This window comes from Colwellia sp. RE-S-Sl-9, from assembly GCF_048296855.1.
Classification (GTDB): domain Bacteria; phylum Pseudomonadota; class Gammaproteobacteria; order Enterobacterales; family Alteromonadaceae; genus Pseudocolwellia.
Map to the genome: position 1 here is coordinate 3517173 of NZ_CP182631.1, position 57671 is coordinate 3574843.

45 protein-coding genes (2 of these 45 cut by a window edge) are annotated in these 57671 nt (G+C 34.6%); 23 read left to right on the plus strand and 22 right to left on the minus strand.

The window, feature by feature from the left end; translation table 11 throughout:
- The 6 genes from ACM9HF_RS15175 to ACM9HF_RS15200 form a co-directional block, all read left to right on the plus strand.
- Positions 1–1865: the 3' portion of a glycoside hydrolase family 2 protein gene (locus ACM9HF_RS15175; RefSeq protein ID WP_473610642.1), read on the plus strand. It extends 988 nt beyond the left edge of the window; 1865 of the gene's 2853 nt are visible here — the last part of the coding sequence; its start codon lies off the left edge, out of view; its stop codon occupies positions 1863–1865.
- 80 nt (positions 1866–1945) lie between these two features.
- Complete coding sequence (locus tag ACM9HF_RS15180) at positions 1946–3481, plus strand: alpha-L-fucosidase (RefSeq protein WP_473610645.1); 1536 nt, start codon at positions 1946–1948, stop codon at positions 3479–3481.
- 49 nt (positions 3482–3530) lie between these two features.
- Complete coding sequence (gene kduI, locus ACM9HF_RS15185) at positions 3531–4373, plus strand: 5-dehydro-4-deoxy-D-glucuronate isomerase (protein WP_473610648.1); 843 nt, start codon at positions 3531–3533, stop codon at positions 4371–4373.
- A gap of 62 nt (positions 4374–4435) precedes the next feature.
- The gene (locus ACM9HF_RS15190; protein WP_473610652.1) at positions 4436–5425 is read left to right on the plus strand and encodes a TRAP transporter substrate-binding protein; all 990 of its coding nucleotides are present in this window, start codon (positions 4436–4438) and stop codon (positions 5423–5425) included.
- Between the two features lie 3 nt (positions 5426–5428).
- Complete coding sequence (locus ACM9HF_RS15195) at positions 5429–5935, plus strand: TRAP transporter small permease (RefSeq protein WP_473610655.1); 507 nt, start codon at positions 5429–5431, stop codon at positions 5933–5935.
- Positions 5925–7223: a TRAP transporter large permease gene (locus ACM9HF_RS15200; protein ID WP_473610658.1), complete on the plus strand. Its 1299-nt coding sequence runs from the start codon at positions 5925–5927 to the stop codon at positions 7221–7223. Before ACM9HF_RS15195 ends, ACM9HF_RS15200 begins: the two co-directional genes overlap by 11 nt.
- A 389-nt stretch (positions 7224–7612) precedes the next feature.
- Here the strand turns inward: ACM9HF_RS15200 and ACM9HF_RS15205 are convergent, their stop codons facing one another.
- The 4 genes from ACM9HF_RS15205 to ACM9HF_RS15220 all read right to left on the minus strand — a co-directional run bounded on the left by ACM9HF_RS15205 (position 7613) and on the right by ACM9HF_RS15220 (position 14097).
- Positions 7613–9913 carry a TonB-dependent receptor gene (locus ACM9HF_RS15205; RefSeq protein WP_473610662.1) on the minus strand — a complete coding sequence of 767 codons (2301 nt, stop codon included), beginning with the start codon at positions 9911–9913 and terminating at the stop codon, positions 7613–7615.
- A gap of 270 nt (positions 9914–10183) precedes the next feature.
- The gene (locus ACM9HF_RS15210; protein WP_473610665.1) at positions 10184–12697 is read right to left on the minus strand and encodes a DUF748 domain-containing protein; all 2514 of its coding nucleotides are present in this window, start codon (positions 12695–12697) and stop codon (positions 10184–10186) included.
- Between the two features lie 103 nt (positions 12698–12800).
- Complete coding sequence (locus ACM9HF_RS15215; RefSeq protein ID WP_473610668.1) at positions 12801–13784, minus strand: 1-aminocyclopropane-1-carboxylate deaminase/D-cysteine desulfhydrase; 984 nt, start codon at positions 13782–13784, stop codon at positions 12801–12803.
- Between the two features lies 1 nt (position 13785).
- A complete protein-coding gene (locus tag ACM9HF_RS15220; RefSeq protein ID WP_473610670.1) occupies positions 13786–14097 on the minus strand; it encodes a BolA family protein in 312 nt (103 codons plus the stop codon).
- A 140-nt stretch (positions 14098–14237) separates the two neighbouring features.
- Between ACM9HF_RS15220 and ACM9HF_RS15225 the strand changes: the two genes are divergently transcribed.
- On the plus strand, positions 14238–15347 hold the full coding sequence (locus tag ACM9HF_RS15225; RefSeq protein ID WP_473610674.1) for an MltA domain-containing protein: 1110 nt from the start codon (positions 14238–14240) through the stop codon (positions 15345–15347).
- Positions 15348–15364: 17 nt separating this feature from the next.
- Here the strand turns inward: ACM9HF_RS15225 and ACM9HF_RS15230 are convergent, their stop codons facing one another.
- The 4 genes from ACM9HF_RS15230 to ACM9HF_RS15245 all read right to left on the minus strand — a co-directional run bounded on the left by ACM9HF_RS15230 (position 15365) and on the right by ACM9HF_RS15245 (position 19858).
- Entirely contained in the window at positions 15365–17311 is a 1947-nt protein-coding gene (locus ACM9HF_RS15230; RefSeq protein ID WP_473610677.1) for a polysaccharide biosynthesis protein, read from the minus strand.
- A 118-nt stretch (positions 17312–17429) separates the two neighbouring features.
- Positions 17430–18608: a DegT/DnrJ/EryC1/StrS family aminotransferase gene (locus ACM9HF_RS15235; RefSeq protein WP_473610681.1), complete on the minus strand. Its 1179-nt coding sequence runs from the start codon at positions 18606–18608 to the stop codon at positions 17430–17432.
- Positions 18609–18616: 8 nt separating this feature from the next.
- Positions 18617–19261 (minus strand): acetyltransferase, encoded by a 645-nt coding sequence (locus tag ACM9HF_RS15240; RefSeq protein WP_473610685.1) that lies wholly within the window; start codon positions 19259–19261, stop codon positions 18617–18619.
- 9 nt (positions 19262–19270) lie between these two features.
- Entirely contained in the window at positions 19271–19858 is a 588-nt protein-coding gene (locus tag ACM9HF_RS15245) for a sugar transferase (RefSeq protein ID WP_473610688.1), read from the minus strand.
- 233 nt (positions 19859–20091) lie between these two features.
- Here ACM9HF_RS15245 and ACM9HF_RS15250 point away from each other — a divergent pair, with 233 nt between their 5' ends.
- A complete protein-coding gene (locus tag ACM9HF_RS15250) occupies positions 20092–21192 on the plus strand; it encodes an NAD(P)/FAD-dependent oxidoreductase (protein WP_473610691.1) in 1101 nt (366 codons plus the stop codon).
- A gap of 10 nt (positions 21193–21202) precedes the next feature.
- On the plus strand, positions 21203–21814 hold the full coding sequence (locus ACM9HF_RS15255; RefSeq protein ID WP_473610696.1) for a fumarylacetoacetate hydrolase family protein: 612 nt from the start codon (positions 21203–21205) through the stop codon (positions 21812–21814).
- Positions 21815–21824: 10 nt separating this feature from the next.
- Here ACM9HF_RS15255 and ACM9HF_RS15260 read toward each other — a convergent pair whose 3' ends face one another.
- Positions 21825–22277 carry a TlpA family protein disulfide reductase gene (locus ACM9HF_RS15260; RefSeq protein WP_473610699.1) on the minus strand — a complete coding sequence of 151 codons (453 nt, stop codon included), beginning with the start codon at positions 22275–22277 and terminating at the stop codon, positions 21825–21827.
- A 151-nt stretch (positions 22278–22428) separates the two neighbouring features.
- Between ACM9HF_RS15260 and ACM9HF_RS15265 the strand changes: the two genes are divergently transcribed.
- Positions 22429–22920, plus strand: a complete 492-nt coding sequence (locus ACM9HF_RS15265) for a hypothetical protein (protein ID WP_473610703.1) — start codon at positions 22429–22431, stop codon at positions 22918–22920.
- A gap of 24 nt (positions 22921–22944) precedes the next feature.
- On the opposite strand, the gene ACM9HF_RS15270 is transcribed toward ACM9HF_RS15265, so the two are convergent.
- From ACM9HF_RS15270 to ACM9HF_RS15295, 6 genes are all read right to left on the minus strand, one after another.
- Complete coding sequence (locus ACM9HF_RS15270; protein ID WP_473610706.1) at positions 22945–23304, minus strand: hypothetical protein; 360 nt, start codon at positions 23302–23304, stop codon at positions 22945–22947.
- A 115-nt stretch (positions 23305–23419) separates the two neighbouring features.
- Positions 23420–24457 carry an XrtA/PEP-CTERM system-associated ATPase gene (locus tag ACM9HF_RS15275; RefSeq protein WP_473610710.1) on the minus strand — a complete coding sequence of 346 codons (1038 nt, stop codon included), beginning with the start codon at positions 24455–24457 and terminating at the stop codon, positions 23420–23422.
- Between the two features lie 4 nt (positions 24458–24461).
- Entirely contained in the window at positions 24462–26066 is a 1605-nt protein-coding gene (locus tag ACM9HF_RS15280) for a TIGR03016 family PEP-CTERM system-associated outer membrane protein (protein ID WP_473610714.1), read from the minus strand.
- Positions 26029–26883, minus strand: coding sequence for an XrtA-associated tyrosine autokinase (locus ACM9HF_RS15285; RefSeq protein WP_473610717.1), 855 nt, complete (start codon positions 26881–26883; stop codon positions 26029–26031). Before ACM9HF_RS15285 ends, ACM9HF_RS15280 begins: the two co-directional genes overlap by 38 nt.
- Positions 26884–26886: 3 nt before the next feature.
- Positions 26887–28476 (minus strand): XrtA system polysaccharide chain length determinant, encoded by a 1590-nt coding sequence (locus ACM9HF_RS15290; RefSeq protein ID WP_473610721.1) that lies wholly within the window; start codon positions 28474–28476, stop codon positions 26887–26889.
- A 57-nt stretch (positions 28477–28533) separates the two neighbouring features.
- Positions 28534–29169, minus strand: coding sequence for an XrtA/PEP-CTERM system exopolysaccharide export protein (locus tag ACM9HF_RS15295; RefSeq protein ID WP_473610733.1), 636 nt, complete (start codon positions 29167–29169; stop codon positions 28534–28536).
- 215 nt (positions 29170–29384) lie between these two features.
- On the opposite strand from ACM9HF_RS15295, the gene ACM9HF_RS15300 reads away from it, so the two are divergent.
- The 9 genes from ACM9HF_RS15300 (at position 29385) to ACM9HF_RS15340 (ending at position 39580) form a co-directional block, all read left to right on the plus strand.
- The gene (locus tag ACM9HF_RS15300; RefSeq protein ID WP_473610736.1) at positions 29385–30788 is read left to right on the plus strand and encodes a TIGR03013 family XrtA/PEP-CTERM system glycosyltransferase; all 1404 of its coding nucleotides are present in this window, start codon (positions 29385–29387) and stop codon (positions 30786–30788) included.
- A gap of 33 nt (positions 30789–30821) precedes the next feature.
- The gene (locus ACM9HF_RS15305) at positions 30822–32024 is read left to right on the plus strand and encodes a TIGR04063 family PEP-CTERM/XrtA system glycosyltransferase (protein ID WP_473610740.1); all 1203 of its coding nucleotides are present in this window, start codon (positions 30822–30824) and stop codon (positions 32022–32024) included.
- The gene (locus ACM9HF_RS15310; RefSeq protein ID WP_473610741.1) at positions 32024–33133 is read left to right on the plus strand and encodes a glycosyltransferase; all 1110 of its coding nucleotides are present in this window, start codon (positions 32024–32026) and stop codon (positions 33131–33133) included. The genes ACM9HF_RS15305 and ACM9HF_RS15310 overlap by 1 nt, the downstream gene beginning before the upstream one ends.
- Positions 33133–33654, plus strand: a complete 522-nt coding sequence (locus ACM9HF_RS15315) for a serine O-acetyltransferase (protein WP_473610745.1) — start codon at positions 33133–33135, stop codon at positions 33652–33654. Before ACM9HF_RS15310 ends, ACM9HF_RS15315 begins: the two co-directional genes overlap by 1 nt.
- Positions 33655–33725: 71 nt before the next feature.
- A complete protein-coding gene (locus tag ACM9HF_RS15320) occupies positions 33726–34790 on the plus strand; it encodes a glycosyltransferase family 2 protein (RefSeq protein WP_473610748.1) in 1065 nt (354 codons plus the stop codon).
- A complete protein-coding gene (locus ACM9HF_RS15325; RefSeq protein ID WP_473610752.1) occupies positions 34790–35950 on the plus strand; it encodes a hypothetical protein in 1161 nt (386 codons plus the stop codon). Before ACM9HF_RS15320 ends, ACM9HF_RS15325 begins: the two co-directional genes overlap by 1 nt.
- A gap of 12 nt (positions 35951–35962) precedes the next feature.
- Positions 35963–36961 (plus strand): polysaccharide deacetylase family protein, encoded by a 999-nt coding sequence (locus ACM9HF_RS15330; RefSeq protein ID WP_473610756.1) that lies wholly within the window; start codon positions 35963–35965, stop codon positions 36959–36961.
- 68 nt (positions 36962–37029) lie between these two features.
- Positions 37030–38064, plus strand: a complete 1035-nt coding sequence (locus tag ACM9HF_RS15335; protein WP_473610760.1) for a glycosyltransferase family 4 protein — start codon at positions 37030–37032, stop codon at positions 38062–38064.
- 10 nt (positions 38065–38074) lie between these two features.
- On the plus strand, positions 38075–39580 hold the full coding sequence (locus ACM9HF_RS15340) for an oligosaccharide flippase family protein (RefSeq protein ID WP_473610764.1): 1506 nt from the start codon (positions 38075–38077) through the stop codon (positions 39578–39580).
- A 384-nt stretch (positions 39581–39964) separates the two neighbouring features.
- Here the strand turns inward: ACM9HF_RS15340 and ACM9HF_RS15345 are convergent, their stop codons facing one another.
- Positions 39965–40474 (minus strand): GNAT family N-acetyltransferase, encoded by a 510-nt coding sequence (locus ACM9HF_RS15345; RefSeq protein ID WP_473610768.1) that lies wholly within the window; start codon positions 40472–40474, stop codon positions 39965–39967.
- On the minus strand, positions 40474–41208 hold the full coding sequence (locus tag ACM9HF_RS15350) for a GNAT family N-acetyltransferase (protein WP_473610772.1): 735 nt from the start codon (positions 41206–41208) through the stop codon (positions 40474–40476). The genes ACM9HF_RS15345 and ACM9HF_RS15350 overlap by 1 nt, the downstream gene beginning before the upstream one ends.
- 706 nt (positions 41209–41914) lie before the next feature.
- On the opposite strand from ACM9HF_RS15350, the gene ACM9HF_RS15355 reads away from it, so the two are divergent.
- Both ACM9HF_RS15355 and ACM9HF_RS15360 read left to right on the plus strand, forming a co-directional pair.
- A complete protein-coding gene (locus ACM9HF_RS15355) occupies positions 41915–42967 on the plus strand; it encodes an acyltransferase family protein (RefSeq protein WP_473610776.1) in 1053 nt (350 codons plus the stop codon).
- Positions 42964–44265 carry an O-antigen ligase family protein gene (locus tag ACM9HF_RS15360; protein ID WP_473610779.1) on the plus strand — a complete coding sequence of 434 codons (1302 nt, stop codon included), beginning with the start codon at positions 42964–42966 and terminating at the stop codon, positions 44263–44265. The genes ACM9HF_RS15355 and ACM9HF_RS15360 overlap by 4 nt, the downstream gene beginning before the upstream one ends.
- Positions 44266–44735: 470 nt before the next feature.
- On the opposite strand, the gene ACM9HF_RS15365 is transcribed toward ACM9HF_RS15360, so the two are convergent.
- The 5 genes from ACM9HF_RS15365 to xrt all read right to left on the minus strand — a co-directional run bounded on the left by ACM9HF_RS15365 (position 44736) and on the right by xrt (position 53524).
- Positions 44736–46949 carry a hypothetical protein gene (locus tag ACM9HF_RS15365; protein ID WP_473610782.1) on the minus strand — a complete coding sequence of 738 codons (2214 nt, stop codon included), beginning with the start codon at positions 46947–46949 and terminating at the stop codon, positions 44736–44738.
- Positions 46950–47020: 71 nt separating this feature from the next.
- Positions 47021–48508, minus strand: a complete 1488-nt coding sequence (locus tag ACM9HF_RS15370; RefSeq protein ID WP_473610785.1) for a right-handed parallel beta-helix repeat-containing protein — start codon at positions 48506–48508, stop codon at positions 47021–47023.
- 102 nt (positions 48509–48610) lie between these two features.
- The gene (wecB, locus tag ACM9HF_RS15375) at positions 48611–50875 is read right to left on the minus strand and encodes a non-hydrolyzing UDP-N-acetylglucosamine 2-epimerase (RefSeq protein WP_473610790.1); all 2265 of its coding nucleotides are present in this window, start codon (positions 50873–50875) and stop codon (positions 48611–48613) included.
- A 138-nt stretch (positions 50876–51013) separates the two neighbouring features.
- Complete coding sequence (locus ACM9HF_RS15380) at positions 51014–52090, minus strand: GNAT family N-acetyltransferase (RefSeq protein WP_473610794.1); 1077 nt, start codon at positions 52088–52090, stop codon at positions 51014–51016.
- Between the two features lie 54 nt (positions 52091–52144).
- Positions 52145–53524, minus strand: coding sequence for an exosortase (xrt, locus tag ACM9HF_RS15385; RefSeq protein WP_473610797.1), 1380 nt, complete (start codon positions 53522–53524; stop codon positions 52145–52147).
- A 318-nt stretch (positions 53525–53842) separates the two neighbouring features.
- Between xrt and prsT (ACM9HF_RS15390) the strand changes: the two genes are divergently transcribed.
- Together prsT (ACM9HF_RS15390) and prsT (ACM9HF_RS15395) are read left to right on the plus strand one after the other, a co-directional pair.
- Positions 53843–56584, plus strand: a complete 2742-nt coding sequence (gene prsT, locus ACM9HF_RS15390; protein WP_473610801.1) for an XrtA/PEP-CTERM system TPR-repeat protein PrsT — start codon at positions 53843–53845, stop codon at positions 56582–56584.
- Between the two features lie 36 nt (positions 56585–56620).
- On the plus strand, positions 56621–57671 hold the start of the coding sequence (prsT, locus tag ACM9HF_RS15395) for an XrtA/PEP-CTERM system TPR-repeat protein PrsT (RefSeq protein ID WP_473610805.1). The gene runs 1715 nt beyond the window's last position; the window shows 1051 of its 2766 coding nt (coding positions 1–1051); the start codon lies at positions 56621–56623; its stop codon lies off the right edge, out of view.

A 57671-nucleotide genomic window follows, 5' to 3' on the forward strand; every position in this document is an offset into this window, starting at 1 on the left:
ACGGTTTTGACCCAATTAATGGTCGCGCGCTTGATAAAGAAAAAGTATGGAATGATGCCCGTGCGATTAAAGCGGCAAATATGAATTTAGTACGCTCGCATTTACCGCCTACTACTGAATTTATGCAAGCGTGTGACGAATTAGGTTTGTTGGTGATCACAGAATTAACGAACTGGCACGACCCATGGATCGATACACCAATTGCTCGTAACATCGCTTATGAAATTGTAACTAAGTACCAAAATCACCCATCGGTTATTTTATGGGCGAATGGTAACGAAAGTGGCTTTAACCTGGAAATTGACGACTTTTATCATTTAGTTGATTTGCAAGACCGTCCGGTTATTCATCCGTGGACTAATTTTGAAGATATTGAAACTTTTCATTATCCAAAATATAAAGAGTTATTAGAAAAGCTCGCCGCACCAACAGTATTTTTACCAACCGAATTTTTACATGGTTTATATGACGGTGGTCATGGCGCTGGTTTAGAAGATTACTGGGGCGCTATTCGTCAATCACCAACCGGTGCCGGTGGTGTTTTATGGTGTTGGGGTGACGCGGCGTTATCGCGCACCGATAAAAATGGTGAATTTGATACTGCTGGTAATATGTCGTCAGACGGCATTGTCGGCCCTAATGGTGAAAAAGAAGCGAGCTTTTATACGATCCGCGATATTTGGTCACCTATTCAACTTGGTCAACGTAAATTAAGCAAAAACTTCTCAGGTAAATTGCCAATAGAGAACCGCTATGCAGAAACTAACTTAAGCGCTTGTCATTTTACATGGCGTTTAGTGAATTATTCACAGGCCAAAGATCCTGAAGTTAATACCACTATTTTTGCACAAGGTGAGTTGCACGGCCCTGCTGTTTTAGCGGGTAAATCGGGGGTATTAAACTTAACTTTGCCAAATAACTGGCAACAAGCTGACGCTTTAGAATTAACTGCTTATCACCCACGTGGTGGTGAAGTTATGCAATGGTCGCTGCCGATAGAAAAAGAACAGCGTGCTATTACTAATAACAAAGTGATTGTTGAGCAAATCAATGGCAATCCATTTGAATTTAAAATTGGCCAACAAGTATGGAAATTTTCAGAAAAAACAGGTTTGTTAATTAGCAGCAGTGTTAATGGCCAAGCCTCTGGTTTAGCTAATGGCCCGGTATTATACGGCGCAACAGTTGAAGAAAAATTAAATTTTTCAACTGATTGGCAAGCAAGTGCTGAGCAAAAAAATGGTCAATATTTGATTAAATCATCGAATGGACAGGGTGACTTTTTTACCTGGATCATTGCCGACAATGGCTCTGTAACCCTTGATTATCAATTTGCTGAAATTGATAAAGCATTAAAGTATTTAGCCGTTGGTTTTGATTTACCAGAAAACAATGTTGTGGCAAAAACTTGGTTAGGCAACGGGCCTTATCGTGTTTGGGCAAATCGCTTAAAAGGTGCTAACTACGGTATTTGGCAAAATAACTATAACGATAAACTTACCGGCTTAAATTTATGGGGTACGCCTGAATTTAAAGGTATTTTTGCTGACGTTGACTGGATGAAATTAACCTTAAAGTCAGATACTTCATTAATTATTGATACGCAAGCTGAAAGCTATGTAGGTGTATTACAACCGAGCAATACCATTGCTACCACGCCGGTACATCCGAAAAAACTACCAAGAGAAGGTGATGCACCACTGCATGCAGTATGGAATTACCCCGATGCTGGTGGCTTACATTTTTTCCATAAATTACCTGGTGTCGGTACTAAATTTACCTATGCAGAAGATCTTGGCCCACAAGGTCAAGCGACAAAAGTGCATGGCGGTATTGCTGGTAAAGTGATTTTTCAACTTCACTAATTAGCAGAAATAACAGGTAAAAGCGCTGAACTTATATAACAAACAGTTTTGGCGCTTATTTCCTTTACAAGGTGAACATTATGAACAATAAAAACATCGTCAGCTTGCTTAAATCAGTACGTAAGGTATTAATTACTAGCTTAATGTTAATACCCGTTGTTGGTGGTGCTAATGTTCGTGCAGCAGAAACTTATCAAGCTAACTGGCAGTCGTTAGCCAAACATGAAGCGGCGCCAGAATGGTTTCAAGACGCTAAACTGGGTATTTATTTTCACTGGGGCCCTTATAGTGTGCCAGCATTTGGCAGTGCTTGGTATCCCGGTAATATGTACCGAAAAGGTCATCCGGTGAACAAACACCATATAAAAAAATACGGCCTAGTTGAAGAGTTTGGTTATGAAGATTTTATTCCAATGTTTAAAGCGGAAAAATTTGACCCCGCAGAATGGGCGCAATTATTTAAAGCCTCAGGGGCAAAATTTGCCGGCCCAGTAGCGCAACATCATGACGGTTTTGCCATGTGGAACAGCAAGGTAAACCCGTGGAACGCTGCTGACATGGGGCCAAAACGTGACATTTTAGGTGACTTATTCAGTGAGCTGAAAAAACAAGATATCAAAACCATTGCGACTTTTCACCATGCCCGCAATGGCCAGCGCAATAAAGCCCCTTTAGCGCCGGGGATGACTGACTTTAATAGCCATTATCCTTATTATCCAAGTTCACCAACCGCAACCACAGATCCTAAATTACGTAAATTATTTGGTAATTTTGAACATATCGAAGAATTTAACCAGTACTGGTTAGCACAAGTTAATGAAGTGGTGGATAACTATTCACCGGATATTATTTGGTTTGATTCTTGGTTAAATATGCTACCAGAGAGTTATCGTCAAAAAATGGCGGCGCATTATTTTAATCACGCCCACAAAACGAAACAAGAAGTGGTTACTGTGCACAAACATAACGATATGCCGATGTCGTTAAGTGTTTTAGATTTTGAACAAGGTGGTCGTCGCGACCTGCACCCGCAACCTTGGATGACCGATATCACCCTTGGTGAAAGCCGTTGGTCATATATTGAAGATGAAAAATACAAACCTGCCGAGCTGGTTATTCGTAACATGATTGATGTTTGGAGCAAAAACGGCACTGTGTTATTAAACATATCACCACGCGCCGATGGCGTAATTAATCAAACACAACGTGACTCATTAAAAACCATTGGTGACTGGTTAAAAGTGCACGGTGAAGCGGTTTACGATACTCGCCCGTTCGACACTTATGGTTATGGTAATGCTGGCAGTGACAATAGCTCACATGACGGCCAGTCAGCAACTATTCAATATTCAGCAGAAGATCTGCGTTTTACGGTCGCCAAAGACAATAAAGCGATGTATATCTTTTTCTTGGGTAAACCAGCTGCGGGTAAAAAGATAAAAATAAAAGCGCTCGGCCGCCATCGTTATACACCACGCTCAGCAGTGAAAAACGTTACTTTATTAGGTAATGGTGCCAACGTTGAATGGCTTGATGATGCCTACAGCTTTAATTTAATTATGCCTAAAACTGGCATGAACGACATTGCCACGGTATTTAAATTAGAGCTTGAATAGCTCACGCTGATTAAACACTTAAAAAATAAAATAACAGAGGTGCTTTTTTATGACCATTGAATATGAAACGCGTTATGCAATTAGCCCAACCGAAGCTAAGCAGTTTGACACTGAGCAGCTAAGAGAAGCTTTTATTGCTGATAATTTATTTACAAAAGACACGATAAATTTAATTTATACACATTACGACCGCTTTATTGTTGGTGGGATTTTACCGGTTGGCGTAACTTTAAAATTAGAGTCGTTTGAGCCACTTAAAAGTGAACATTTTTTAGCTCGCCGTGAACTTGGCATTGTGAATGTTGGTAGAAGTGGTGTGGTTAAAGTTGACGGTACAGAATACACAATCAAGCATAAAGAAGCGCTTTATATTGGTGCTGGCGCCGAAGAGGTGTTTTTTAGTAGTGTTGATCCGACCGCACCTGCACGTTTTTACATTAATTCAGCGCCTGCGCATCATCACTATCCAACGAAAAAAATAACGATGACGGAGGCGAATGTACTGAATATGGGGTCAGCAGCTACCTCAAATGAAAGAACCATTGCACAACTTATTGTGCAAGGCGTGGTTGATACTTGCCAATTACAAATGGGCGTGACTTCTTTAAAAAGCGGCAGTGTTTGGAATACTATGCCAGCGCATCAGCATGATCGCCGTATGGAAGCCTATTTATATTTTGATTTAGCCCTCGACCAAGCTGTTGCTCATTTTATGGGGGAACCAGAGCAAACGCGAGTGTTATGGCTAACTAATGAGCAAGTTGCAATATCGCCACCTTGGTCAATTCATTGTGGTTCAGGTTCAGCAAGTTATTCATTTGTATGGGGTATGGTGGGTGAAAACTTAGATTACAACGACATGGATAAATATCAAGCATCGCAATTACGTTAGTTTTGAAATATGCGAAAAAGCATAACTAAATCAATAATAAGCTTTTCAACACAGAGAAAACTATGTTTGTAAAAATGTTAAGTAAATGCGCGGGGCTGTTCTTTTTATTGCTCTTAACAAGTTGTAATAATATTAAAGAAGCTAGCGTATTACGTGTTGCTCATACCTTAGATATTCAACATTCTGTGCATAAAGCATTAACCTATATGAGCGAAAGGCTGGAACATTATTCGCAAGGTAAAATGCGTTTAAAAATTTATCCTAATGGTCAGTTGGGCTCTGAGCGTGAACTGGTTGAATTACTACAAATTGGCAGTTTAGCGATGACCAAAGTTTCTGCGGCAACCCTTGAAGGTTTTGTTGACGATATGCGTTTATTTGGTCTGCCTTATGTATTTACTAGTAGTGCGCAGCGCTGGCAAATATTAGAAAGTGATATCGGCCAAGACATTCTTAATTCACTTGAGTCTGCACGCTTATTGGGGCTTGGATATTTTGACGCGGGTAGTCGTAGTTTTTATACTTGTCATAAAATGGTGAATTCACCTGCTGATATTCAAGGGCTTAAAATTCGCGTATTGAACAGCCAAAATGCGGTAAATATGGTCAATGCTTTGGGTGGTTCAGCCACGCCAATCAGCTGGGGCGAATTATATGCCGCATTACAACAAGGCGTTGTCGAAGGCGCTGAAAATAACCCGCCTAGTTTTTATTCTTCCCGTCATTATGAAATATGTAAAAACTATTCACTCGATGAGCATACTGCTATTCCTGATATAGTCATTATCAGCCAGCATATTTTTAACAACTTAACAGAGCAGCAAAAAGGCTGGCTTAAATTGGCAATGCGTGATGCAGTGAGCAAGCAAAAAATGCTCTGGCAGCAAGCTGAAAACGACGCTTTAGCGGAAGTAAAAAAAGCAGGTGTTAGTGTGATTTACCCTGACAAAGCACCTTTTATCAAAGCGGTAAGTCACCTGCATGCTCAGTATAATAATACTGTTGTTGGGCAATATCTGCAGCGTATTCGCACATTAGAAAGGCAAGAGTGATCGATGTTTAAATTAAATCAATGGTTAGAAAAGCTTTTGGAAAATTGTTTAGCTTTGTTAATGGGGGCGACGGTGTTAACCGTGTTATGGCAAGTGTTTTCTCGATATATTTTGCAAAGCCCAAGTTCAGTTTCAGAAGAGGTGTCGCGGTTTTTACTGATTTGGTTAGGAATTTTAGGGGCGACCTACTGCTACCAAAAAAATTCTCATTTAAGTCTCGACTTGCTTGCTAGTAAATTGTCGGCGCGCGGCAAAATTAAACTAAATATTTTTACACATCTAGTGGTTTTTTCCTTCGCGCTAATGGCCTTAATTATTGGCGGTATTAATTTGATGATCACAACATTTGAACCTGTGCAAACCTCAGCGATATTAGGTTTAAAGGTGGCTTATGTTTATAGTGTTATACCATTGGCAGGTTTGTTATTTTGCTTAATCGCGGCGAATAATATTATAACGGCCGTTATTAAATTAATTAAACCACAAGTAGGGGCACAGCATGGAGTTTAGTGGCTTAATACTGATCATTGTTTTTTTCTTATTATTAGTACTGAATGTACCGATAAGTTTTTGTATTGGCATGTCGACTATCGCGGCAATGTTAATCAGTATCGATTTTTTACCAGCTACCACCACTATCGCACAGCGTATGATGAGTGGCTTAGACAGCTTCGCTTTGCTTTCTATACCACTGTTTGTGTTGTCGGGGTTATTAATGGGGCAAGGTGGGATTGCGCGCAAACTTATTGACTGTGCGCTGGCGCTCATTGGTATGTTGCCTGGTGGTTTGGCGTTAGTGAATATTGCTTCATGTACTTTATTTGGCAGTATTTCGGGCTCGGCGGTGGCGGCAACTAGCGCTATTGGCAGTTTTATGATCCCTGAGATGGAAAAAAAAGGTTATAATAAAAACTTTGCTACAGCAGTTACGGCAGCTGCGGCAACGACTGGGTTGATTATTCCGCCGAGCAATATTTTAATTGTTTATGCCATTGCTAGTGGTGGCGTTTCAATATCGGCGTTATTTATTGCTGGTTATCTACCCGGTATTTTATTGTCGCTGCTGTTAATGATGGTGTGTGCTAGTTATGCAATAAAACATAATTACCCAACCGAACTTGCTTTACCATTGGCGCTGGTGCTAAAAAAAATAGTGGCAGCGGTGCCTAGTTTATTACTTATTTTTATTGTGATTGGCGGCATTATTGGTGGTGTTTTTACCGCGACAGAAGCCGGCGCTATTGCTGTTTTATATTCATTAATCTTAGCTATACTGGTTTATAAACAAGTAAAGATATCAGAGTTAAAAGCGATATTAATCAAATCGAGTGAAATTTCAGCAATCGTTTTATTGTTAATCGCGACTTCTTCTGCGATGTCTTGGATGTTGTCATATGAAAACATTCCCGAAATTATCAGTAATGCGTTAATGACCATCAGTGAAAACCCGATCATTATTTTACTGATCATCAATTTAATTTTGATTATTGTCGGTGCGTTTATGGATATGAGCCCGGCGGTATTAATATTCACCCCGATATTTTTACCGATTGCAGAAAGTTTAGGTATGTCACCCATTCATTTTGGCATTATGTTGGTACTTAACTTATCAATTGGCTTATGTTCACCGCCAGTAGGTGCGGTATTATTTGTTGGCTGTTCAGTGGGTAATACCAGTATTGACAAAATTATCAAACCTATGATGCCATTATACTTTGCGATGTTTGTCGCGCTAATGTTAGTGACCTTTTTCCCGATGTTCAGCGAGTTTTTACCACGTGCTTTTGGCTTAATGTAAAAGGGTTAATATACATTTTATTTAAGGCATTAGATTATGATCTGATTTAATTAATCAGGACACTAAAATAATGGACAATAATCCAATATATACCTGTTACCAATCGATAGGCTATTTCAGAGCACTTGAGCGATATCAAGGCTAATGGTCGTTCTCTTATAAAAAGCATTGTTGATTAAGTGATTTTACTGAACAGCTTGCTCAAGTGGATGGTAATATTGTTGTTGATGCTCTTTAGTTTATTTTAGCCATAAACCCGATACCTGATGTGCAGGCGGCGCACAATATTGCCCAGAGCCTTTATGAATACTAACGCGAGACGAAAAGTTTTTCTCAAAAACAAAAAAGGTACTTACAATTATAAGTACCTTTTTTAATGTTTTATTTTTCTAGAATTTAACTTTGGCGGTTAAACCCACTTGTCTTCCTCTTGGTAAAAATACCATGTGAGCTCTAGAAAAGAAGCGGAAGTCGCCCGGATCAACGTAGCGGAAAATGTTACCTGCGGTATCGTCGTCAAGTAGGTTTTTCGCCCAAAGGGTTACTTCGTAGCTGTCGTTTTCAACTCCTGCTCTTAAGTTCACTTTAAAGCTGTCGCCGGTTTCTTGTAGGTTATGCACTTGTGCGTAACGAGACGATGCATAAATACCGTCTAATTTGGCTTTAAAGTTCCAGCTGTCAGAAATAGGAGCGTTATAAGCGGCACTCACTACACCGGTATTTTTAGATACTCTTGGAATTTCAAAGCCGACTAAACTTTCATCACCAAGGGTTTTTCCTTGCTCAGTGTCTGTACCCGCAGTAATCTCAGTATCTGCTAGCGTATAAGAAGCACTTAAAGTTAGATTTTGTGTTAAATAATAAGAAAATGAAGCTTCAACACCTTTGATTTCAGACTCACCAATATTTTGAACTACGGTAACTTGTACTTGGTCTGGTTGACCTTCACGCAATATGACGACTTGGCTTAATTGTTGGTCGCTTAAGTCAAGCGTGTATAGTGCTAAGTTGAAAAGACCTTTTTCGAATGAGTATTTCATTCCTATTTCATATTGAATCACAACTTCTTCATCAAAACTTAATAACGGGGCTTCGTCAGGATTGTTTTTATCTATTTCTGTGTTGAATCCACCTGCTTTGTGTCCGCGAGCAATATTGCCGTATAAGAACATATTGTCATTAACGTGGTATGAAGCAGTTAAGCGAAAGTCTGCTCCGTCAAAGGTTTCTGTTAGCTTTTCTCCATCAGGCCCAGCTGTAGCGGTTAAGGTATTTACATCTTCTTTATAGATACCAATTTCTGCAGTAAGGCTAAAGTCGTCAGTAAGTTTATATTCAGCTAAACCAAACAGTTTAATTTCTTCGTTTTCTGTTGAACCGTTAAACTCTAAGTCGGGGGCGGTAAGTTCTCGGTCGATGGTTTCTAACTGTTCGTTATAAAAAAATACTCCACCTAAAACGCTTAAGTTATCGGTAATATTGCCGTAGAACCTAAGCTCGTGTGAAAAATAATCACGTTCTGAGATGTTTTGTGAAGACCAATCGGCAGGAAATGAGCCAAAAGGGTTGCTTACAAATGCATCTGAGTATGATTGGTTGCTTACAACTTCTGTTTCTTCAGTTGTATAACCAAATAACCATTGTGCATAAAAAGTGTTTGATATTGCATAGGTAGCATCACCGGTAATACGTTTTACTTCACGGTCTAAGCCAGCTCTAAAGTCCCATTGTGCTGGCATGCCTCCGAAGAAAGTTGTAGTGTTTTCTCCTTTGTTGATTGAGGTGGCAATATTGGTAAAGTCAGGTACTGATACTTCACCACAAAAATATGAACGGAGAACATTAGAACACTCTGTTCCACCACCTGCTACGCTATTATTGTGTGTTGAGTCGAATAGATAGCCTGCAAATTGTCCGTCTTCGTCTTTTGAGTAATAGCCTCTTATGTTTAGTGCAAGTTCGTCGCTTGCTAGAATATTTAATGAGCCATGCAGGGCTGTAGTACTTTCTTCGCCTATATTTCTTGCGCCTGCTGTTTTTCCACTTTTGTTTTCGTATTCACCATCATAATTATATATACGTCCGCCGAATGAACCTTTTATGTTTTCTGATAAAGAACCTGAAATATTACCATTAATGTCTTGATGGCCATGTTGGCCAACTGTTCCTGTAAGGTTTCCACTTAATTCATTGGTAGGTTTTTTAGTTATGTAATTTATAACACCACCGTAAGTTGAGCGACCATATAAAGCAGATTGAGGACCTTTAAGTACTTCTACACGTTGAACGTTGTCTAAAATTGATGAAATAATACCAGTGCGTATGAATACGCCATCGATAAATAAACCAACAGGTTGAGGGGTTTCAGGTCTTAAGTTTGAAATACCACGTATTACCGGTCGTTCTGAATTTCGGCCAAAGTCACCACTTATTTGTAGCCCTGGTGTTAAGTCAGCAATGTCGCGAGCATCACTTAATCCTGAGTCGGCTATGTCGGAGGCAGAAAATGCAGAGATTGAAAGGGGAGAGTCTTGTAGAAATTCTTCTTTTTTACGTACTGTTACGGTGATTTTTTCTATTCGCGCTGTTGCTGATTCCTCAGAGGAAACTTCTTCAGCATGTGCGTAATGAACGGTTGTTAATAGTGCTAAGCTTATCCCAGTAGCCAATCTTTTTTTTATAAAAGTCATGGTTCTACCTCTCATTTTTAATTTGTACGTACAAACCTTTATGGTTTGTTTTTTATCAATCTAACACTGCGCAACGACAAGGTAATTGATAAATATCAAAATTTTAGGAGTAACTTGCTGTATCTTAATATAGAAACAGAAGCTATTTTGAGTATAGACCTAGATTTTAAATGGTGTACTCATTTTACTGAGAATATCCATTTCTTTAATATCCCCGTCGCCATTCAAGGAGCATTACGTATCTTGATTGGTGACGGGGTTAAATGGCTATTAAACCGATATAACCATTCTCGGTATAGCACCTTCACTATTATCTATTTGAGGTGTACAGAGTAATATTCGACCCGTTTCTATTTGTTTGTCTTGTACTACACTTGATTTGAATGCTCTTTCACGTTCATCACCTATTGTTTTTAGTGCTTTGATATCAGCTTCCGATAATTTGTGTTTAGCAGGTAAACCAATATCTGAAGGTGTGCTGATGGCACAAATTTTTACGCGGGTGTTCTTTTGATCTTTCATTACTGCAATAAATTGTTTTATGTATTCAGCCTGTTTTTCGTTGGGAGTGATTTGTTTAGGTTCATAAGGTAAATCTTCAAAGCGTAATTTTAATATAAACTCTCCGGCCGTCATTGCGACAGATACTATATTTGCGTAAGGCACAAAGGTTGTCATTAAGTAATCTTGAGTTGCTGACATTACGGCTTTTTTAGTAATAAGCGCAATAAAACTACTAATACCAAACGAAGGTGACGATGTTTTACCTGACAGTGGTACATCAAGTATTAAGTCGCCGTTGCCGTCTTTAAGCATACCTAAAGCTACGTTAAACGGTATGCCTACTTGGTCTTTTACTAAATTTGTTTCGTGGTTGTTGGCAGCAGCTGTTTCAAGGCCGTTAATGTTAATGCTTACATCACCATCTATATCGTCGTCTATTAAAGTAACATCAAGTTTTGTATTGAGTTGACCACTTTTTAATTCAAGTTTTAAGGCGTCTTTCATGTAGGTTGAAACATCAGGTAATGATAGTTCGTTTAAATCACCTTTAATGTGATAGATTTTTTTCTTTGCGAAAGGCTGAATAAAACCGTTAAACGCGAAGTTTGCATATTCGTTACTACGACCTTTTAATGTTATAGGTGTTTTAGCTTCTGTGTTTTCTTGTAAGTTGCTGAGTTTACCCATAGTAAGTTCATCAATCATGAAGCTGCGTTTGTAAATGGGATTGACACTGTTATCAATAAAGTCGATTTGGTTTTTATTAATGACATTGAAAGCGTTTACGCTAATGTAAAACGGCTTTTGAGTGGTTGTTTCAGGTGCTTTAGGAGAGCTTGTAGCTGCTCCCTCAGTTTTTGCTGTTTGTTCAACTTGCTGAGCTGCTTCGTTTTCTGCTTCGTTCGCTGGCGTTAAAGTAACAAGGTTTGCTAAGGCTTTTTCTTTATTTAAAATAATATGGCTTGCTATGCTATCAATATTAATTTCGTTGATCGACAGTGCTTCGGCTGAGCCTGTTATATCACTTATATTAATATTATTAATTGTTGCAACCGGTGGTAATTCGTTTGTTGTATTTTGAGAGAAAAGTAATTGGTTTAGATCAAGCGATTCAATAAATACTGATGGCGTTAATGTTAAGTCACTTTCTGACGCTGCAGATAGTTTAGGCGTAATGTTATTAACGTTAAGTTGTGCGAATGATAGTATTTGTTGTGATTTGTCGTTTTCGCTTTTCTCATTATTGCTTGGCAAGGCTTCAACTAAAGCATTTTTTAAGGTGAGTTGGGCTTTACCTGTGATAGCTTTGAACTGATTTTTTTCAAGCTCATTGTTAGCAATGTTCATTGAAAAATCGTTCATGCTATAAACTAAATTTTCTAAACTAATGTTTTGTTCTTTAGTACTTGTGATCACATTTTCAGTACTTAACTCGGCTTGTTTAACCGTAATATCCATACTTTGTGAGGTGATTTTTACGTTTTGAGTACTTGAAAATGAAAACAAACCGTCAAGTGATTCAACAGGTTCTATTAAATGTTTTATGTTGTTAAGTGAATACTTACTTACTATTAACTCACTGCTTATATCGCCTTCATTATTCTGTAAATTGAGCTCGCTGGTTAGCTTGATTGTTGCCTTATCAAATAAAGCGTTGAGTTTAAGGTTAGCCGATTGTTGAGTTTGGCTTGCGTTAATATTACTGATCAGTAGTTCTTTAATATCGAAAGTATGTGGTGAACCGTTTAACAAAATGTCGATAGTGGTATTAGATAAGACTAAGTTATCTAATACCACTTGGTAAGGTAATGGTTCTGTGGATGTGCTTTCTTTATTTTTTTCGGTGGTTGCTTCTATTTCAGGTTTGGTTTGCGGATCTAACTCGGTGCTTTTAGGTGTAAGGTTTACACCTGCTACCCATAAATCGTCGTTAGTTTTTTCAACATTAACGAGGACACCGCTGATAGAAAATTCTTCTAATTTAATAATATCAAAAGGAATTTTGTGTAGTGCAAGTTGTAAAGCTAAATGTTCAGCTTTTAACACGGGGCTGTTGTTTTTTAATAAGGCTAAATCAGCAACGGTAATACGTGTTAAAAACGGATTAAAGCTAATTGTAGAATCAGACGAAAGCGTTAACCCGTATTCAGCCAAAGGCTCTTTCGCAAAATGTTTAATAATAGGCGAAGAAAGCACCCAAATTAAACAGTAAAGCGCAAATATAAAAGCAAGTATTGTAAATAGTATGCGTTTATAAAGAGGTAATGATTTTGATGGCATGAAAGCTATCCTTGGCTGATTGAATAAAAGGTTTTAGAAGCTTAATTTTACCAAAGGCGATATTAAATAGCTTTATTCTTTTAAATAAAAGCTAGAAAATTGTTTAAAACAGTTCAGGGTATTTACGTTGGTAGCGGGGGAGCATGGTTTGATTACCCACTAATCCCCCCTGATGAATATAAAAGGTTGGAATAGTTGAGTTATTGTTTGATGCGTAGTTATTTGACAAGTAATCAAGTAAGCAATGCCAACCAATAGGATCGTAAAGTAATTCAAACTCAATACCTGTTTCTTTAAGTAGGCGTTGCCATAATAAATAGTGGTTTTTATTGAGTTGCCCAAAGTGAAACTTTTTACGGCTAGAAATGATGGTTGGCCATTGTGTTTGATTAGGATTTAGTTGATTAAATTGTTTTTTTAGGTAGGCATTATCACCAACACACGCACAGGTTAATACCTTAATGGGGTGGTTGTTTTCTTTAAACCAAGTTTGTAAAAATAACGCGGTAGTGCCAGTACCTGAAGGTAACATAACTTGTGCTTGGTTAGTTTTTGCAAAGGTATTTTCTTCAAAAAGCTTATGAGTATTGCAATAGTCAGCTATTTCTTTTGCTAAAGTGTAAACACCTATACGGGCGTGACGGCTTCGCCCACCTTCTGGAATAAATAATGAGGTTTCAGGTAAGGTTTCAGCATACTGATGCATATAGCCATCAAGGTTATTTGAGTCGGTAAGCAAGGAGCTATCAACTTCAATAATTTTTGCGCCTAAAGTTAAGGCTTGTCCGTAATTACCTAAGGTAGAATTTTTTAACCACTCAGGAATACGACTAACATAATAATCAAGCTGCCAACCTTTTATGTGGGCTAGTGCCGCTAGAGAATATAAAGAGTTGGCTTGAATTGAACCATAGCTAACGAGTTTAGTTGTGCTTGTTGAGCTGTGCTCAAGGTAATAAGCAAATTTACGCGCTTTATTACCTGAGAAATGAGGGTTAAGTAAATCGTCTCGTTTTATATAAATGCTGTGGTTATCAAGGCGGATTTTTTCAATAGGCGATTTTGATAAAGCAGCACTGACTTTCATATTAAGCTTTTGAACCACCTGCACATGCTGGCGATAGCGCTGCTTTTTGTTCTTTTTCTTCCCATTCTTTTGGGGTAAACGTATGTAGTGCTAATGCATGTATTTCGTTGGCAAGTTCATGGGCTAATAAGGAGTTTATTTTGCGGTGTCTGCCAATAAGTCGTAAGCCTTCAAAGGCGTCGGTTACGATAACAACTCTGAAGTGACTTGTAGTAGAACTACCACCATGATTATGACTTTCATTTTCAATTTCTAAAAAGAGTGGAGAGAATTCAGATTGTAGTTTTTCGCGTAAAGTATTTTCAATAGTCATAAGTTAAAACCAGTAGTAATGATGGGGCTATTATGACAGTTTGTTTTGGTTGGGGCAAAGATAGAGCAAAATAGTCAGGTCATTGTATTTACGCTAGTATGTTGGTTATTCTTGAACACTTCATTAATTTAGGGCATTCCATGCTAAATAAAGTTTTATTGTTATTGGTTATTTTATTTTCTCATACCTCATTCGCGTTTACTTTTATGGCTGTTAAAGATCCTAGTTTAGGGGGGATGAAAAACTTTAAAGCTAGCCAGTTGTGTGATGTTGCTGACAATACACAACACTATTTAAATACCTATGCTGAAGATACCTTTGCGGTAAAAGTAGGGCATGTATTTGAAGATAAAATATCACTACAGCAAGTTAAAGATACCTTAACGTTTATTTGCGACACTTATCGTGGTGATGTAAGAGCTAAAAGACAAAGTCGATTACATAATATTGAGTTTTTAAAACAGCATTTTACTTTTTACCGCTGGATGCCAGATGTTAAAACAGCGAAAGCTATCGCACAAAAAAGTAATAATGAGGTTAAATCAAGATTGTTGAATAACATTCCTAATGATCAAATATTTTTAACTAAATACTACACTAAAACATTATCAGCGAGTCCTGTAAAAACAGCGGAGTTTAATCAAGCTTTGTATGCTTTACCTTATGATGAAAAGGGGCTTTCACTTGAACAAGCAAATGAGAACAAAGCCCTAACGCGATTTAAATATACTCGACAAGAGGTTATTGCTGGCGCGTTATTAAAAAATAATTTAGCTAAACCTTTGGTATGGATAAACGAAGAGTCGTTACACGATGTGTTATTGCAGGGCACAGGCGTGCTGACGGTAAATAACGAAATACGTTATTTTAATGTACATCGTAATAACGGCATTGCTTATGATTATAGTATAGGTAAAAGAGAGCAAGCGCGTTACTGGTACTTTGCTGAAGTGCCTAGCATTATGGGGTACGGGAAAACATTGGCGAGTAAAATCGCTGTAAAACCTCATGTAACTTTTGCTGGTAATGTTAAAGACTTAGGCTTAGGAAAGCTTTTTTTAGTGAGCTTTATTCAAGAAGGTGAGCAGGTAAGTAGAATGGGCATTTTAGCGGATCAAGGCGGCGCATTTGACAATAACTTATTTCAGCTAGATTTATTGGTTGATAGTTACAAAGGTTGGGATGATTACCATCAGGCTAATAAAACCATGCCTGATTATGCTCAAGCATGGTTATTGATTAGAAAATAGCAGAGGAAGGAGTTCTGCTAAACAGCACCAATTAATTCTGGCTCTGGTATTTTAGGCTCTAGAATAGAAGGTGTGTCTGTAAATTGTGAAAGTGTTTGCTCTTTCTGTTTTGCTGTTGAAGGGTTATAACCTAATGGAGCATTGAGTAGTATTTGTCGAATTTGCTTGTCGTCTTCATTAGTAATGGCTTGGGTTAAATGCTCAAGGATAGTGATGACATCATCCCAAGGTATAGATTTTTCATTTGCCGTTAATATACGTTCGTGGGACGTTTGTTGGGCATGATCATCAATCAGTAACTCTTCGTAAAGTTTTTCTCCTGGTCTTAGGCCACTGTATTCAATAGCAATGTCTCCCATAGGGTTATCATCATTTTTGATGGTAAATCCCATTAAATGAGTCATTTTATGAGCTAGATCTACAATTTTGACTGGGCTACCCATGTCTAATACAAATACATCGCCGCCTTTACCCATGGCTCCTGCTTGAATAACTAACTGAGCAGCTTCAGGTATGGTCATAAAGTATCGAATAATATCGGGATGAGTAATGGTTATAGGGCCACCACGTTCAATTTGTTTTTTAAATAAAGGCACAACAGAGCCAGAAGAACCGAGTACATTGCCAAAACGCACCATGGCAAAGCGTGTTTCACCTTGTTTGTTTGCAAGGCCCTGTAATACCAGTTCTGCCATGCGTTTTGTTGCGCCCATAACATTAGTAGGTCTTACTGCTTTGTCTGTTGAAATAAGAACAAATGTTTCGACTTTACTCGCGACAGCGGCTTTTGCTATAGCATAGGTACCAAAAACATTATTACTAACGCCAGCTATGACATTACCTTCAACCATAGGAACATGCTTATAAGCAGCAGCGTGATATATAGTTTGGACTTGTTGTTGGTTAAAAATAAATTTCATTAAGGCGTCATTTTGCACATTTCCTATAAGCGGAACGATTTCCAAAGGATTATTAGTTTCGGCAAGGAGCTCAGTAAGTTCTTGATGAATTTCATACAAAAAAGCTTCGCTGATATCTAGTAAAACCAATTTTTTAGGTGTATTTAATAGTATTTGTCGGCAAAGTTCTTTACCTATTGAGCCGCCGGCGCCGGACACCATAACCACTTTGTTAGTCACGTTGGCCGAGAGTAATTCAGGCACAGGTTTAACGGATTTTCTTCCTAGTAATTCTTTAACAGATATTTCACGTAATTGATCAATACTTCGTTTACCTGAAACCATATCTGACATGGTAGGGACGGTTAGTAGCTCCAGTGCATGAGGCTCTAATGCTGTAACAATTTCTTTAAGTCGGTGTGGGTCAACATTAGAGACGGCAATAAGGACTTTGAATTTGCCAAACCTTTTAAGTAAGTTGCCTATTTTTTTATGAGAATAAACATGTAAACCTAAAACATTTCGGTTTTGGTAGCGCGCTTTTTCATCGATAAAAGCGAGAGGCTGATATTTTTTTCCTAGCGTTAAGGCATTAACAAGTTCTCGTCCTGTTGTACTTGCCCCGTAGATAACTACGCCTTCTCGTTCATTAAAGAGATTTTTTTCAAATATAATGCCAAATAAAGCCCGAACGCTGGTAATTTGTAAAATAGCGAGTACAAAAAATACAATAGGTACTGAGCGGGGAATAAAGGCATCAAAAATATAACCCGCTAGATAAAAAATAGCTGTAGTACATATTAATATGATGAATATTTTAAGAAAAGCTTTAGCGTTGAAGTAGCGTACAACAGACCGATATACATCGAAATAAGTAAAGAGTATGAGTGTAGATAAAGTAATTGTTAGATACACATAAAGTTCAGATAATGTAAATGCTGTGTTATTAAGGCCCATGCGTATAAAATAAGCCAAAAAGAACGCAATGGATAACGCTAAAAGGTCAAAACCAACACCCATAATAAATTTTAGATAACTCGGAATGAGATCTATTTTTCTGATCATGATACAACGCCTTTTTTATTGTTTTTATTAGTAAAATAGGACATCCATGTAACACTATAGTAACAATATCTTCACAATTTTTTAGGGTGTTGTCATGCTTTTTTTTCATATAAAAAAGTTAAAGTGATTGTATTTGATCGAAAACCTCTTTTAATACTTTGCAAGTTTTTGATATTTCATTGTTTTTTAATGTTGGGTGAACTAAGAACATTAATGATGTTTCACCAAGAATTTGAGCGTTTTTAAGGGAGTTTTTAGGTAAATAGGGGGTATTTTCAAAAGCCTTTTCTTTATAAACCTCTGAACAGCTCCCTGTATAACAGGGCACTCCGAGTTCTGTTATCGCACTAATAATTTTATCTCTACTCCATGCATTAGGTAATTTTTCAGGAGTTATCGTAATGTAACATTTATAAAAAGCGTGTTCGATATAATCAGGTATGTTGGGGACATTAATAAAGTTATAGCTCTCGCACACTTTAAAAATTTCTTTCGCATATTGTGTTCTGATTTTTGTCCATTGCGGCATGCGTTTTACTTGTATACGACCAATAGCCGATTGCATTTCAGTGAGACGCCAATTGGTACCAAAGGATTCATGTAACCACCGATATCCGGGAGGATGTTCGGTTTCGTATACGGCTTGATACGATTTTCCGTGATCTTTAAAAGCCCATGCTTTACGCCATAATTTTTCATTATTTGTTGTAAGCATGCCTCCTTCGCCACCTGTCGTCATTATTTTGTCCTGGCAGAAAGACCAAGCACCGATATGGCCAATACTACCAACAGAACGGCCCTTATACTTTGCTCCGTGAGCTTGCGCACAATCTTCAATTACAAACAGGTTATGTGTTTCGGCTAATGCCATAATGTCGTCCATTTCACATGGCCAACCAGCAAGATGTACGCAAATTATGGCTTTGGTTTTATCGGTTAATACCGTCGAAATTGTTGGAGCGCTAATGTTCTGATTATCAAGCTCTACATCTGCAAACACTGGCGTTGCGCCTGCATTTACAATACTACTAATAGATGCAATGAAGGTTCTTGAAGTAACAATAACTTCATCACCGTGCCCAATATTTAAAGCGTGTAATGCGAGATCTAATGCGAGAGTTCCGTTAGCAAGGGCTACCGCGTATTTACAGTCGGTATAAGCTGCAAATTCGGTTTCAAACTTTCTTCCTTCGTCTCCTGTCCAATAATTTACTTTATTAGAAGCAAGTACCTTAGATACTGCTGTTATCTCTTCTTCTGTAAAATTAGGCCAAGGTGAAAACTCAGTATTTAGCACGATTTTTCCTATAAATTATTTTTTGATGGAATAGATTTTTTAAAAACAGCAGGTACACCAGCGTATAGCGAATTTTTTTGTGTTGCTTTAATAATGCTTGAGCCGGCTGCAACTTGTGTATTGGGTGCCAGTGCAATGCTTTCTATAACGGATGCTCCAATACCAATCCATGAACGCTCACCAACGGTGACTCCTCCAGCAATATTTACTCCTGGGGATATATGTACCATAGCTTCTATTGTGCAGTCGTGGTCTATCGTTGCTCCTGTATTAATTATGCAACCGGTTTTAACGGTACTGCCAATGTTGATAACAGATTGAGCGAATACTACAACACCTGCTTCAATAGTTGAATGCGGGCTTATGTAAGCACGGGGGTGAATTAAAGAAGCAATTTTTGCGTTTGCGCTGATCAAGGTGTTTAGCATTTGTTGGCGAAGTTTGTTGTTGCCAAAGGCCACAATAAAATCAGCGTTATCAAGGTAACGAGTATATTTATCTATTTTGCCAATAATGTCCCAAATGCTATTGTTTTTACGTTCAGGGAAGCTGTCGTCTAAAAAGTATATTTCTTGATATGTATTTATTTGTTGTGCGCAATCGGCAACAACTCTTCCGTGACCACCTGCACCTATGATAATTAATGTACTCATATTTAATCCTTAGCCTTTAAATTTAGTCATAGTTGCTTCGCCAGATGCATTGATATCTGCTTGAGCAAAAACCTTTTTAATCGTCATAAATATAATTTTAATGTCTAGCCAAAGAGTTCGGTTATCAACGTACCAGACATCAAATGCGAATTTTTCTTCCCAAGAAAGGGTATTACGTCCGTTTACTTGTGCCCAGCCAGTGATACCGGGTTTTACGTTATGCCTACGAGCTTGTTCCGTTGTATATAAGGGAAGATATTCAACTAATAAAGGACGAGGCCCGACGATACTCATATCGCCCTTTAATACACTCCATAACCCAGGCAATTCATCGATACTGGTATTGCGTATTAATTTACCGAATGGTGTTAAACGTTCACTATCGGGTAATAACTCGCCGCTACTATCTGTCATGTCGTTCATTGAACGAAATTTATACATGTTAAATACTTGGTTGTTTAATCCAGGTCTAGGTTGTTTAAATAAAACAGGACGGCACTTAAGGCTAAATAATATGACCGCGGTAAAAAGTATCACAGGAAATAATAAAGATAAGGTTATTAATGAAATAATAATATCCATGGCTCTTTTGATCATAATTAATACCTAATATTTTGTTTTTATTGTTATTTATTTATCGGTGCATGTTTGCAATGAGTCAAACTATCGTGTAATCAGTTATTCATCCGCATCGTGATATGGCATCAGTATAGTACTTAGTAATACATGAATAAAAAAGCTTTTTGAGTGTAGGTTCTATTTTAGTCATACCAATCTCACTAATTAAACTGGTATGATTAATTTATTTTGTAAATTTATTCAGAGGACGCTTGGAAACTGTTGATACACTTATAGTGGGTGCAGGTGTTGTTGGTTTAGCTATAGCAGCTCAGCTGAGTAAAACTTTATCTAATGTATTAATTATTGATAAGAACACTTCTTTTGGTGAAGAAACCAGTAGTCGTAACAGTGAAGTGATTCATGCCGGTATTTACTACCCTGAAAATACACTAAAAGCCAAATTTTGTGTTGAAGGTAAAGAACAACTTTATCAATATTGCACGAGTCGAAATATCCCCTTTTCTCGTATCGGTAAACTTATTGTCGCAACTGACAATGAGCAAGATAGTTTACTTAGTGATATTTTATGTAAAGCAAAAGCGAATCATGTTTCAGACTTAAAAATATTAAGTCGTAGAGAGGTTAATAATTTAGAGCTTCAAGTAAAATCGACTACAGCACTATACTCCCCATCAACAGGTATTATAGATTCACATAGTTTTATGCAAAGTTTACTTGCGGAAACGGAAGCTAATGGCGCATTATTTTCACCATTGACCGAACTCATGAATGTTGAAGTGATCACAAATGGTTTTATAGTGAAGGTGAGTTGTCAGGGGGAAGCTTTTACATTTCAATGTAGGAACTTAATCAATAGCGGAGGCTTGCATGCTGATAAAGTTGCCAGATGTATTAGTTCATTACCTGAAGAGTTTATCCCTAAGGTTAATTTTTGCCGTGGACATTACTTTTCGTATTCAGGCGTAAGCCCATTCAAGCATTTAGTTTATCCTGTACCGTCTGAAAATGGCTTAGGTATTCATGCAACACTTGATATGTCAGGGCAATTAAAGTTTGGCCCAGATACCGAGTTTATTAACGAGATAGATTATACTGTTCCTGAATTGTTAAAAGGAGAGTTTGTACGAGCAATACAAAACTACTTTCCTTTAATTGATGGAAGTAAATTACAGCCTGCCTATGCGGGTATTCGACCTAAATTAAATAAAAATCAGTTTAATGACTTTATCATTCAAGATGAAACTAAACACGGTATTAAAGGTTTGGTTAATTTGTTTGGTATTGAATCTCCGGGACTTACGGCAAGTTTAGCGATAGCTAATTTGGTCAATAAAGCATTAGAAATTTAAGGTAAATATTTTGAATGAAATTAAGATTAATGGAAAGCCAGTAATACCTTCAAAAATTGTATGTATAGGAAGGAATTATGTAGAACATATTGCTGAATTAGGTAACGAAATACCAGAAAACATGGTGGTGTTCACTAAGCCTAACTCATCGATTAGCACAGGGTTAATTTCAGTACATGATGAGCCATTGCATTACGAGGGAGAAATTTGCTTTGTGTATGAAAAAGGGACGTTTACGGCAATAGGTTTTGGTTTAGACTTAACTAAGCGTAAATTACAGAGTCGCTTAAAAGAGAAAGGTTTACCATGGGAGCGAGCTAAGTCGTTTGATGGTGCGGCAGTTTTTAGTGAGTTTATCCTGATTGAGGATATGCGGAGTAATTACGAAGTTCAACTCACAATAAATAATGTATTAACTCAACAAGGATATGTTAGTTTAATGATGTATTCTCCTGCAGAAATATTAGCAGAGTTACAATCATTTATGACCCTAGAAGATGGAGATGTAGTGATGACAGGAACCCCAAAAGGGGTTGGGGTTATTAATGCAAAAGATTGTTTTACTGGAAGCATAATTCACCAAGGTAAAACCTTAGTGACTAATACTTGGGTTGCTTGTTAGTGTTAACGCTTTACTGAGCTAAAAGGTATTGTAATTCTTCTTCGTATTTTTTTTGTTTAGATTCAGTAAATCCTACGTGAGAGCTAACAAGTTGTCCTGCTTTACTATATATATAACTGCTCGGCATGCCTTTTAGTTTGTACTTTTTGGCTATTTTACCTTTGGGATCGTAAATGATAGGGAAGTTTGCCGGTACATTGCTTAGAAATTCTGTCGCTAGGTTTTTTTCATAATCAACATTAACGCTTATAATTTTTAAGTTTTCGTGTTTTTTTTGTATTTCATTCATCCATGGAAATGATTTACGACATGGGCCACACCAAGAGGCCCAAAAATCAACATAAATGACACTTCCTTTATGTTGCTGTAATAATTGCTGCAACTCTTCAGGTGCGTCTTGAGCAAAGCTACTGCTTGTTAGAGCAATAAAAATAAAACATGAAAGAATAACCCGTTTAAACATAATCGATTTCGCCTAAGATCTGTTTTACTAATGATATTGTGTTATTTAACCATGGGGTGCTATGAATGAGAAGTATCATTTATAAATTGGAATATGAACTTGTTCTTGTTTTTAGTAAAATAGTGGTAAGTTTTAATGGATAAGTTCTCATATGAAATTTTTTATATTAACGTTAACTATAATTGCAACATCACTTACCTTTAACTTTAAGGCTTTATCAGCTGAAGACCCCCAAAAAAAAGAGCTAACAGAGCATCAGCAGTGGTTAAAAAATAAGTTTAACGAACAGCATAATAATCTAATTCCAATAGTCGCTGTGGCAGATATTTTATTTGCATGTAATAACGCTAATAATAACGCTTACGGTAAATACACCTTAGATACGCTTATCACTAAAATGAGTAAAGAAAGATTAGCTGAGAAGCTTGAAAGTTGTTTGGGTGGAGAGTTAGTAAGTTCAGATACTGCTATTAATTACGGGCTATTAGGGTGCTTCCATGATCAGCTAGATGATTTACCTCAAGATGAAAAAGCAGCAAGAATTAAACTAGTGAAAAAGGCTATTTCTTCTTTATCTAAAGAAGAGCGGAAAAAAAGCTTTACTCAGTGTGTGACTGATCAATCTATAAGTTATTTGAAATAATATTATATTAGGTAATACAGGTGCTTATTTTGTTTTTTTATCTCGATTAAACGAGCTAGGTAAAATATCTACACCAACCATTTTCCCTACTTTAATAAGTATTGGTATGGTAATAGGTGCGAAAGGTAAAACCGCAAATACACCTAATCCTAAACCTTTTAATATATCTATAAATTGTTTATTAGCGTTTACCATTTCTTCAGGAGTGGCTTGTCTTCGAGTGTACTTTTTGTAAGTACTTAACATCTCTTTAGTTTCAGCTTTTTCTTGAGAAAGCGCTAATTTCAGCCCTACCATTTGGCGCTTTAGTTTTGAATGGGTACGCCTTTTACTTATGGATATTACGCGAATAGGCGCTCTAACAAAATGGATCCATACTTTCATAAAAATCTCGTAATATTCAAAGGCTGTCGATGCGTATTATAGCTAAGATAGGAGTAAAGGTGATTGCTAGTTATAAATTAAAAAGAGCTTAAAATTAAGCTCTTTTATCATGACTTTATTTTTTATCATCAAAATTTGTTTCAGCATACAGTCTATTTTTATGCTTAAGCAGTTTATCGACATACCTCGCCATTTTTATTTTTTGTTTAATTGAGGTTTCGAGTATTTCTTCAACTTCTCGCAAAATGTCTTTAATATTTTCTGCCTTATCAGGTGAATTAACAATAGCTTGTTGCTGTGACGGCTCATTACTTTCTAAAATATTATTGTTAATAGATCCAGTGAGCTCTACTTCCATCTCTAGAGCAACTTCATTAATTGCTTTATCATCAATACATGATAATTCTTCTAAAAAGCCAAAAAGTAATAAACGATCAACAAAGATATTGATTTTTCGTGGTACACCTAATGTTTTTTCATGAATAATGCCAAAGGCAGATTCAGAAAATACGTTTTCTTTAGTGCAGCCTGCTTGTTGAAGTCGATGGTTGATATACTCTTTAACTTCTTCAACTGTTAGTGGTTTCAAATGGGCTGAAGCGATAATACGTTGTCTAAATTGCTCCATTGATGGTGCTTGAATGATCCCCTTTAATTCTTCTTGCCCTAATAAAAAGCTTTGAATAAGAGGTTTGTTGTCTAGTTGAAAGTTAGACAACATTCTCAATTCTTCGACGGTTTCCAGTGGTAAGTTTTGTGCTTCATCCACTAACAGTAATGCCTTTTTACCTTGTTGATGTAAAGAAATTAAAAACTTCTCAATGGCTTGAAGTAATTCTGCTTTGCTGTTCCCTTTAGTTTGTATATTAAATTCTGAGATAACCAGTTCTAATAACTCTTGCGGATTAAGCTTGGTAGTAACAAGTTGTGCAGCAACAATTTTGGAGTCTTTAATATTATTTAAAAGATTACGGGCAAGTGTAGATTTACCTGTGCCTATAGGACCTGTAATAACGATAAATCCTTCACCTTGATCTAATCCATATTGTAGATAAGACATTGCCCGTTGATGATGATTAGATGCGAAGAAGAAACGCGGATCAGGACTAAGCTGAAAAGGGCGCTCTTTAAATCCATAATAACTTTCGTACATACTGCTATAAAACCTTTTTCAATTCTAAACTTATACGATTTTCTTTATACACAAATGCTGCAGGATCAGATGTTCTATTCAAATGGCTTATATTTATGTCAAATGAGAGTGTTTTATTGAGCTTTCTATTGTAATTAACCTTGTAATACCTATATTGATTATCTTGTGCTTGAGGTAAATTAAGGAAATTTCGAGTTTCAGTATATGCCACAGATAAATCGATAGTTGAATAACCACTGACTTTTCTAGATATTGAAAAATCTGCATTTTGTCGTAAATCTTCAATATCAGTCTGTAGATTTAAACGTTCATTTCTTTGTAGGTTTATTTTGATAGTTGTTCGGCTAAGGGTTAAAGAAGAAATCCAATTAAGCTTTTTATTTAAAGAAAACTCGTCGTCTTCAACAAGGCGTGTGCTGAATATTGCTGTTAGAGAGTCTGTATTTAATTCGTTAGCATTACTAATTAAGCATTGTGAGTAAGAGAAAGTCTCACTTTGCTGAGAGCATAGAAAAACCCCCTCATTTACAGGGGCGAAATTATCACGGGTAAATGTATCAATTGATTCTTTATATATTATTGTATTAGTAAAACGTTTATTGACATGGCTTAAGCTTAAGTCGTAACTATTCCCATAAAAACGTTGTGAAACACTAGCACTTAATGTTGTTCTTATTGTGGGCTGCCAATTTATTTTCAAGTCATAGTAATTGTCAATTTGCTTAGAATCTGGTTCAGACTCACTTAATTTATCTTTATTTAAAGGGACATTATACGATAAATCCACAATAAAACGTGGGGTTACTTGCCAACGTAAGCCAGCCCCATAAGAGTTAGATTCAATATTTTGGTTAGATCCTAAGTTACCTGAATTATCTTCATCATAATATCGAATAAATGGGTTAAATTTGTATGGTGTAATATAACCTATTTTTATTTCACTTTGATATGAGCGACTACTACGAGTATGACTCGTACGTTCGTTATAGTTATTGGTTAGGTCCCAGAAAATATAATTGGTATTAGTTCCATTTTTTGAATTTAGAGTTGCGGAGTAACCATCCTGCTCGCTAATATTGTCTTCCGCTTTGGTTGTGTTATAAATTAAATTTGAAGATAATTTATATTCGCTATTATCAATAGTATAACTTAGCCCACTTGAGTATTGTTCTACTTGCACCGTATTCCCTGATACTATATCAGCATAAGCATTTGTCATACTGTTTCGTGTTTGGTTTTCGATCGAAGCTGAGCCTACTAAAGATATTCCATTTGGCCATAATTGAATGTTAAAGTCGCCGTTTAGTGTTAGAAAGCTATCGTTATTATCACTATTATGACTATATGTTGCGTACAGTACGTCAGCGTCTAAATTATATGATGCATATAAAGCACGATATTCTGAATTTAAGCTTAACCCCGTCTGATTGACAAAACTCGATTCTTCATTTTGATTATCAAAATTAACATTATCGGAGTATGTTTCATTTATTTTAATTGCAGGATCAAAAGACCACTCATTAGATAAAACTAATGAGGGTGTTCCCAATAAAAGAGTAACTAATATATATTTATGCTTTCGAACCATATCCATAGCCATAGTAGCCATACATATCCTTATGGGATTTTATTGCTTTATTTAAAACTAAACCTAAAGCTAAATCGTCATTTAAATTTTCAGTAGCTTTTTGAATGTCTGATAAGTGTGTCTTAGATTCTTCTACAACGACAAGTGCTTGCCCCATTAAATTAGCAAGCACAAGTGTTTCTGTTACACCAATGAGAGGAGGACAATCAAAAATCACTATTCTATCAGGATACCGCTCAGCTAGCTCTTTAGCTAACGATTCCATTTTATCACTAGCTAATAATTCATTTGATAAGTGGTGGGGTTCCCCCGCAGGTATTATTTTTAATTTATCAATATTTGTATTATAAATTATGTCAGCAACCCCTTCTTTCTGGCCTAATAAATATTCTATTAGTCCAGGTACATTACCAACGCCTAGTTCTCTGTTTATACTAGGTCTTAATACGTCAGCATCTATCAATAAAACTGTTTTATCTTGTTCTAAAGCGATGCTGAGGGCAAGGTTAATTGAAACAAAGGTTTTCCCTTCATTAGGCTTTGAGCTACTGACCATAACAAGGTTACTATTATCTAAGGTTTTAGATGCTGATCCAAAAGCATTATTTAATAACTTTCTCTTTATCTGTCTAAATTCGTCTTTGATACTTTGTCTAGAACCTGTATCAATGAGATATCCTCGTTCAGCTAACGACGCTTTATCTATCTTTAATGGTTCTGACATATGTTCTAGAGAATGTGTAGAAGGTTCTACATACTTATTTTCTTGAACTGACACTTCAACTTTAGGAGTATCGACACTATTTTGTTTAGCTAAGGCTTTTTCTATAGTACTCATAAATTAAAAAATCCTTCTTAACGGTGCTTTAATCATTTCAGGATAAAGTGCATATGCAATAAAAACGCATAGCAAGAGTAATAATAAAGCATTAGAAAATATAAATATCAGTGTTTTCTTTTTATGCCATTTTTGTAGTCCTAAATGCTCTGACGCAGAAACCACACCAAAAATAGGGATGCCAGTTAATCTTGATACTTGACTACTTGAGGTCACCACTGGATTAATTTGACTAACCAATAACGATAAGCCAGTTCCTGCACCAACCCCTAAAACTAACATTGCAATTGTAAGTAACAATCTTTTTGGGCCTGTTGGTTCTGCAGGTGCACGAGGTGGTTCAATTACGTTGAATTTAATCTTACTATTAGAGTCATCAGCTTGTTTAGCTAATTGGGCTGTTTCTCTTCGAGTTAATAATTCTTCGTATTTCTCTTTTGTAATATTATACCCTCTGTTTAGGGCAACCAATTCAGCTTCTATCTCAGGAAGAATATGTATTTTACTCTCTAAATCAGCAACTTCTTTTCTGTAATTTTCTGCTCTAACTGTAAATGAAGCGACTTGGTTTTCTAATTGATTAATTTGCATGAGTATACCCTGAGTAACAGGACTTTGACTCAATGAATAATTAGCATTTTCATCCGTAGATGTGGCTAAATATTTTTCAATTTCATCACTTCGTTGCTTTTTAAGGTGCGATAATCTGTTTTGTATTTCAATAATATCTGGGTGTTTATTCGTATATCTAACAAGTAAACTATCAAGTGATGTTTCAAGTTCAGATATGCGTTCGTCATACGTAGTTTCAATAGAATTATTGTTTTTAATATTATCGGGTGCTTGATTTTTTTCTGTGTTTTTATCGGGTAATTGAGCTTTAGCGGATTTAAGTTGAGTCTGAGTTTCTAGTAAACCAAGTTCAATACCTTTTAACTGATCCTTTGCAATAGTCAGTTTTTGATAATACCCACCATATTGATTAGGTAAAACATCATTATATTTTTGTTTAAAATCAGTTAATCGGTTTTCTGCAGCTAATAATCTACTTTCATATTCATTAATTTGAGTAGTTAAGAATTTTTGTGCGGAATCAGAATCGTTTCTATTTTCACCTATCGTTGTTTCGATAAATACAGTAAGCACTGCTTGAACAACATCTCGAGCCATTTCAGGATCTTTATCTTCGAAAGATATTTTGAAAATATTTTGGCGTTTTCCACCCGTTTTCTTAATAATTATATCTTCTTTTAAATCGTCAATGAGCTCTTCATATTCTTTATCGTTTTTAACACGCACATCAAAGTCTGTCATACGAGTAATACGTTCTAAATTTGCACGGCTGAGTAAAGTTTTTACCATTAACTGAATTTGAGCTTCAGTATTAGTTTCAATTGTTATGCCTTTTAGCAATGGGCCTAGAATAGATTGAGTATCAGCAAAAACGATGGCTTCAGATTCATACACATCATCTAGCTGGGCAACAAATAGCCAACCAATAGGGCAAATAATCCAAGTCGATATCATTAAATATCTACGTTTTACCCAAATACCTTTCAGATAATCTAGTATCTGTTCAATTATTTCTTGCATTCCCTACCTCTAAATATGGGATAAAATAGTAGTAAATTTTATTCGTTATAATTATATTTAAAACCAAGTTTCAGGGATCACAATAATATCGCCGGGTAGAACGTCCACATTGGCAGATATTTCACCGTTTTTAATCAAGTCCTCAATGAAAACTTGATATTGTTTTTGCACGCCGTTTTCTACTCGAACTAGTAAAGCACCATTTCCATTTGCAAACTCTGTTAATCCGCCTACACCAATCATAACATCGAGCAAAGTCATATGTTGTTTATAGTTAATTGCGCGAGGTGATGTTGCTTCACCTATAACACGTATTTGCTCGCTGAAAGGTCCATTAAATTCGTTAACAGTAACTGTTACAACAGGCTCTTTAACGTAAGTGCTTAATACTGTTTCTATAGTTCTTGCTAATTCAGTAGGTGTTTTACCTGAAACTTTAATATCTTCAACTAAAGAAGTTGTTATCATACCATCAGGTCTAACAGTAAATGTGCCTGAAACCTCAGGCTCACGCCAAACAAAAATGTTAACAACATCACCAGCACCAATTAAATATTTATAAGATGATACATCTACTGTAGTAGAAGAATGTACCGTAGCTGGGGGAAGCGTGTTAGAGCTACAACCAGATAAGAACTGGGTTGAGCATATCAAAATTGTAAGTATTAATTTTTTAATCCAGCGATTTTCCATGGTGGTAACCTTTTTATCAAAATTTAAATAGTAGATATTCATGTGATTGTATTTTATTTTCGGTTGTGATGCACATTATTTAATTGATGTTAAATAATTAATTAAATTGATACTATAAGCAAGTTAGTATCTTTACATTTGTATTGCTATGAATTCTAATATGCACCAATTTCAGAGCATTATAAGCATATTTCATAAGGGAATGTTAATTTCATATGTCTAGTCCTAAGTTTCAAGATCTGTCTACGGGTAGTAAAACAATAGTATTAGTTGAATTGCTTTTATTTGCGGGAGCGTTATTACTTACCGTTTATATCAATGACTTTTTTCATTTTATTGATAATATAAATACTCCAATTAACACACTCTTTATTTATGCTTTTGTCTTCGCTCTAGTTGTTCAACTTTCTTCTCTAGCATTAGGTTTATACGATTCAAAACTTCGTGAGAATTTTCGTGGTGTAGCTAGGCGATTATTAGTAGCTGTTGCTATTGGTTTTTTTATCGTTACTTTGATTAATCCTTTTTATGGTAACAAATCTTTGCCTGTCGATATTTTAGCGATGTCTTCACTCATGAGTTTAGTTTTAGGAGGAGGGTTTCGTTATATTACATTAAAGCTGGACTTTTTTGGTTTCAATAAAAGAAAGATATTAGTTTTAGGCGCAGGCGAAAGGGCATCTATTATTGAAAAAAGAATGAGAAGAGATGTTGATCGACAAGGCTTTCATGTGCATGGTTTTATTGTGATGGAAGGTGATTTAGATGCAGGCGTTGTTAATGAAAATCGTATTGAGTTTGATGGTTCTTTAGTTAACTACGCATTAGAACATGAAATAGATGAAATTGTAGTTGCGAGTGATGAACGACGAAACAACTTACCCGTTGATGAGTTATTTGCCTGCAAAATACGCGGTGTTGAAATTACTGAAATTTTAGACTTTATAGAAAGAGAAACGGGGCAAATTGCTGTCAATCTCATATACCCTAGCTGGGTTATATACTCTAACGGTTTCTCTTCAGCTAATCATTTACGTAATACATTAGACTGGTTTTTTAATGCGAGTATGGCGTTTACTCTTCTTTTAATCACTTGGCCTGTGATGCTTATAACTACTATATTAATTAAACTTGATGAAGGGCTTAAAGCTCCTGTTTTTTATTTTCAAGAACGAGTAGGTTTAGATGGGCAAGCTTTTAATATTATAAAATTTAGAAGTATGCGAATTGATGCTGAAAAAGACGGCGCACAAATGGCCCAATTAAATGATGATAGAACAACTAAAATAGGAAAGTTTATTCGTAAATATCGAGTAGACGAATTACCTCAAATTTATAATGTGATTAGAGGCGATATGGGCTTTGTGGGACCTCGTCCTGAAAGACCTGAATTTGTTCAGCAGTTAATTAAAAATATACCTTATTATAATGAGAGACATAATGTAAAACCCGGACTTACTGGTTGGGCACAATTAAAGTACCCATATGGCTCAACAGAAAAGGATTCTTTAGAAAAGCTTAAATATGATCTTTATTATATAAAACATAGAAGTTTTTTATTAGATTTATTAATTTTAATTAGAACAGTCGAAATAGTTTTGTTTGGTAAAGGTCGATAATTTTAGTTTTGTACGTGGTTTTAAGGATTTCATTTGAAAGTTTTACACATATTAGAATATTCACGCCCCAATATCAGTGGTTATTCATTAAGATCTGATGCCATTATTAGACATCAAAGAAAACTTGGTATTATCACTAGCCAACTTACAAGTCAGAGGTATCAAGACTTTAAGGAAATGGAAGAGAATGTAGATGGAATTATATATGAACGTACTCAAGTATCTCGATCTTTTCTAACAAAAATCCCCTTTGTTAATTATCTTCATCACATTAATCACTTAGCTAAAAGAATAGAGCAAGCTGTGCTTGCTGATAAACCTGATGTTATTCAAACACACTCACCAATGTTTAATGCTTTGGCTGCAATTAAAATAGGTAAAAAATACAATATACCTGTGACTTACGAAGTCAGAGCTTTATGGGAAGATGCTGCTGTTGATACAGGAAAAACAACTGAAGGTAGCTTAAAATATAAAACAATTAAAGCCATCGAACAAAGCGCTTTTGATAAAGCTGATGCGGTAAGTTGTATATGTAATGGCTTAAAAGAAGATTTGATAAAGCGTGGTATTCCTGAATCTAAACTTTATGTAACACCTAATGCAGTTGATATCGATAACTTTAAGCCTTTATATAAACGTAATGCTGAACTTGAAAAGTCTCTTAATTTATCTGGCAAAAAAGTGGTTGCATTTATCGGCACCTTTTTTAAATACGAAGGCTTGTCATATGCTATCGATGCAATAAACATTATTTCGAAAACTCGAGATGATATTCATCTACTACTCGTAGGTGCGGGTAATGAGCTAGAGAGCTTAAAGAAACAAGTGTCATCATTGAACTTAGACAAATTTGTCACTTTTGTTGGCAGAGTACCTTTTGAAAATGTTGGAGACTATTATAGTCTGGCTAATGTGATGGTGTTTCCTCGTGAAAGTATCAGATTAACGGAGTTAGTGACACCTCTTAAACCGTTAGAGTCGATGGCACAATTCAAGCCAGTTATTGCTTCTGATATTGGTGGTCATCGTGAACTTATAGAGCACAATAAAACAGGTTTTCTATTTGAAGCTGATAACAGTGAAGCATTAGCTAATACAATTTTAAACGTGATTGATGATGAAGAGCTTTTAACCCAAATTAGTGAAACTGGATTGGATTTTGTGACCGAAGAGAGAAACTGGTTAAATACCGCAAAACAGTATATTTCTGTTTATGAGCGACTGGCTAAATAATGTCAGCACAAAGTAAAAATATTCTAATAATCACTAATTTGTATCCTGTACCTTGGGGACCTAATCGAGCAAGTTTTAATAAGCAACAGTTCGACTTATTAGCAACAAGTAATAATGTTCAAATTGTATTGCTACTCCCTTGGACTGAATGGTTCAAGAATAGAGGGGTCTGTAAGTCGAATAATAATCTGCAATATTGTCCATATTTTTATATCCCCAAAATAGGTCGACGGTTGGTTCCTTTTTTTCAATCTATTTCATTGTTTTTTAAACTACCTTGGATGAAAAAACAAAAATCAGATGTTTTATATTCATCTTGGGGATTTCCTGATGCAGTAGCTTCATCTATGATCAATAAATGGTTAAAATTACCTTTATTTGTAAAAGTACACGGTACTGATGTAAATGAAAACACGCTATTCTCTGCAAGACGTAAATTAATGAGAAAATGGCTCTCGAAATCTAATACTATATTCTGTGCCAGCCAAGCTTTAGCTAATTCACTTGAAAACACAGGCATTGCTAAAGAAAAATTACTTGTGAATTATAACGGTGTAAATCGAGATATATTTTATCCAAACACCCAATCAACTAATGAAAAGCGTATTATATTTGTTGGTAGTTTAATCCCCACGAAAGGCCTAAATGAGCTTGTATTAGCTTTTACCGAAGTGCAAAAATACCATCCTGATGCAATCCTAGATATTATAGGTGAAGGTCCGTTAAAAGAATCGATTAACCAATGTACTCAAGCAGAAAGTTTAAATATTAATGTACATGGTTCAATTCCATTAAATGTTGTGGCTGAAAAGATTAGAGCCAGTTCGTTGCTTGTTTTGCCAAGCTACCGAGAAGGCGTACCTAATGTATTACTTGAGGCTTTTGCATGCGGAGTTCCCGTTGTTGCTACTGCTGTTGGCGGTATACCGGAAGTAGTAACTGAGGATGTAGGATTGTTGGTTGAATCTAAAAATACAGCTCAACTAGAAAAAGCAATTACCGAAGCTCTAACTATTGAATGGGAAAAAAGTAAAATATTGGAGCATTCGAGAAGGTTTGATTGGCAAAAAAACGTAGAGTGTGTTCTACAAAGAATGGAAGTAGCCTAATGCAATACCTAAAAAGTGATATAAAACGTAAAAAACAAATTTTAATGGGCGAAGGATATCAAGTATCTACCTTTAGAACCTTAGTGAGTGACGGCACTTCGGCTAACTTTCTATACAGAATTACCCAGTTTTTAATGAAGTACCGTTTATCTCCTATTGCGTTAATTACCCTTTGGTTAAATAGAGTGATTAATGGCTGTGTTATTGGCGCTCAAGCAACGTTTGATAAAGGCTTTGTTATAATGCATCCTGTAGGTGTAGTTATAAATTCAAAAGTATGCGGTGGAATCGATATTACCGTTGAAAGTGGTGTAGTTATTGGTGACGAAAAAGGCAAAGCTCCGCTATTAGGGAATAACATTTTTATTGGAGCAGGAGCAAAGATTATTGGTGGTATTACTATTGGTGACAACGTTAAAGTTGGTGCTAATGCTGTTGTAATTAAAGACGTGCCGAGTAATGTAACTGTTGTTGGTATTCCCGCAAGAATAATTAATAAATCTCAGGAAAAAAAATGCTAACCCTATTTTGGATCTCTTTAGCGCTATTGGTATATTCGTATTTTATTTTCCCTTTATTGTTGAAGATATTTGTGACGCCAAAAAGTATTGTAAGTGCTGATCTTAAAGAATACCCTGATGTTGATATTATTATTGCAGCGTATAACGAAGAGTCATGTATAAAAGAACGTATTGAAAATGCTTTAGCTCAAAATTATAAAGGCAATTTAAATGTTCTTGTTGCATCCGACGGTAGTAAAGATAATACCGGTGCTATAATTACAAGTTTCACTGATCCCAGAGTTAAAGCCTTTAATTTTGAAGAGAACCGAGGGAAAATATCAATTCTTAATGATCTGGTTTCTGAATCAAAAGCAGAATTCTTAGTTTTCACTGATGCAAATACCGAATTTGAAACTAATGCCGTTAATATACTGATAAACAGTTTTTCTGAAAAAACAGGTGCAGTTTCTGGCGAGCTTATATTAATTACCGATGATGGTAACCAAAATAAAGATGGTCTCTATTGGAAGTACGAACAATTCCTTAAAAAATGTGAGTCTGCGCTAGGTGGTATATTAGGTGCAAACGGTGCTATTTATGCCATTCGAAAAGAGTTATATATCCCTTTATCTAAAGACACGATTGTTGATGACTTTTGTATTGCAATGAATGTTAAAAAGCAGGGCTATGAGGTTTTATATAATGATAAAGCAATAGCTTCTGAAGAGGTTGCCCCATCTTTATATGATGAAGTAGGTCGTCGAGTAAGAATTGGTGTTGGTAATTATAAAGCTTTTAATAGTAATTTATGGGCTTTATTGCCAACACAGGGGTGGTTTAGTTTTTGTTATTGGTCTCATAAAGTTTTTCGATGGTATGCGCCTCATTTAATGATTTTAGTATTCATATCTAACTTATTTTTATTAAGTAGCCCTTTATATATGATTTTATTGATTGGGCAAATCGCTTTTTATGCAACTGGATGGCATGGAACAAAAAAAATTAGTCAAGGTATTAAAGTTGGTAGTATAGTCGCTATTATTAGCTTCTTTTTATCTATGAATACGGCATTAGGCAAAGGCTTTTTATTATTTTTAAAAGGTCAAAAGAACGGCGGTTGGCAACGAACAGCAAGACAAGGGGAAACTAAATAATGTTAGGCTTTATCACGGTACTATTATTGTTAGCCGCAAGTACTTTATTTTGGCTAGTATTAAAAAAGAAGAATATGAATCTTTGGTTTTTTTCATATTTAAAAGGTCTTTTTAATAAACCTTACACGAACAAACCTATCCATGTTTTATTTTGTTTTGTTGATCATTATGAACCGCAGTGGAGGAATGATGATATTGAGATTGAACGTGCTAGAGTTGACCGGTGGTTTAAAGATTATCCTTTAATGGCTGAACAGCATAAAGATTCCGATGGAATTATGCCAAAGCATTGCTTTTTCTATCCACAAGAAGAATATCGCCATGAACATTTAGCTAAATTATCAGACATGTGCTTTAGAGGTTTTGGTGAAATAGAAATACATTTACACCATCATGACGATACTGCTGAAAATTTCTCTGCAGTAATGACAAGTTTTGCTCATACATTGCATCATGATCATGGTGCTTTACCTGTACATCCAGAAACAGGGCAAATAATGTACGCATTTATACATGGTAATTGGGCATTAGATAACTCATTACCAGACGGAAGCCAGTGTGGAATTGATAACGAGTTAAGTTTATTAAAAGAAACCGGTTGTTATGTGGATATGACATTACCATCAGCCCCGAGTCCAGCTCAAACAAAGAAAATTAATTCTATTTATTATGCAACTGGAAAACCAAACGAATGCAAGGCGCATGATGATGGGGTGGATGTTGAAGTAGGAAAAGATCCATCAGGAGATTTAATGCTTATACAAGGTCCTTTAGGACTAGCAATGAAATGGCGTACACCTAAAGGCTTACCGAGGATCGAAAATTCTGATATTCGTAAAACAATGCCACCAATTAAATCTCGTGTAGATCAATGGATAAATTCTCATATTCATGTAAAAGGTAAGCCTGAGTGGGTGTTTGTTAAAATTCATACGCATGGTACTCAAGAGGGAGATATGGATACTTTACTTGGGCAGCCCCGACATGAAATGCATACTTATTTAGAAACAAAATATAATGATAAAGAAAACTATTTTTTGCATTATGTATCGGCAAGAGAAATGTATAACATAGCTAAGGCCGCTGAAGCTGGTAAAGAAGGAAACCCAAACTTATATAGGGATTTCATACTTAATAAGCCATTATTTAAAGCACTATAAGTATAAAGCCATATGCTTCGACACAGACTGAAACAGATAACTAAAAAAACATTAAGATTAACAGGCTTATATAATATTTTGTGGAGGTTTATTCCGAATGGTGTATACGTTTTTAACTACCACCGAATAGGGGATAAAAACACCTGTGAATTTGACCGTGAAGTTTTTTCATGTACAGCTGAAGGTTTTGATCAACAATGCCAATTCATTAAAGCTAACTTTAAGGTTATTTCTTCAGAGGAGTTAATCAGTATTCGCAAAGAAGGTAAGTGTGAAAGCAATAAATACGCCTTGATAACATTTGATGACGGATATATAGATAATTACAGTGAAGCTTTTCCTATTTTAAAAAAATATAATATACCTGCTACTTTTTACGTGGCAACTAATTTTGTCAATAATGATTTAATACCTTGGTGGGATGAAATCGCTTATATTTTGAGGAAGTCTCAGGGTATGAGCTACCAATTGCCGACACAGTCTATTACTTACGAATTAAAGTCAGACGAAATAGAATCTGTTATTAGTCGTGTTATTTATGACGCTAAGCGATTACAGAGTGTTACAGTTATTGAAGTGCTAGACGATATACGATCGACATTTTCGTCGTATTTAGACGATTTTAAAAACCAAAAACATAATCTATTTATGAATTGGGAGCAGTTAATAGAGATGAGTTCATCAGGTATGAAAATTGGTTCTCATACGCTATCACATCAAATGTTATCGCAATTATCTGATGTATCCCAAGAGTACGAATTAATGCACTCTAAGAAAATAATAGAGGATAACCTCACGGGAAAAATTGAATCCGTCGTTTATCCTGTAGGGAGAAAGCATTGCTATACTGAGAGAACTTGTCAATTGGCAGCATTATCTGGGTATACATTTGGCTTTAATAACGAACCCGGCCGTATTACTAATACCTCTAACCCTCATGATTTAAATCGTTATTGTATCGGGTCTAATGATATTGTAGAGCTAAAATTGACCGTACTTTTTCACTTATAATGGTGTATCATTCACACTAACTTTATTGTACTAAATAATCGAAATATATTATTTTTTTAGGTGTGCAGATGCGTATTCTACATGTAGTTAGTAGCCTTAATGTTGGTGGGGCAGAACGATTTGTTATAGATTTAGCGATAGAACAAAATAATTCACTAAAACTCAAACCTAGTTTTTTGTCTATGGGGAAAAAAGATGAACCCCTAGAAAGAGAAATAGAAAAAACATATTTACACTTATTTCATGCAACAAGTATTAAAGAGCTAAAAATAATCCTCAAAAAATACGATGTTGTTCATGTACATAGTAGTCATTGTTTATTGCGGATTCTTTTAGCTAGCCTATTTAACCCTATTCGTGTTGTTTATACGCGCCATAATGAAAAAGTTCATACATCTATCAAATGGAGATTAGTTTACTTATTAGCTTATTATAAGCTTCATAAAATGGTGTTTGTAGCCGAAAAAGCTAAATCGAAATATCTCAAAGTATATCCTAAGTTTATAAGTAAAGCGCAAACTGTATTAAATGGTGTACTTCCCATAGATAAGACAAAAAACAAGAGTGATCGTATACGAATATCTCATGTCGGGCGTTTTGTCCCACTGAAATCACAGCATGTGCTTATCGAAGCTCTTGAGCAACTACCTGATAACCTTAAAAGCAAAATTGACATATATTTTTATGGTACAGGAGAGTTGTTAAATATAAATAAAGAACTCGCAAGCTTAAAAATACCAAACGTTACAGTGAACTTTAAAGGTTTTGTGACTGATCGTAATGAAATATACAAAAATACTGACATATTAGTTGTTACCTCTGAAACTGAAGGTTTATCTTTGGCTATTCTTGAAGCTTTAGCTAGCGGAACACCTGTTATTGCTAGTAATGTTGGTGGTAATCCTGAGCTAGTTAAAGATAATGTTAACGGATTCCTTTATGAATATTCGGATTATCATACTTTAGCAAGGAAGATTATTGCATTAATTGAAAATCCAGCGCTATATGAAAAATTTAGTATCGAGAGTGTCAGATTATATCGGCAGGGCTTTTCTATGAGTAAATGTGCAAAGCAATACTTTACTTGTTACCAATATGAATAATTTATAAAACATGAGAACTTCTGTACAAGCAGCAATGTCAGCAATTAATTTATATAGTGAGTATTTTTTAGGACTTATTATATCTTTAACAATCGCTCGCAATTTAACGACCGATGATTACGGCGTATATTCAAGTATTATATGGATTTCAGGATTAGTCACGCTCGCAATTAACTCAGGATTAGGTATAAATGCTACTAAGTTTATTGCAGAATTTACTAAGCGTGATCCCAAATCTCTGCCAGCTATAGTTGCGTATTTTTGGAGAATTCAGCATATTCGTATCCTTATTGTTAGTGCTATCGCCTTAGTTATATTGCTATCTAGTTACGGTAATACAAATATAGAGCCATGGTTATTAACTACGCTTTTCATTTGTGCAGTCATTAAAGCCGATTATATGTTTAGAATGGCTGTTTTTAAAGGAGTAAAAAAGTTTGATGTTATTGCTAAAACTAGTGTAATTGCAAATCCTTTTAACATTGCTTTAGTTTTATTATGTGCATATCTAGATGCAACATTGAATAATTTTATTTTAGTGTATTGTGTTGCATGCTTAATATACGGTGTAAGCGCTCGGCTTTATACAAAGCAATTACCGAGTAGACAATGGGACAATGGTATTGTTCAGGAGCATAAAAAAAGAATAGTCATTCAAATGTTATCTGCAACTGGAATAGTGTTTTTTGGTACATTGATATTTAAACAAAGTCAGGTGTTAGTTTTAGAAAAAAGTGACTTTTTTACTGAGGCAGGGTTCTTTAACATTGCTTTTCTATTGTCTACAGCCGCAATCACGCTGGTTCCTGGTATTTATCAAGAAATACTTCTACCTAAAATAACTGATGCAGTTGAAAATGGCGATGTTAAGAGTCAAGTAGAGCAAGCCGAACGTTATTTAATAACATTATCTATGGCAGTAGCTATACCTATGGTTATATATGCTGATGTAATTATTGAGGTGCTATATGGTGAACGGTATCAAGAGGCCGCTTTTAGTTTACAAATCATGGTCGTTCTGAAAGCAATTATGACATTAAATCAAGGTGCTAACTTAACGTTAATTAGTCATGATAAACAGTTTGATATGGTCAAAGTTAATGCTGGAATGTTTGTTTTTGCAATGATCCTTAGCCTTTTTATTGTGCCGTTTATGGGGCTAACAGGTGCTTTAATTGTGTACGGAACATTAGTGTTTATACTTCTATTTTCATATAGTATGTTGGCAAGAAGCTGTAAATACAAAATGATTTCTGTAAATAATTTATTAAGAATTATAGTTCCTGCACTTATTTCAACAGGAGCTCCTTTAATTATAAATCAATTTTTATCGGGGATTTTATCTTCTATTATCGGGTCTATTAGTTTTGTTGTTTTATATTTTTACTTGCTTTTTATTTTTAGAGGTTATGATAGGTCGGTAGTGTATATATTAAAGCAAATAGAGCCTAAATCTCCGAAAAAAATAAAGGTATACATTAATTGGGGAATAAAACAGCTAATGAATACAAAGTGACTCCTTTGACTGTTTTATCTATAGTAACCCTAATTCGGGATAAGTAATTATGCCTAATATTGATATTTAATCACCTACATCGTTGCCTACATGGATGCAGGTATTTGGTTTTTATCGGGAATAAAAATGCCTTATGCGAATAAACTCCAACATTAGGAAGCAATGAATGTATTATTTTGGATAAGTATTTATTTGAATTTTCATCTTTTACTTATAAATCATAAGATTAAAAAAATCATTATCCCGAGTTCGGGTTATAGTAGTCAATTGAAAGTAACTATTGAAGGGGAATTCTATAGGTATTATTCATGCTCGAATTTAAGCAGACAATATCCCCTAAAAATTGGGTAACTGTCAGATTAGGTCTGAGCTACTACAATGACACTATAACAAATCATTTTCGCGCTCGTAATAGCCTGTTTTATCACCAAAGCCTGCTTTAGCTATTACCTTTTGCATAGCAAAGTTATCTTCTTTAGTATCTATGAAAATATTTTCAATAGCGTATTTCGTAAATAATACTTGTATACAAGATTTCAAGCTATATGTAGCAATTCCTTTTCCTTGAAAATTAGGATCTGTGTTAACCGGGCCAATTACACAATCATTCTTTCTAATGGTGTAATGATTACAATACCCAAAAGTAACCTCTCCATCAGAAACTATATTATCACCCATACGAGTAAAGTAGATAACCTTACGAGTAATTAATGTTTTTAAAAATAATTTAAATAAGGTGTTAGATATCTTAAAATAATTTATAAGTGGAAATAGATGCAGAAAAAAATCTAAAAAATTTGAAATAGTAAAAAATGACAATTCTTTATTCTCTATGTCATTATCTTTTAGTTCGATTGTATTTACATTCAGCTTATAGATATACTGTTTTGGCATTATAGACTCCAAATAACGCGATGAGGTAAAAAGCTAAACTTTTTCTTAAACCTTTTCAATGTTGGTGATGCACCTATATAGCCCCCATAAGTATATGCCTTGATATGTGTGTGATTTTGAATTACATACTCAGCAATAGATGTTATCAAAAGTGGTGTAACACCATTTTTTTGGTGATCTGCATGACCATAGTAATGTGATAGCTCAATAACATCTCCTGCTAAAAAACACCCTGCGTAAGCAACTAATTCATTTTTTTCACTGAAGACTCCAAAATATGGATAATCATGAGTATTGGTTTTACTTTTTGGGTTGCTGTGTTTTGTTGGGCGTTTATTTACAAAGTCATCCGGCATTTTGCCTTGACGCACAGACGTAGATTTACGGATATCCCATACACCATCTAAATATTCATTAAAATTAATTCGCTCAAACGTATATCCAAGCCTTTTAGCTTTTTTAATATTGCGTCTACCTGAGCTTTCAATACCCTTTAAATAAAGTTCAAAATCACCATTTAATTCACAAACAGCAACACCTCTTGTTAGTTTACCAAATAAAGGCATTTTAGGGTGTTTAGCTGTAGCATCTTTATAATATTTGCGTGTCATTGACTCAAAGAAAGGCTCATTTCCTTTAGTTTTATCTAATTGAAGAGATAATTGAATTGTCGGGCTATTGAATACTATATGATATAAATTTTTAAAAGATTGATACTTTTCTGATAAATTCATTAAAATCTATTCCTAATTTGATTGTGAACCTAAATCATTTGAGTTGATATAAATAATTCAATTATAATGATATTTGAGTTGGGTGCACAAACTAAATATCACAAACCAATCTTTGATAAACATATACCCATTATCACTCAAGATGCGTATTTCAGAGTGCTTGAATTTATATCGTTCAAGCGCTTCTCCGATGGGTCTAAAAACAATTTATGCATCGTTATTAACTTTAGTCAGGGAATAACCATGACGTAAACTTAATGCCTTGCATACATGGATGCATGTACTTAGGTTTCGTTTGGAACGTGAAATCTGTGCGTAAATTGTTTTTAGTTCCCATTGAAACCTACATCTTGAATGATAACGGGTATATATCTACGTTATGCATCTTATATCCATTAAAATTAAAAAACGCGCTATTAATAATTGATAAGCCATAAAATATACGCTCATTATATATTATAAAGCGTACTTTTTGCTAAAGGCTTTGGAGCCATATAGATAAACATTGTAAAAATCTAGATGTATGAATAAAAATGAAGCTTTAGAATAAATTACTAAAAAACTTTGTTTAAGCTGACCTTTATTTAACCGGAAATTTGGTTCAAGTCTAAGCTACTGTAAACCATTCTTATAATCACTGGACAATGACTGTTCAGAAACTTATCCTCTATATTAATAGATAAATATAAGGGTAATAAATAATTTAATGCAAAAAAAAAATTTAAACGCTCAAACGTTCAGAATGCGTGATATTAACCTAGATGCTGTAAAAGGATTGTTAATCTTATTTATTGTTATAGAGCATAATTCACTTTTAACTGATAATTACCTTTGGATACGCCCTTTTAGCGATGCATTTGCTGCGGCCTGTTTTCTAACTTTTACTTTTATCTGGCCTATTAAAAATACTGTCTCATTCACTGCGTATTGTGATAAACATTTTTCATATTGGTGGCCTTTTTTTCTATTTGTCACATTTACAAGTATCTTAAATTTATTTTTTTATAATGTTAACTCTATTGATTTCTTTTCAATACAATACTTAAAGGCGTTATTCATTTCGTCACCTTCAGATATCAAAGTTGCTTCTGGCTTTATGTACTTTTGGTTTATACCGTGTCTTTGTGCTCTATATGTATTAAGATTTTTTGAACAAAAGGTGGGGAGCTATTCTTTCTTTATAACTATACCATTATGGGCAACAATTGGTTTAATCGATGAAAATATATTAATTAATATACCATTTTCTCTACATGTTATTGCCTTCATATTCTTTTTAGGCCAATTATATTCTCGGCTTAATGGCTTTTTATTATTGCGTAATAATAAAGTTAAATACATTATTGTTATTATCTTTTTGGGATTTTCGATTGCTACTCCTTTTGTTGGTTGGGAGTTGTTTTTAGCTGCAGGTGTAATTCCTTCATTTAAGGAGCCTTTACTTTTACTTTTTTATTCAATATTTATTTTGATTGCTATTCCCGGACTCTATCATTTAACATATATGTTACCTAAATTTTTAGTGAAGTTTTTCAGCTATTTAGGAGGGATTAGTTTAACTATATACTTAATACATCCAATATTATATATACTTATGACTCAGATATTAAAATTGATTAATCACCCAGAATTATCATTTTTAATCACCATTAGTGGATGCTTAATTATAGGGTACACTATTGAACAAACATCCACGTTTAAAAAAGTTTTATTTCCTAAAACATTAAGTTCTTTATCCAAAATTGGAAAGTATAAATGATGGGATATTTTATTCTCGCGCTTACAATTGTTATCTATCTCATACGTCCTGCTGAGTGGATTTCTGTATTGCATTTTAACTGGAATATGCTTCTTACTGCTTTCGGTATTATCATCATATTTTGGTCATTTCTAAATAAAAGTTACCAAGATAAATATGATAGAAGCACTCAATTTTTAATTTTATTTGTTTGTTCGATGTTACTTTCCAATATTTTTAATGGGCAGTTTTCAACTATCGGTAATTATTTGTCTCAGATGATATTTATTTTAGTGGTTTATTCTTTGGTGCAACTTTGCATTAATACAAGATCACAGGTTGATAATTTTATTTTATTAATTGTATTATTAATTTTATTTATTTGTTATCAGTGTTACCTACAAGTTACTGTAGGTATGAGCTGGGGAGGGTTAGAACCTCTTTCTCGAGGTTTAGTTTCGAGCATTGATTCAGAAACAGGAATAAGTACACAAAGAGAATTACAAGTTATTTGGTATGGGATACTTCAAGATCCAAATGATTTAGGAATGCTTTTAATCGCATTTTCACCTTATATATTTAATCGGATTTTTTATCAAAAACTTAGTTTTATCAAAAAAATGTTTTGGTTTATTACACTATTAATCACTTGTTACACTATCATTTTAACTAATTCTCGTGGTTCAATGTTGTCTCTTATAGGTGGCCTTGGATTCTTTTATATCCTTAAAAAACGTTCAATGACTGGATATATTTTAGCAGGGGTTGTTACTATTGCTCTATTGTCTTTAGCTCCATCAAGAATGGGAGAATTAGGCAGTGGAGATCATAGTGCTATGGGCCGTGTTTATGCCTGGATACTTGCTCTTGAACTGTTAGCTATGAATCCTTTATTTGGTATTGGAGCAACACACTTTTTAGATTACCATAGCCTTACAACACATAATAGCTATGTGTTAGCAATGGTTGAAAATGGTATTGTTGGTTTTTTTGGTTACTGTAGTCTGATTTCTATAGCTGTTTATACCATGATCAAAGTAGCCTATTCTTTGGAAGATAAACAACGTAGTACGGAAGTTATTTCGTTGGTGAGTGGTATGATAGGTATTCTCATATCTATATTCTTTATTTCTCGTACATACGCATTATTACCTTATTTATATATAGCGATTATGATGGTATATATTAGAGTTTATTGTCCTGAACTGCATAGTAAGCATATTAAATCTTTATCGTTTCTAAAGTTGGGAATTATAAGTTTCGGTTTTATTATATTTGTGTACATATTTAATCGATTGGCTACAAGTATATTAAGCTAAATTTTTACCTAATGGTTAAACAGCATTAAACCTAACAGCAAGTCGATAATCATTGAGCTTAGGGTTTATAGCTTTAACAGCTTTTACTGCGTATGAAAGTACGGCATGGAAGGCTAATACTGACATCTAGATTTAAATTGCTTTTAGCGTGCAACTTTTTTAAACGCCGATTTTTATCTTTGAGCTCTTCATTCTTGCCATATATGATGCCCTTCATACCACCGAATATAGAACAATGAGTTCTCAGGGGATGTTCACGGAATCGTCTGGAGGAGAGGGCTTATCTTCGTATAATTTATCTGGCAATCCTCGGCCTAATTGAGCAATAACTCAGGTATCGAGGACGTTCCCAGTAAACTTTTTTGCAACTATTTCATCTTTATAATTGATGCTAAAGTGAAATTTAAATCTATCCTCAAAGTGTCTTTATCTCGTAGTCTATAGCATGTGTTAGGGGGTTGACCTGAGCACTATTCTGTTAGTGTGAAGCCTAGACAATAAACTAATGAAGATTCAAAGCCTTTTGGACGTTTTATTCGTGCATTAACTATTGGGGTATTTGGATCTTTATTGAAAAGAATTATATATTTAGTTTGTGATGCTTCAATAGCCAATCCAGTAATATTTCCTTCTAGAATATAAGAATTTTCTGTTGTCATTTTAATAGGAGTTAAAATTAAGTCTTCTACTTTACTTGTATCGATAGATGCGAAGTTTAATGTAGTAATAAACTCAGTTTCTGATTTCGGAACTTTATTTGACAGTTCAAAATGCCATTTTCTCTGGTTATCAGGTGCTTGATATTGATTTGATGAATCCCAAAGATTTTTTTCATTAATAATATTTATTGTAGGGTTTTCAGGACTTATCACTTGATAAACTAGTGAGGTGTCTTGTGACTCAATATGATAACTGTTTAAGGCACTATCTATTACTTGAGGTTCTTCTTGAACGTGTTGAATCACTTTGACCCAACGACTATATGTAGAGTCTTCCGTTAGTATTACATTATTATAATGCTGCAGGTCTCTTACTTGTGTATTATCAGTAATTACATGGTCATATACTATTACAGTGCTTGGTTTGATAAATGCTAATTGCCTGTTAACTAAAGAGGTATAATCAGTTCCCCAATAACCAATCATATTATAAACATCAGTAGCTTCTGCGGATATCAGAGTGACATTATCATCATCATATAATGTATGGTATTTAGGATCACCTTTTGGTCTTCGAGTTGGGTTACTTGAACCATCATCCACATTTTCAATTAAAATTGTATTATGAGCGCGACTTGATTCGGAAACACCAGCGTAGCCGGTAGTTTCTTTTGTGATCCACTGACCTTTGTATGCTATATCAAAGCTTAATGCATCTTTGTGCTCATGATCCACTCTGATTTTTCGATTAATGAAAAATAAATTGGTCGCTTCATTCGTCCAGTCACTTCTAGATGAAATTAATCCAATACCTTCAGCATAGTTTAATGTACTTATTTGAGGAGCGGCTTCATAAGAAGTCAATTCAGGGGAGTGAAACAATAAACGGTTAAAAGATGTTACCATTGATCCTATTTTAAACCCTTCTTTATTAATTAACTTGTTGAACCAATTGTTTATTAAAGCTAAATCATTAGTATCCTCTAATATGGCCATCAAGGCTAATGCGAATTCATATCGATAATCATCAGATAATGAATCGTAATCAATAGCCTGTTCTTCAGAACCGTATTTATATACGCCACTTCCACTTGCTAAAGTTTGATGAATTAATGAGTGAGTGGCCTCTCGTGCATAGTTTATAGGGTAAGGTATACCTCGTTGTTCTTTATTAATTAAAAACGTTTCAATCCAATGTCTTTGTGTGTTAGGGCTATAGTCGCTTCCTTCAGCCCAAGCGCCTCCTTTCATTATATTTTTCATATAATAATTTACAACAAATCGTTCCAACATGTTGTCAGCAGCACTTAATGTTTTTTGGCCTAATAGATAATGCTCACTCGTATCTGATAATACGGTGCCGAGCAATGTAAGGTTGTGCGTTAAAGATGTGACATCATCGGTATCTTCGAGTCTAAGAGACTCAAAATTATTATCAATATCAGCGTAGCTTAACCAATATTCTGACCAGAGCTTTAAAATATTTTCTATTTTCTTTTGTTCTTCTAAAGAAATATGATCTTTAATCCAAGAGTACCCCATAACAGCCCAACGAGCACCCGATCTAAATAGATTTCGGCTTTGATAATATTCCCATCCTATATCTGGTTCTGAGAAGTATGCGTGCTGTAGCAATTCAGCAGCTCTATTTATGTACTTTTGATCTCCTGATACATAGTAGGCTAATGCGAATGCCGCGGCATATTCACCAGCATTATAAGGTACTTTTTCGTAGTAATTTGAGATTGTAGTGGTTAAAAGGTTCCATACAGTATTGTCTTGACGTATTTTTCTTGCCACCTCGTCAATTCTATTTTGGGTAAGTAAAATAGAATGAGGTGAAACTTCAACTACGTTAACTGGGACGTTAATTGGAGTGTTAACTGGAACGGTATCATTAACAGGAACTACAACTGTAGTTTTTATAAGTGGTATCGTTCTTTCCTTTGCTTCTATTGTAGTTGTCAATAAAAAGCTAAAAAAGCAAAAGAGAAATAAATGTTTTTTAAATAAAAATAACTGCATAGGTAATCCATTAATCATTAATATGAAAAGGAAGTGTTTTTAGTATAGGTAAATTAATAAATAGTACCATATTAATTGATATGAAATGCACCTATAGAATGGGGAGCTGTTCTAATTTTTCCTAATATATCCTTCTTTGGAAAATATCTTTTATTAACAGGCGATTGTACCGGTAATTTCTCTGTAGGTTTACCGTAAAATAAAACTAAACGTAAAAAAGCCTCTCTAATAGTAAACGAACCATCATCAAACTCCTGTTTTTCTTTTAACCATACTGGAGTTATTAGAGAGTTTACTTCAGGTAAATGAGGGTCATCATTAATAAGGAATTTATCATCACTTGGGTTTACTTTATCAAAGTAAGATGATGGGAGCTCATTGATACCATTAAAAATTATATTATTATTCATTGAAAAATCATCTAATTGATTAAATAAAACGTCAGAAAAATCATTTGTATCATTTGAACTTTGTTGTCCCATAGTTCCTGTTTTATCACTCCAAATATTATTAGAAAGCGTAAGGTTGGTATTTATTTTATTTGCTCCTTCTTTATTAACTCTAAGAGCATAGGCATTACTGGGTAAGTTACCTGTGATAGTATTATTGTAGAAGTTTATATTTTTAGCCCCTTTGAGACCAAGAGGGGAGCGCATAGGATAAGAACTATTACCTATCATTAAATTATTGTAAATATTTACATCTGAAGCCTCATAGTATGGTTTTCCATCTTCACCTATAAGCACAAAACCGTGTCCTTCACTCCCTTGCCAATTTAAAAAAACATTTCTTGTTAAAGTGATGTCCTTAGATCCTTTAAAACGATCTTCATTATCGTTGCTATCTTTAATAACTATAAAACTAGATGATTTTTTGGTAATTGTTCTATTGCTTTTTGCAAAATCATTAAAAAATATATTATCACTTACGGTAACGCTAGCAACGCTATTAATATCAATGTGTTCATCTGAATCCCCTTGGTTATAAAACATGTTACATTCAATATTAATATGTTCTGCGCCGTAGTTGATTTTTAATAAGTCGTTATTAAAACTATCATGGATAATATTATTTCGAATATTTATATGATGGACATTTTGAGTACCACCACCGTCGATATGTAAAACTAATGGTGAAGATAAATCAGAATTATGTGTTATTTCAAAACCTTCTATTGTTATGTTTGAGGCATTTCCAACAAATGCTATTACACGTTTGTCGTTAGTTAATTTTGCCTGATAAGGATATTCTGACTTTATTAATAATCCTTTTTCAAATGGCCTTTTAAATTTAAGAGAACCTTCATAGATGCCTTGGGTTACAATAATTATACTCCCATCAGGAACTCGGCTAGCAGCAACATCTATATTCTTCCATGGTTTTAATCGGCTACCATCCCCTTTATAATCTTTACCGTGAGGTGATATGAAGTAGATGTTATTACCAGATTGAAAATCTTGTTGGCAAATTTCAGATGATGATTCTGCGTTTGAATAAAAAGATAAAAAAAAGCAAAAAAAAGCAAAATTTCTATACCGTATAAAGTTACGTGATCTCATATTGAGTCTTTTTCGTCCTAATAGTAATTAGCATGAATAAAGGAAGTTGAAACAAGATCCGGCAGTTAGCCGAATCCGTAACTTATATGTTTTTAAAACGAATTAAGCCCTACTATTTAATATAGGAACGGAAAGATTGAGTGTATTGTAGCAAGTATGATCTGTTACCAAAATTACAATATCGGACCAACTGTCCACTTCAGAAAGTGATTTGATACGCTCACAGTTCCATGATGGTACATAAGGATCATGATATTTAACGTTTACACTTTGTTTCTTAAATTCCTCGAGTATATGTAGTGCTGGAGTTTCTCTACAGTCATCCACATTAGCTTTATAAGCAACGCCTAAAATGGTTATATTGTTTCCACCTGTGCTTTTTAAAAGCTTTATAGCTTGTGAAGCTACAATAAGAGGCCTCTCATCATTAATTTTACGTGCTAAACGAACAAATTCACCAGCCTTTGTACTTTCTACTAAAAACCATGGGTCAATTGGAATACAATGTCCTCCTACTCCTGGACCAGGGCTTAAAATATTTACTCTTGGGTGTCGGTTTGCTAAGCGAATAACTTCATGTACATTAACATCTAATTCAGTACATATTTCTGCTAGTTCATTAGCAAACGCAATACCTACATCACGAGAAGTATTCTCTACTAATTTAATGCATTCTGCGGTAGTTAAGTCAGTTAAAAATACTTCGCCATTTACAAAACTTTGATATATACGTTTTACTTTTTGTTGCGCTACTTCGTTAGATGCACCAACTATTCTGTCGTTATTTACTAGTTCAAATAATGTTTGTCCTGGTATAGCTCTTTCAGGGCAATGCACCACATCAATTGTAAGGCCTTTTTCAGCAAATCGTTTTTCTACAGCTAGGCTAGTTTGCGGAGAAATTGTTGATTCTACAATCACTATTTGTCCATTTTTAGCCACTTCAGCAATTGCATCAACAGCACTAAAAACATAACTGCGATCACAGCTGTTTTTTTTGTGTGGGGTTGGTACTGCTATTAGGTATGTGTCACTTGATGGGATTGATGTAGAGCCTTTTAAAAAGCCTTGTGATACAACTTTCTTTAATAGCTCAGGCATGCCTACTTCATCAAACGGACATTCAGCGTTATTGATAGCGTCTACTTTTTCTTGACTTAAATCTACTCCTGTAACCGAATATCCTGCTTGGGCTATTAAACTAGAAATGGGTAGGCCCATATATCCCATACCGATTACAGCTATAGTTTCGTTACGGGGGACAATAGTTTCCGCCTGGTCAGCGTCTTTACCTGTAACAACATCAATAATATACTCAGCCACGCGACCATCGCCAAAAGGGTTATCCCATGCAAGCTTTTCTTTAGCTGATAGCCATTTGTCCGCGGCAGCAATAGCTTTTTTTGCATTTCTGCCAACAAGAACATTTGCTCCTACTTCAATTGACTCAGGCCTTTCTGTATTTTCACGTAAGGTGATACAGGGGACACCCAATAAGCAAGCCTCTTCTTGAATACCTCCTGAATCAGTTAAAATTAACTGAGCATGTTTTTGTAATTGTATAAAGTCTAGATATCCAATTGGTGGAAGAAGTTTAAGGTAGTTAGGAATATCAATGTTAAACTCTTTTAGCTTAGATTGAGTCCTTGGGTGAATTGGCCAAACAATTGTTTGATTATATTTTTTGTGTAATTGATTAAATAATTCAAGTAATTCAAGTAGGTTAGCTGGTATGTCTACGTTGGAAGCTCGATGTGCAGTAACTAAAAAGTATTTTTTTGATTCTAAATTTAATTGGTTCAAAATATCACTTTTTGTTGCAGATATTTCTAAGTGCTGAAACAAAGAATCAGATACTGTATTTCCTACAGTGTAAATCTTTTCTTTATCAATACCTTCTTTTTGAAGAATGACTTGTTGATTAGGGCCTACAGCAAATAAATAATCACTTATGTGATCGGTCATAATTCGATTGGTTTCTTCTGGCATAGAGCGATCATAACTGCGCAACCCTGCTTCAATATGACCTACTTTGATACCAAGTTTTGAAGCTGCTAAAGCTCCTGCCAAGACCGTATTGGTATCGCCTTGGACTAATACAATATCAGGTTTTTCATCTACGAGTATGGGCTCCATTTTAATTAAAATGTTGCCTGTTTGGTTACTATGGAGACCTGAACCTACGCCTAAATTATAGTGGGGTTTGGGTAATTCAAGTTCTTTGAAGAAAATACTGTCCATTTCTTCAGAATAATGCTGATTTGAGTGAATAATGAAATATGGGATGTTTCTGTTTTTGCATTCCCGTATTACTGGTGCCATTTTTATAATTTCAGGACGAGTTCCTACAACAATACCTATTTTCATTTTTTTCTCTATCATTATATTTGAATGTAAATTAATCGTTTAAAAATAACGTTATATTATTAATAAAAATGATTATATAAAAAGTTCTACAAAGCTTATATGCTGTTATGTATGAGCTTAAACATAAAAAGACTATATTTAAAATTTTTTTAATTTATTGATAAGTTTCGTTAATCTTATTTTGAACTTATTCCGTATTAGTAAGATATTATACATCTTACTATTATGATTGCAGCCTAATTTAGCTTTATAGCTATTCTTTGGGTTACCCATCATTAAGTCGTAAAAAATTTCATTACTATTATTCATGCACCATATATGTAATGCAAAACTTGGAGATGTGTTAGCATATTTTTCTTCATCCCAACCACTTTGATAAAAACACAATGTATTATCTGATATAAAATAATAATGTATAGCTATGGGAGTGTTATTGATTATTACAGCACTTATTTTTATATTTTGGTTGTTTTTTTTTCTAAATTCATTGTGAAATTGAGAGAACTTAATATGGTTAAATGCTCCTTTCTTCCCTAGTTTAGTCCACCGTTTCTGATGGAATTTTTTCATCACTTCCCAGTAAATATCGTGGTCTTTTTCTTGCACCCATATATACTTAGCATTTAAAGCGGTTAACTTGTTTTTACATTTATTTAGTTTAGATTTATAGTTTTTACTTAATGCGGGGGGGGATGATTCCTCAGGCATATAAGTGTATTTAATACCAGCCTCGTTGATAGCTGAATTATCTATATATGAAAATAAAGCTAATAAATTAGCATCATTCAATAATGCTCTTATATTTACTTGATCAAAGTTTAATGACTCTAATTTTAAAGCTAAACTAGGAAGTAAGTATTCGTAATCGGGATGTAGGAGTATATCTTGATATTCTGAAGATACCTCACAAACTTCTGATTCACCTTGCCCTAAAAGTGTTAAAGTTTTAGTAAAAGGAAAAGTTGGCTGAGTATGAATGTAAAAAGGCGCAAAGAGCACACATTTTTCATTGTCTAACGCTATGAATAAATGTAGTGAATTTTTTTCCTTCCAAAAAGTATTTTTCCAACAGTTTATCCACTGTTGTGAGGAAAAAAGAGAAATACAGGTGTGCTTTATGCAATCTTGCCACAATAAATCGTAATGATTTAACTTTTCTATGTCAGTCTCATAGTGCCATTTTAAGGCTGAGGAGGTCATTAACTGTGTAATCATAAACTCCATCTTTATTATTTAGTGCGCCAATTTATACTTAAAATTGATTTATAATCAATTGATTAGTTCTATTTGTTTTTTAATGTTTATCAAGTTCGTTTCACAATTATCTATACATTGCAAAAAGCCCCAATGTAACTGTGTCTTTGACTGACCTTTAAGAGCTTTTAACAAACGATTAACTTTAAAATCTTTTATAGTAGACGTTTTTTGATTGTCTATTTCATATTGATAAAGAACTAAAGCGTTTTGTCTGTTTTTTGTGACTATATTTATATTCCAGTTGTTTAATAAGACGTGTTTTTTTATTTTCCAACCTAGAGGAATTAATTGATTATTAAAATGCGTAGGCTTTCCATCTAAATTAGCGCCATCAAAATGATAAGTAATTAAATTGATATTATTTACAGGGGGTAAATTTAATATACTAATTGATGTAGCATTAAATACTTCAGGTTGAGGCTGTTCTGTATTTTGAACGTGTTCAGATAAAGGTTGTTTATGTGATAACAAGTACTTTGCTGAAGTTGAAAAAATTATAAATGAAAACAAAACAAGTAAAACGTTAAATTTTACAGGTAAATAATTTTTTAAATTTACTGTAGATTTAGTGTTTAATAAATCAATCGTTGTGAGTTTATTACCCCACATAAATAGCAAGAACATAAACGGTATATATAAATACCAACCAAATGTATTATGATCTTCCATTAAACTACTTTGCATTTCGGTATAGTCACCAATAAGTATAAGAGCTGTTATTCGTATCCAATTAGTAATTAACGCCCCTAATATAGCAATTGATAAAAAGACTAATGCTTTTCTAACATTGTTAATATAAAGAAAAATAAACAGTGAACTGATAGCAAGAGAAACAATAATATAACGTAAGCCACTACAGCCATCAGCTATTTCAAAAACACCTGCAGGTATCGTTATATATTGCGCTTCTACATAAGTTGGTATTCCAGTAAAACTCATCATATAAGTAACAGCAATTACTGAAATTTCTTGCAATATGTTAGTGAGCAAGCCCCATAAAGGAAAAATGAATAATAAAAAGCAGGCAGGGAAAATAATATACCAATTAAATCGAAATAAAGTGTGAATACCCGCTACAGTAATAGCTAAAAAAGATAGCCAAAAACCAATACTTATTTGTGCATTAGAGGTAACAAATAAAGCGTAGCCTGAAGCCAATAATATGGTAATAGATAATGGAGATACTTTATCTCTATAAACCAGCTTACCAATTTCAGAAAGTTTAAAATAAAGATAAAGAACAATAAAAGGAATTAAATAAGCGTGTGAATAGGTCCCGTCATCAAAGCTGTGTCTCCATAATGTGGTTAAAATAGGGATATTTAACAGAGAAACTATTGTAAATAATAAAACTATGCCAACAAAAGGCTTATAATTGTTTGGTATATTCATGTTTTTTAGTACAACCGAGCTTTAGTGGAGAGGTTTATGAATATCTAAATTGGTGTAAAGCCATAGTCTTCTAGCTCTAATTACATCCATATCTAAAAAATATCATTTCCATTTTTAACTGTATGTTAACACTTTAACAATGTTTAACTGAAGTGACTATTAGTAATTTAATGCATATATAATTTTAGCTGTTCTTAAACTTGCTGTTATAGAAAAAGTTCTGTTAAATGTTCTATTTAGCGGTAGAATAATCAAATAAAAATTTTATGTGAATGCATTTTTCGCTTATATAATAAACTGATAAAGGAATTCGTAACAATGAAATTAGCAAGATTATTGATAAGTGTAGGGGTTATCTTAGCTTTAGCAGGGTGTGGAGAAAACGATACTGCACGTACTCATATTGAAAAAGCGAAAAGCTTTAAGTCTAGTGAAATTGATTCTAAATTAATCGAATTGAAAAATGCAGTAAAGCTGGAACCTAAAAATGGTGAAGCTCGGTTTTTATTAGGTGAAACTTATTTAAGCCAAGGCTTTGGTGTTGGTGCAGTGAAAGAGTTGAAAAGGGCTTATGATTACAAATTTGATGAGAATAAACTCATCCCATTACTTGCCCGTGCTTATATTCTTACTATCGCTGATGAAGACTTGTTAGATCTTGATGCAAAGGCCTCTAACTTGGCTGATGAAAAAAAGGTGCATTATTTAGCTTATAAAACTCTAGCTGCTATCCGTACGGGGAATATTGAACTTGCAAAAGAAAGTGTTGAATCGGCCAATCAATTACTTGCTAATAATACATACACACTATTAGCAAATGCTTATTTAGAAATGGCTGAAAACAAACTAAACCTTGCAAGAGGCCACATAAATAAAGCACTAGAAATATCACCATTACAAGTTGATTCAATTTTACTGTCAGGTCAAATAAGTACGGCTTTAGGTGAACATAAAGAGGCAACTGAAAGTTATTTAAAATATGCGAAATTACAACCTAAATCAAATGTAATAGTTTTATTTTTGGCACAGTCTTTATTAAAAGAAGAGAAGTTTTTAGAAGCAGAAAGATACGCTGATACCATTTTGAACGCCGCTCCTAATCAGCCTTTTGCCAACTATGTAAAGGCGATGTCTCAATTTGAATTAAAAAACTATCAAAAAGCAAAAGAACATGCTGAAACCGCACTTAAATCTCAGTTTAATCAAGGACCTTTAAAACTTATAGCAGGTGTTAGCGCATACTTTTTAGGTAATTATGAACAAAGTCATTACCATTTAGAGTCTATTGTTAAATATCTTGTTCCAGAACATCCAGCAAGAAAAATGTTTGCTGTAAGTCAATTACAATTAGGTTTGGTAGAAGATATATCTGAAACACTAGAAGGTTTTAATTCAACTACAGCAGAAGACGAAAAGTTCCTGTCATCATTAAGTTATCAATTAGCTGAATTAGGGGCTTTTGATAATGCTAAAGCTGTTGCAAAACAAGCTTTAACCAGCGCCCCTGAAGGCGCAGAACAAAACATGCGTGATGGTATTTTAAAGCTTATGCTAAATGACCCTTCAGGTATGCAAAATTTAAAAGATGCTGTTGCTTTAAAGCCTGACTTTTTAGGAGCAGAGTTAGCACTTGCTTATGCTGCTATTCAAGCTAAAGACTATGTTCAAGCTACAACGATTGCTGAAAAATGGAAAGAAAATTATCCTGATAAGCCTGGTGGATATAATGTGCTTGCTGCTGTTTATTTAAAACAAGGCTTAGCTGAAAAAGCTAAAGTTGAACTCAATAAAAGTTTAGCTATTCAAAATAATATATTTGCATTACTTGAATTAACCAATTTAGCAATAATTTCAAAGGAGTTGGATGAAGCCAAACGTATTTCTACTATTGGTGTTACGGCGTTTCCAAACAATGTAAATCTACTTCGTCAATATTATTCAGTTTTTAAAAATGATGAAGCTTTTGAAAAAATTAAAGATCTGTATAAATCAAATGAAAAAAACCAAACTGTAGGGATGTTATATACAGAGTTACTGATCAATGCGAAAAACTTTAATGAAGCGATTAACGTAATTGATGCTTATGAGACTACAGTAAAAACGCCTAAGAAATTATGGCAATTAAAAGTACTTAGCCACAGTGGGTTACAAAATATACATAAATCACAAACAATACTTGAGGACTGGATCAAGATTAATCCGTACCATATTGAACCTGTGGTCATGTTAGCTGATTATTATTCGCGTAGTAACAATATTGATAAAGCATTAAATTTATTAGATAAAGCTTTAAGAGGGCAGCACACTGATAATAAGATGTTACAAATGGGTAAAATGCAGCTTTTACTTGATAATAAAAATATAAAGGAAGCTAAGCGTTATTATAGTGAATTGAAAAAAGAAGGGATTAAACCTGAGATAACTCATGGAATAGAGGGCAAAATAGCTTTTCTTGAGCAAGATTATGCCAAAGCGAGTCTTTTATTATCTAAATTTTACACATCCTTCCCTTTGTCTAAAAATGCCATTCTCTTAGCTAACGCATATCAAGGTAACAAAGAAAAAAATAAAGCAGTTTCACTGCTAGAAAATTATCTACAAAAAAATGCTAGTGATAACAATGTTCGTGCAGTTCTTGCTAGTATTTATATAAGTGATAGTCCTAATAAAGCTATAGCTGCTTATAAACAGATTTTGGCGCAACACCCTAATAATGTTTTGGTATTAAATAATGTTGCCTGGTTAACAATGGAACAAGGTAATTTTGAGGAAGCATTAGCCTATTCTGAAGAAGCATATAAATTAGCCCCAGAATTTGTAAATGTTATAGACACTCAGGCAATGATATTGTTAAAGATGGATAAAAAGAGTGAAGCATTAAGTCTGCTAGTTAAGGCTTATGAACTGTCCGAAGGAAAAGACAATGATGTTACGTTGAATTACATTGAAGTGTTAATTGCGAATAAACGCTTGAAAAAAGCAGAGCAAATTATTAAATCAACAAATAATTTATCTAGCGTACAAAAACAGCGCATTACCGCATTACAAAATACGTTATAACCCTTAAGTTTTAATGACAATGAGAGCACAATTATAATGGAAAATAAGCATATTAAGATTTTAACGCTAACAGCAGTTATCGCTATGGCTAATTTAAGTGGTTGTGGAAAAAACTTGTCATATGAAGAGTATATTGTCGAAGCTAAATCTCAAATTGAACAAGGAGATCATGCAAGTGCAATATTATCTTTAAAAAACGCAGTTAGAATGGAGCCTAAAAATATAGAAGCACGCTATGAATTAGGTGCCGTTTATTTAAATGAAGGTGATTTGTTTTCCGCAGAGAAAGAGCTTGATAAGGCTTTAGAATTAGGTGCTGATTTTCCAGGATTATTACCTAAAATAGCTAAAGTTAAAATGCTGTTAAACAAGTACCAAGAAGTATATGAATTAGCTGATAATTCGGGGGGATATAATGATGAACAGTACGTCATGATCCTCACGTATGCAGGTTTAGCTGCTATTTCTGATGGTAAAATGGGGATGGCTGAAGATTATATTGGGCAAGCTTCAATGCTTAGTGAAGATTCATTATACAGTCAAGTCGGTCAGGCTTGGTTGAACTTTTCAGGTGAAAAGTTTGAAGATGTTTCCAACACGTTAAATAACATACTATCTCAATCGGAAGGTTTTTCTGAAGCATTACTACTTTCTGGGCATTTGCACCAAGCACAATTTCACTATGATAAAGCAATTGAAATGTATTCCGCTTATTTGAAGTTACACCCTCGACATTTTCAAGTGAAACTTTATTTGATTAATAGCTTATTAGGTGCCCAAGATTTTGAAAGTGCAGAAAAACATTTAGCTTTGCTTAATCAATTATATCAAGGTCACCCTATTGTTAATTTGTATAACGCTCAGGTTGAATATAACCATCAGAACTTCTCCGAGGCTAAGATATATGCTGAAAAAGCGATTGGTATAGATTCTTCACTCCATATGGGACAACTAATCGCAGGAATGAGTGCATTTAAACTAGGTGAGTTGGAATTAGCTTATAGCCATTTAAGTAAAATAGGGCAGTTTCTTCCTGATAATCATGAAGTCAAAAAGCTTTTAGCTATATTACAGTTACAGCTAGGCT

Excerpts from the sequence above, each read along its gene's own strand:
- ACM9HF_RS15245 (WP_473610688.1), bottom strand. The coding sequence starts at position 19,858 with ATGATCAAAAGAGCCATGGATATTATTATTTCATTAATAACCTTATCT.
- ACM9HF_RS15315 (WP_473610745.1), top strand. The coding sequence starts at position 33,133 with ATGCAATACCTAAAAAGTGATATAAAACGTAAAAAACAAATTTTAATG.
- ACM9HF_RS15370 (WP_473610785.1), bottom strand. The coding sequence starts at position 48,508 with ATGAGATCACGTAACTTTATACGGTATAGAAATTTTGCTTTTTTTTGC.
- ACM9HF_RS15350 (WP_473610772.1), bottom strand. The coding sequence starts at position 41,208 with ATGAATTTATCAGAAAAGTATCAATCTTTTAAAAATTTATATCATATA.
- ACM9HF_RS15365 (WP_473610782.1), bottom strand. The coding sequence starts at position 46,949 with ATGCAGTTATTTTTATTTAAAAAACATTTATTTCTCTTTTGCTTTTTT.
- ACM9HF_RS15355 (WP_473610776.1), top strand. The coding sequence starts at position 41,915 with ATGCAAAAAAAAAATTTAAACGCTCAAACGTTCAGAATGCGTGATATT.
- ACM9HF_RS15285 (WP_473610717.1), bottom strand. The coding sequence starts at position 26,883 with ATGAGTACTATAGAAAAAGCCTTAGCTAAACAAAATAGTGTCGATACT.
- ACM9HF_RS15215 (WP_473610668.1), bottom strand. The coding sequence starts at position 13,784 with ATGAAAGTCAGTGCTGCTTTATCAAAATCGCCTATTGAAAAAATCCGC.
- ACM9HF_RS15330 (WP_473610756.1), top strand. The coding sequence starts at position 35,963 with ATGCTTCGACACAGACTGAAACAGATAACTAAAAAAACATTAAGATTA.
- ACM9HF_RS15190 (WP_473610652.1), top strand. The coding sequence starts at position 4,436 with ATGTTTGTAAAAATGTTAAGTAAATGCGCGGGGCTGTTCTTTTTATTG.
- kduI (WP_473610648.1), top strand. The coding sequence starts at position 3,531 with ATGACCATTGAATATGAAACGCGTTATGCAATTAGCCCAACCGAAGCT.
- ACM9HF_RS15335 (WP_473610760.1), top strand. The coding sequence starts at position 37,030 with ATGCGTATTCTACATGTAGTTAGTAGCCTTAATGTTGGTGGGGCAGAA.
- ACM9HF_RS15240 (WP_473610685.1), bottom strand. The coding sequence starts at position 19,261 with ATGAGTACATTAATTATCATAGGTGCAGGTGGTCACGGAAGAGTTGTT.
- ACM9HF_RS15270 (WP_473610706.1), bottom strand. The coding sequence starts at position 23,304 with ATGAAAGTATGGATCCATTTTGTTAGAGCGCCTATTCGCGTAATATCC.
- xrt (WP_473610797.1), bottom strand. The coding sequence starts at position 53,524 with ATGAATATACCAAACAATTATAAGCCTTTTGTTGGCATAGTTTTATTA.
- ACM9HF_RS15205 (WP_473610662.1), bottom strand. The coding sequence starts at position 9,913 with ATGACTTTTATAAAAAAAAGATTGGCTACTGGGATAAGCTTAGCACTA.
- ACM9HF_RS15210 (WP_473610665.1), bottom strand. The coding sequence starts at position 12,697 with ATGCCATCAAAATCATTACCTCTTTATAAACGCATACTATTTACAATA.
- ACM9HF_RS15300 (WP_473610736.1), top strand. The coding sequence starts at position 29,385 with ATGTCTAGTCCTAAGTTTCAAGATCTGTCTACGGGTAGTAAAACAATA.
- prsT (WP_473610801.1), top strand. The coding sequence starts at position 53,843 with ATGAAATTAGCAAGATTATTGATAAGTGTAGGGGTTATCTTAGCTTTA.
- ACM9HF_RS15265 (WP_473610703.1), top strand. The coding sequence starts at position 22,429 with ATGAAATTTTTTATATTAACGTTAACTATAATTGCAACATCACTTACC.
- ACM9HF_RS15200 (WP_473610658.1), top strand. The coding sequence starts at position 5,925 with ATGGAGTTTAGTGGCTTAATACTGATCATTGTTTTTTTCTTATTATTA.
- ACM9HF_RS15280 (WP_473610714.1), bottom strand. The coding sequence starts at position 26,066 with ATGGCTACTATGGCTATGGATATGGTTCGAAAGCATAAATATATATTA.
- ACM9HF_RS15325 (WP_473610752.1), top strand. The coding sequence starts at position 34,790 with ATGTTAGGCTTTATCACGGTACTATTATTGTTAGCCGCAAGTACTTTA.
- ACM9HF_RS15230 (WP_473610677.1), bottom strand. The coding sequence starts at position 17,311 with ATGATCAGAAAAATAGATCTCATTCCGAGTTATCTAAAATTTATTATG.
- ACM9HF_RS15220 (WP_473610670.1), bottom strand. The coding sequence starts at position 14,097 with ATGACTATTGAAAATACTTTACGCGAAAAACTACAATCTGAATTCTCT.
- ACM9HF_RS15275 (WP_473610710.1), bottom strand. The coding sequence starts at position 24,457 with ATGTACGAAAGTTATTATGGATTTAAAGAGCGCCCTTTTCAGCTTAGT.
- ACM9HF_RS15180 (WP_473610645.1), top strand. The coding sequence starts at position 1,946 with ATGAACAATAAAAACATCGTCAGCTTGCTTAAATCAGTACGTAAGGTA.
- wecB (WP_473610790.1), bottom strand. The coding sequence starts at position 50,875 with ATGAAAATAGGTATTGTTGTAGGAACTCGTCCTGAAATTATAAAAATG.
- ACM9HF_RS15195 (WP_473610655.1), top strand. The coding sequence starts at position 5,429 with ATGTTTAAATTAAATCAATGGTTAGAAAAGCTTTTGGAAAATTGTTTA.
- ACM9HF_RS15225 (WP_473610674.1), top strand. The coding sequence starts at position 14,238 with ATGCTAAATAAAGTTTTATTGTTATTGGTTATTTTATTTTCTCATACC.
- ACM9HF_RS15310 (WP_473610741.1), top strand. The coding sequence starts at position 32,024 with ATGTCAGCACAAAGTAAAAATATTCTAATAATCACTAATTTGTATCCT.
- ACM9HF_RS15295 (WP_473610733.1), bottom strand. The coding sequence starts at position 29,169 with ATGGAAAATCGCTGGATTAAAAAATTAATACTTACAATTTTGATATGC.
- ACM9HF_RS15260 (WP_473610699.1), bottom strand. The coding sequence starts at position 22,277 with ATGTTTAAACGGGTTATTCTTTCATGTTTTATTTTTATTGCTCTAACA.
- ACM9HF_RS15380 (WP_473610794.1), bottom strand. The coding sequence starts at position 52,090 with ATGATTACACAGTTAATGACCTCCTCAGCCTTAAAATGGCACTATGAG.
- ACM9HF_RS15290 (WP_473610721.1), bottom strand. The coding sequence starts at position 28,476 with ATGCAAGAAATAATTGAACAGATACTAGATTATCTGAAAGGTATTTGG.
- ACM9HF_RS15340 (WP_473610764.1), top strand. The coding sequence starts at position 38,075 with ATGAGAACTTCTGTACAAGCAGCAATGTCAGCAATTAATTTATATAGT.
- ACM9HF_RS15360 (WP_473610779.1), top strand. The coding sequence starts at position 42,964 with ATGATGGGATATTTTATTCTCGCGCTTACAATTGTTATCTATCTCATA.
- ACM9HF_RS15345 (WP_473610768.1), bottom strand. The coding sequence starts at position 40,474 with ATGCCAAAACAGTATATCTATAAGCTGAATGTAAATACAATCGAACTA.